Below are 57,671 nucleotides of genomic sequence, written 5' to 3' on the forward strand. Positions count from 1 at the left end.
GACCCGACGAAATCAGAGATTCACTCTTCATACGGATTAGATATGGAGCGATATGTCAGCACGTTACCCAATCTGCTCCGGTATGTAAAGAGGGAGGCGGACTCCGCAGAAGGGTCATCAAAGGAAAAATTGAACGCGCTCCAAGCGCAAATCGAGCAATTGAACACTTCCCTCAACCAAACAGGCGAGATCGCGAGCCGATACCAAATGATCGACCAGCTATTGCTGGATTTTAAACCAGTCCCGACCGAGCTCAAATATGTGAGCCTCTCGAACGAACAAACAGAATCTATCAAAACCAGCTTGGCAAAAGTCAGAGAAGTGCTTTTGCAAATGAGTGAACAAAAGCTGCTTTCGAAGCCAGAGGGTGCTCTTGGCGTGATCCAAGGCATTGAAGCTTCGATTATCGAGCCCAACTTTGTTGGTCTTGCCTACTACAAGAAGTTTTTAACGGACGCCCGGATGTGGGGAGCTCTGTACAATACGGCATTTTTTACCGTTATCTCCGTTGTCATTGAATTAGTGCTCGGTATATTGATTGCATTGTTGATCAATCGACCTTTTCACGGTAGGAGTCTTGTACGAGCTACGGTGTTAATTCCGTGGGCGATTCCGACTGTCATCTCTGCGATGATGTGGAAGTATTTGTACGACGGGCAAAATGGCATCGTTGCCTATCTTTTTGAGCAGGCAGGGTTGATCTCAGATATGGGGATGCTTCTGACGACCAAGGCTGGAGCCATGTTTTCCGTCATTTTGGCAGATGTGTGGAAGACGACCCCATTCATGGCCTTGCTCATTTTCGCTGGCCTGCAAACGATCCCGCAAAGCTTGTATGAAGCAGCTTCTGTCGACGGTGCCACCCGCACCCAGCAATTTTTTCGAATTACACTTCCAATGCTGAAATCAACCATTCTGGTAGCGCTATTGTTCCGTACACTTGATGCGTTCCGTGTTTTTGACCTGATTTACACGCTGACAGGTGGGGCCCCCGGGAATTCGACCGAGACCATTTCCATTTACGCGTACAAAACGATGTTTGCTCAAATGAGCTTTGGGGAAGGCTCGGCGCTTGCCGTCATTGTCTTTTTGTGTGTGGCGCTGATCTCCATTGGCTATGTGAAAATATTGGGAGCTGATCTGCTGAGTGATGGCAGTGGAAAATAAGGAGGTGATTGGATGCGTAAACATACGGGTCCCTTGTTTTACGTGGGTCTACTGCTCTTCGTTTTTCTTGTGATGTTCCCGTTTTTATGGATTCTCCTCGCAGCATTGAAGCCACCAGCGGAGCTGTTTGGAGAGAGTGCCTTTCATTTTATCATCCAAAATCCTTCGTTTGACAACTTTGTCCGCGTCTTCACGGAAAGACCGTTTGCCCGTTACTTGTGGAATTCAACTGTCGTGGCGACGTTAACCACGCTCTACTCCATAACGATCGCTTCCTTTGCTGCCTATGCAATTGCCTGGCTGTCCTTTCGGGGAAAAACGATTATTTTGGGTGTGGTACTGGCTGTGTCCATGTTTCCGCAGATCGCTACCATTTCTCCTATTTTTATGTTCATGCAATCGATGGGCTTAACGAATAGCTACACTGGCCTGATCATTCCTTATACAACCTTCGCGCTGCCGCTCGCAATCTGGAATTTGACTATCTTTTTCCGCAAAATACCGAGTGATTTGGGCGAGGCAGCTAAAGTAGACGGTGCGAGCATTTGGCAAACGATGACGAAAGTATTTTTCCCACTTGCTATGCCTGGGGTTTTTACGACCGCCATCCTCGTTTTTATTGCAGCGTGGAATGAATTTTTGTTCGCCTTGACATTGAATACGCAGGAAGCGATGAAGACTGTGCCTGTTGGAATCGTGATGTTTCAAGGAATGTTTACAATCCCATGGGGAGAAATATCGGCTGCCTCCATCATTGTGACGATCCCGCTAGTATTGATGGTGCTGATTTTCCAGAGGCGGATTATCTCAGGACTGACGTCTGGGGCAGTAAAAGAATAAAAGGGAGTCATTCGATCATTTGTCTCGCAAATGTGATTGTGATACGGTGGAAGCAGCATTCAGAAAGAGAGTTGACGGACGCATGAATAATCTCACAAAATTTCAGATTAACAGATCTGCACAAGAAGTGTTCGAAGCATTCGTGGACCCTGAGAAAATCGGCAACTTCTGGTTCTCTTCCAGCTCGGCAAGGTGGGAAGAAGGGAAGAACATTACGTTATTCTACGATATTTACAACGCAAAAGTAGGGATTACCGTTCACGAAATCGAAGTGAACAAACGAATCGTTTTCCAGTGGGCGGGAGAAGAAAATACCGTATCGATTACGTTAAACGAGTTAGATAAAGCCTCGACGATTATTGAAGTGAACGAAGAGGGTTTTCAAGAAAATGATCCAATGCTCCTGCAAAAAATGATCGACAATAAAGAAGGCTGGGTGTACGTCTTAAGCTGTTTGAAGGGGTATCTGGAGCATGGGATCAACACATTAAGAGAAGGGCTTGTGAGATAGGCCCAGATGTTTTGCGAGACCATACTCTGAAATAACGAGAAAGCCCGAACCAACGTGTATCGGGCTTTTCCTATTGCACTATTTGATTCCGAGGCTGCGTTTTTTTCGCACGAGCGTGGATATGTTTACTTGTAGCTTATCCGCACACTGCTGCATGGTGTCTGTCTCCTTTAAGAGGCGTTGGATATACGCTCGTTCAAATCGTTCGACCGCTTCTTTTAGCGGCAACAGCTCATCCATTTTGGCGAGTTGGAGCGGCAGGGCTGTCTGTTGTGTATTGCGAATCGACGCCGGTAACTGATCAAACGTAATTCGTCCATTTTCACACATGTGGAAAGAACGTTCCACCACATTTTTTAGCTCGCGTATATTCCCTGGCCAATCATAATCCATCAGCGCCTCCAACGCATCTGTTTCGATGCGCATTTCTTGCTGGTACTTCCATTCGAGCTTTTTCAAATAGTAGAAAATAAGAGCCGGAATATCCTCGCGGCGCTCACGCAAGGGTGGTATGGTGAGGGTTAGTACGTTTAGCCGGTAGAACAAATCCTGACGAAAACGCTTTTGTTCGACCATCGCTTCCAAATCACTATTGGTAGCAGCGATGATTCGCATGTTCACCTGACGCGAGGTTTTTCCCCCAAGTCTTCGAATCCGTCCATCCTGCAACACATTTAAGAGCTTTACCTGTAAAGGAAAAGGGAGGTCTCCAATCTCATCGAGAAAAATGGTTCCTCGATCCGCCAGCTCGAACAATCCTTCCTTTGACTGACTTGCCCCCGTAAAGGCGCCTTTCTCATAGCCAAATAATTCTGACTCAAGCAAATGCTCGGGAATGGCCCCACAGTTAATCTTGATAAATTGGCCAGTTCGTCCACTTTGAGCGTGAATGTAGTTCGCCATGACATCTTTACCGACACCAGACTCGCCTAGCAAAAGGATGGGAGAATCGTTCGTCGCAAAGCGCTTGGAGAGTGAAGCAATTCGATGCATGAGCCCACTGCGATAAATAATCTGCTCGTCAAAGTCACCATCGGTTTGGATATGTTCCAGAGCCCTTTGATACGCTGAACTGATTTGACGTGTTTCCTCCAGCTCCTTCTGAAGCTGATTCAGTTCAGTGACGTCGCGCACATTTCCCACTACAAACAATAATTCCTTGTTTGGATCAAGCAGCGGGGTAGCTGTATTGATCGCTTGCCGACCGTTTGCATAATCGATGACAACACTATGGGTTTGTTTCGTCAAAATCGTACGTACAGCAGAAGAGTCAGGAACCAGATGCATTTCTTTTTGCTCCATGAAGCTGAAATTATTCAAAATGTCTGCGGGAACTCCCGTGATGTTCAAGTACGCCTCATTGTAAAGCAGAACGTAGCCGTTACGGTCACAGATCGCCAATCCGTCGTGGGACGTACTGAAGATGGTCGTCAGCAATTTTGCGAGTTCATGATTGTCACTGGCCTGAAAATACTTGGTTTGATACATCGAAGTCCTCCTATGTAGGCTTGTAAACGGAATAATCAGAATTGATCATCGATGCGCAAGTATGCATATGCAAAAATGATCATTTTCGAATGGTTTTGTTGTGAAATCGCTTTCAAATGTTTGGCATGCTACTTGCTCTTCTATAGGGACGAAAGCAGAGGCAAGACGAATCAATATCACATGATCGAAAGACACCGTGGTGTTTTTCATCGAAAAAGCGAGGGATGTTTCCATGTCTTCATTATATCAGGTATTGAGTCCAGCGGGTGAGCTGGTAAGCGATCTTAAGGGGCTTTTAGACGAGGCGACGATGATCAAGATGTATGAAAATATGGTGCTGGTTCGGCAGTTTGACCGCAAGTCGATTAACCTGCAACGACAAGGAAGAATGGGGACGTATGCTCCTTTTGAAGGGCAGGAAGCTTCGCAAGTAGGCAGCGCGATGGCATTAGCACCTGGAGATTGGCTTTTCCCAACCTACCGGGACCATGCGGCAGCGATCGTCCATGGTCAATCAATGGCAAGGGTGTTCCTCTATTGGATGGGACACATGGAAGGGAGTATCAGTCCGAAACATTTGCACATCATGCCGCCATGTGTACCGATTGCGACTCAAATGGTTCATGCGGTAGGGACGGCTTGGGCGAGCAAGCTGCAAAACGAAAAGCATGTTAGCATTGCCTACTTTGGTGACGGAGCAAGCTCAGAGGGAGATTTCCATGAGGCATTGAATTTTGCAGGCGTACTTCAGACGCCGACCATTTTCTTCTGCCAAAACAACGGCTTCGCGATTAGCGTTCCGTTTTCACAGCAGTCTGCATCGAAAACGATTGCACAGCGTTCGGCCGCTTATGATATCCCTGGGGTTCGGATAGACGGCAATGATATCTTCGCTGTTTGGCTGACCATGAAAGAAGCCATGCAACGTGCGTTGGAAGGGAAGGGACCGACTTTGATCGAAGCGGTGACATTCCGCTATGGCGCACACACAACCGCAGATGATCCGAAGAAATACCGGGATCAAGAGAATTTGTCCGAGGAATGGCGTCAAGAGCGCGACCCACTCCAACGTCTGCGTGTGTATCTGGAGAATCAAGGGTTGTGGAATGAGACGAAGGAAGATGAGCTGATGGCACGGGTGAATGAACAAATCGATGCAGCTCTTGTGGAAGCAGAGAGCTATCCGAAGTCCAAACCGGAAGACATGTTCAAGCACGTCTACGCTGAACCATCGTGGATGGCAACGGAACAGGAGAGCGAGCTACTCAAGCCATCGAAGCAGGAGGGAATCCCAGCATGAAACGCAAACTGACGATGATTCAAGCGATCACGGAGGCCATGGATCAAAAATTGGCAGATGATTCACGCATCATGCTGCTCGGCGAGGATATTGGCGTGAATGGTGGTGTGTTCCGGGCGACGGAAGATTTGGTTCACAAATACGGTCCGGATCGTGTAGTGGACACGCCGCTAGCGGAGGCGGGAATCATCGGGGCAGCGATCGGTCTTGCCATGAACGGGAAAATTCCTGTGGTCGAGATTCAATTCCTTGCCTTTATTTACCCAGGCTTTGAGCAAATTGTTTCTCATGCAGCACGCATGCGCTATCGTACTCGCGGACAGTACCATGTCCCGATGGTCATACGCACGCCGTACGGGGCAGGGATTCGCGGTCCGGAACTGCATTCGGAGAGTGTCGAAACGTTTTTTGCTCATGTACCGGGCTTAAAGGTTGTGGCACCAAGCACACCTTATGATGCAAAAGGCTTGCTGATTGCAGCAATGGAAGATCCTGATCCGGTTATTTTTTTGGAGCCAACCAAGCTCTATCGGGCATTTAAACAAGAGGTTCCAGAAGAAATGTACCACGTGCCCATCGGAAAAGCGAAGGTCGTCCAGGAAGGCTCGGATGTATCTATTTTTGCTTGGGGAGCGATGCTTCGTGTCGCAGAGGATGCGGCGAAACAGATCGAGCGCGAAAACGGTTTGAGCTGCGAAGTCATTGATCTGCGCACGCTTTATCCGTTGGATCGGGATACCATCATAGCCTCGGTCAAAAAGACTGGACGCGCAGTTGTCGTACATGAGGCCCATAAAACTGCTGGGTTGGGTGCAGAGATCATTTCCATAATCAATGATGAAGCTTTGATATACATGAAGGCTCCCGTGAAACGGATTACCGGATTTGACGTGCCCGTCCCGCAATTTAGCATTGAGGATGACTATTTGCCAACGGCTGAACGCGTGAAGGACGGAATTATGGAAACGGCTACGTTTTAAGAGAAGGAGCGAGTCATATGGTTGAGTTCAAGCTTCCTGATGTGGGAGAAGGTATGCATGAAGGAGAAATCGTAAAAGTACTGGTTCGCACTGGCGAATCCGTTCAACAGGATCAGCCACTACTGGAGGTGCAAACAGACAAGGTGAATGCCGAGTTGTCTGCGCCAGTGACTGGCATCATTCGTGACATCTTCATAGCAGAAGGGGAAACAGTAGAGGTCGGCACAACCCTTCTCGTGATTGATGCAGGTACGGAAGTGGAAGTAAAGACGGAGACAAAGCATCCAGAAAAGGTCGTAAACTCAGATAAGACAGTCAATTTTACTCCAGCTCGTGCTGATCACCGCCGATCATTGGCCACGCCGTACGTTCGGCAGTTGGCGCGGGAAATGGAGCTGGATATCGAGTTGGTCACAGGTACAGGAGCAGCGGGACGTGTGACGGAAGAGGATTTGCGCCAATTCGCCAATCGATTGCAAAAATCAGCACCAGCTAAGTTTCCGACATCGACTACTGGCAATGAGCGCCTGTTGGAGGCAAGTACAGTACCGGTTGAGACGGAACCGGTTGTTCAGCCGAAAACAGGAACCGCTACTCGTGCAGCCACCTCGTCGCAGGGAGATATCGAACGGCTACCGTTAAAAGGCATCCGGAAAAAGATTGCCGAGCATATGGTGAAATCAGTGACAATCATCCCGCATGTGACTTCTGTCGATGAGCTGGAGATGGATCAGCTGCGTGCTTTGCGCGAAACGTTAAGGCCACATGCGGAAAAACGGAATATTAAGCTGACCTTCCTCCCGTTCTTTATCAAAGCGCTGGTCATTGCACTGAAGGAATTCCCGACGCTAAACGCATCAATTGACGAACGTACGAATGAAATCCTGCTCAAGCGCTTTTACCATATCGGGATTGCAACCGATACGCCTGAGGGCTTGATTGTACCAGTCATCAAGGATGCAGACCACAAATCGATTTTTCAACTCGCTGAAGAAATCGATCAACTGGCACGCTTGGCTCGCGAAGGAAAATTGACCATGGAGCACATTACAGGTGGCACCTTCACGATCAGCAATGTAGGGCCAATCGGGGGACTGCAAGCAACGCCAATCATTAATCACCCGGAAGTAGCGATTATCAGTTTGCACAAAATGGAGAAGCGCTGGGTCGTGCGTGAGGATGAAGGCGTTATTCGCTGGATGATGAACCTGTCACTTTCGTTTGATCATCGCCTGATCGATGGCGTGACGGCAGTACGTTTTACCAACCGGATCAAGGAGCTGCTGGAAGATCCGAATCTATTGTTTGCGGAGATGGTATAGATGGTAGTCGGCGAAGTAGCAGTCGAAACAGATGTAGTTGTCATCGGTGGTGGGCCAGGAGGTTATGCAGCCGCTATTCGTCTCGGACAGCTGGGGAAATCGGTTGTTCTGATTGAAAAGGAAGTACTGGGTGGGGTTTGCTTAAATCGCGGATGCATCCCGTCGAAAGCCTTGATTCATACAGCAGGCGAATACCACAAGCTAAATAGTCTAAATAAGCTTGGGATCCAGCTTCCGACAGGGAGAGCAACCTTCCATATGCCGAGCTGGCAGACGTGGAAGTCTTCTGTCGTTGCTCAATTGAACAAAGGGGTCGATTATCTCTGTCAGGCCAATGGGGTTACAGTCGTGAAGGGAACGGCGACATTTCTCTCGAGTGATCGGATTGGCGTAGAGACGGGTGGCGATTTTGAAACGTACAAATGTAAACAAGCGATTATTGCGACAGGATCACGTCCATTCATTCCATCGTTTTTAAAAACAGATGGAGAATATATTCTGGATTCTACTGATATGCTGGCATTGGATGACGTACCGGAAACACTGGCCATAATCGGCGGCGGCTATATTGGAATGGAGCTCGGGATGGCGTTCGCCAAGCTTGGATCGCAGGTGACCATCATTGAAGCAAGTGAGCGTATTTTGCCGCAAACAGCCGCCCATCTCTCTCAAGAAGTGCTTAAGCAGGCAAAACAGCTCGGGATGACGGTCAAGATCGCGACAAAAGTAGAGAAGGCTGAGGTAGCGAACGGAAGAGTCACACTCGTATGCACTTCGGAAAAGAACGGTTCCGAAAGTATCACTGCACATAAAACCCTCGTCACTATAGGGCGAGTGCCGAACACAGGGGAACTCGGTCTTGCGCAGGCGGGGGTAGAAATGGACGAGCGCGGCTATATTCCTGTGACATCAACTGGCAGTACGAACAAGGCGCATATTTATGCGATCGGCGATGTAACACCTGGCCCTGCGTTAGCCCATCGTGCGGCGAAGCAAGGGATTGTGGCAGCCGAGGTGATCGCAGGGCTGCCTAGCAGCGTAGATTCCCCTTTTGTACCTTATGTGATTTTTACTGAGCCGCAAATAGCTGGTGTGGGGATGACACGCGATGAGGCAGAGCTTCAAGGGTACAAGGTCAAGGCAGCGACGTTCCCTTATCGGGCGAATGGCAGAGCACTCGCCATAGATGAAGGAGAAGGTTTTGCTGAGGTGATAGTGGATCAAGAAAGTCATTTATTGTTGGGAATGCACATTGTAGGTGCCGATGCATCGAACCTGATTGGGGAAGGTGTACTGGCACTTGAGCTTGCTGCGCGTGTAGAAGATGTGGCGTTAACCATACATCCGCATCCCACTTTAAGCGAGGTATGGCTGGAGGCTGCCGAAGCGGTGTTAGGCCATGCTATTCATATCGTAAACAAATCAAAGTAGCTGTGAGCAAATAGAATGATCGTGAAACCTTAAAGATATGTGACGGATCTTCATGACAATGATCTGCCTCGGTGCCTATCAAGATTGGCATTTGCATGAATGTGCTACGCTTGAATTAATCTCGTGCAAAGGATGTGTGGTCATTATGAAATTGAATCACGTCAATCTTACCGTTACGGATGTTCCAGCTGCTGCGGGTTTCTTGGAGAAATATTTTGGCCTGAAAAAGTTAGATACGTCGGAGGATGCTCGTGGCGATAATTTTGGGGTCTTATTTGACGATAACGGTCTGGTGTTTACCTTGATGAAGGGTGCCGAAGTCCAATATCCCAAGACATTTCATATCGGCTTCATCCAAGAGAACGAAGAGAAAGTAAATGAAATCAATCAACGCTTAAAAGAAGATGGTTACAAAGTAGCATCGCCAGTAAGATCGCATGGTTGGACGTTTTATGTGAAAGCTCCTGGGGGATTTACAGTTGAAGTGTTAGCTTAATAGTAGCAGAGTGGAAAAAGCCTGCCTTTTCTATAAGAGAAAGGAGGCTTTCTTCATTTTATATCTCAAACTTATTCACTTTTTGTTTTCCCATAGTGGAAGCCCAGTTCGTAAGCGCGGTTATAAAGGTGATCGATATGGCCGGGATCATTTGATAAGGTATCATACAAGAATTCGACTTTTGAATCGGGGAGTCCGACATAATCGGCAATTCCGACATTAAGGTGGTGACGCATCATTTCGTCATAATTCCTTTTGGCAAATTGCTCTTCCGTTGCTGCTGCGAGACCGATCCACAATGCGTGCTTATGATGCAGTTTACGTGAGCCATAGGCAAACCCGTTGTTCCAGACGCGATCGATATATCCTTTCAACATGGCAGGCATGCTAAACCACCAGATTGGAAAAATAAAGGCTAACGCGTCGTGCTTTTTCATGCGTTCCATTTCAATCTCGACTTCTTCGGAATATTTCTTATCCCCATTGTTCCAATCTGGCTCATCTGCCTCCCATAAAACAGGGTGAAAACCAATACGATGCAAATCTAAAATTTCAACCTCATGTCCCGCATCTTTTAGACCCTGAACGAAACGTTCTGTAACGGCAAAGGTCAAGGAATTGGTTCTTGGATGGCTAACAACTGTCAGTACTTTCATTTTCATACACCCTCGATTTCGGTAGGAATTTGTACACCAAAGCCTCTCGCGATCAGTAGGCGATTCGCCATGTTCCTGCCCTCCAGTTTTACAAGTAAGTGGCTGGTATATCCGAATCATGCACCATATAATGGAAAGTGAAAAGTACGCACTTTTTTGTGCTTTCGATACCAAAAAGTAACATAGGAACAAAAAGGTTCCTGAAAAAATGGTAAGCCATGAGGGAGGATAGCCAACCAATGAGGCCAAAGCTCAAACATACATACCAAATTCCTTCTGAAGCAACGCTAGATGTTTTAGGTGGCAAGTGGAAAACCTTAATTTTATGTCAGTTATACTATGGTCCCAAACGAACGAGTGAATTGAAGAAACAAATGCCGGACATTAGCCAAAAAATCCTGACTCAGCAGCTTCGTGAGCTAGAAGAGGATGGAATCGTCATCAGGACCGTGTACAGCCAAGTACCGCCAAAGGTCGAGTATGAATTGAGTGAATTGGGAGAATCGCTGAAACCAATCATGGATCTCATGTGTGAATGGGGCGAACGTTACCTCCGGGGAGAAATACCGGGGAAAGAGCAATAAATATCGATCGGTCGAAGGAGGAACAATCACGTGCGTTCACCCTTGTTTCCACTTGCAGACCCTGCAAAAACGCATTTAGATACAGAGCTACTCAAGGGATTTGACAGAAAGATCAGAAAAGAAAAGGTCGTCAGCTGCCTCATCATTCAAGACGGTTATCTCGCCTACGAATATCATAAAAACAAGAAGCAAGCGCAAAAACTTCAAAAGATCAATTCTTGCACCAAAAGCTTTATCTCGGCGCTTATCGGGATTGCATTGGATCAAGGGCTGATTGCTGGCTTAGATACACCAATCACTTTCTACTTTCCCTATTTAGAGCAAAAGTCAGTCGATCCCGTTAAACGTTCCATTACCTTGTTTCATTTGCTCACGATGTCACCTGGTTTTGATTGGCCAGAGTTTGGCGAGTGGCAATCATTTCCCCTGATGCTCTACAGTCCGGATTGGGTGCGATTTGTGCTGGATCGGCCGTTGCTTGACCGCCCGGGAGAGAAGATGAATTACAATTCCGGTTGTTCTCATTTACTGTCTGCTATCCTGCAAAAAGCAACAGGCATGAGCACATACGATTTTGCCAAAAAGCATCTCTTTCAGCCTCTGGACATCGAAGATTCGTATTGGTATTCGGACGGACAGGGGGTTCATAACGGGGGAGACGGATTACGCCTTACTTCACGTGATATGGCAAAGCTAGGGTTACTCTATCTGCAAGGAGGTCAATGGCAAGAAAAGCAGATTGTTTCAGCAGCGTGGGTTCAAGAGTCGATTCAGCCAAAATTTTGGACATACGAGAGGATAGGGTCTTACGGCTTGCATTGGTGGAGTGATCGAATCGATCTAAGTAAGGATTGGACAGAGGACAACTTCTATTATTTTGCCCTTGGCTTTGGGGGGCAGTACATACTGGTTGTTCCTTCGCAAAAGATGATTGTTGTGTTCAGTAGTGAGCTCTACGACCATTCTTTGCGGCCACTTGCTTTATTCAGACAGTACATACTTGCAGCGAAATAGAACGAAAACCAGTTCAGGACACGAGCAGGTCCTTCGAACTGGTTTTCCTATTTACAGAAACAATTTACTTGGATGGTGCGTCTGTATGGACAAGAGCTTTACTGCCACGGAATTGCAGGCGATACAGCATCCAAACTCCTATGATGAGAATGGTTAGCAGGAAAAAGATGTTGCTGTATAACGAGCTGGATGCAAGTGGATAAGGAAGGTCTTGTGTACCCATAATACCTTTGACAGACAACAAAGAATTCGGGGTGTTTAGAATGAAAAAATGGAAACTGTTATCGCTCATGCTGATTACCGCGATGGGGTTAAGTGCATGTGGCGGTGCTGCTGCACCGGATGTACTGGAGCAAGTAGAGATTGTACCGAAACCTACATTTACAGTAGGGAGTGAAGTCATCTTGAAAGCAAGTCACCAACCGGGGATGCAAGGGGCGAAAGCGAAAATTGTGGGGGCTTATGCCACAACTGCCTATTCAGTGACCTATACGCCTACAACCGGTGAGCCCCCTGTGAAGGGTTATAAATGGATCATTCAAGAAGAAATCAAGAACCATATCAAGCAACCGTATAACCCGGGAACGGAAGTCGTCTTGAAGGCGGACCATGTGAAAGGGATGCTCGATGCATCAGGCAAGCTTGATACGGCAAATACAACGACAGTCTATATGATCGATTACACTCCCACGACAGGGGGAGGAGAAGTTAAGAACTACAAATGGGTAACGGAAGATGAGCTATCGCCAGCCAAATGATTGATGCCATCCTCTTATGAAAAAAGACAGCTTTGGCTTTTCAACGCCAAAGCTGTCTTTTCTGCTTTTCCATTGATACGATATTGAGACGAGCTAGATGTTACATGCGACGAGACTTCCACTCAGAGAGCATTTGATTGAGAGATTTCCTGTATAGCTCAATTGCTTCCAGCATCTCATGGAATCGCTGCATAACTTGCTCACTTTGCTTCAAATCTTCAATTTGCATTCCTTTTTCTATAATATTCTTTAATGATAGGATTCGCTCTAAACCCTGTATAAATTCTTCCTCAATTGCGTCTGGTGCCACGATGTAATAACTCACACGGTCGCCTGTCACACTCTTTTTTTCCGCGATTCCAATTTTTAAAAGAATGCGCATATTGGTAGATACACTTCCTAGACTGACTTGCAATGTAGTGGCAATCTGTTCGGACGAAAGGGGGTGCTGAGAGACCATCAACAGTCCAATAATCCGGCCAGCAATTCTGGATAATCCTTGATTTTCATGATGGAGAGCCATTTCTTCAATCAATTGCATCGTTTCCGCCGTTAATTTGTCCAACTTCAAGACTCCTTTTTCCTCGTTTTGCCCGATATCCATGCTTTTGTCTATTATACTATCAATAGTCATCGCTTTCTTCAGAAAATAACAAAAGAAAATGCGCCTGGTCTGCTGACAGGCGCTCACATCAATCCTTATTTTAGTGGCGTGGCAGTGCTATCATTGGTTTGACGAAGATGCTCCATTATCATCAAGGCTGAACCTAGCTGGACACCGCACAATTCGCGCAGCGGACGCATCGACCAGTTAAAAAAGGAGAGTAGCTCTTGTAAGCCTTGATCCAGCCATTTTTCTGATTCTGCTCGAATTTCTGAAAGGGTGATGTTGTCGGGCTGGGCATCCAGCATGCGGATCAGCATGCTGCAGCAGCATAGAGAACTCCATAAAGTGCGTAGTTTCAAGTCAAACATTTCAGCTACTGTTGCGAAGCGTGCTAAAGTTTCATCACTTTCAGCTGATTTTAAATGATGGGCTCGAACTTCCTCCATACCGATCAGAAAATCCTCTACAGATCGCTGAAATTTGGTTGGGATTGTTATGAATGCCTGTGCGCTTTGGTACTGTTTGGATAAAAATGCAAAATGCTCACCTTCCAGTTTGGCTATGTCCAGCGTAGCATCCTTGTAGCTATGAGTGGTTTCAGATTTATCTCCCATCCTTGGATCCGTAAACAATGATATTTCCGAAACAAGGCAAAAGGTATGGTAACGTGTCCCAGCATAATCGCGGGATGAGCCCCCCATGAGGATTGCTTTTGCAGGGTCTTCTCCAGTAGGCAGGATGCTTTGGTAGTAATCGTACATAGCAGACAGCTCAGGTAGCTGATAAAAACCGGGTTGGATAGGGGGCATGAATGGTGCCTCCGGTTCGCCGATCATCAGCGGTAATTGATGATCATGGGTCAGTTTTACGATCTGTTGGCACAATGCGTCGGGAAGAGGCGTCGATACATAATAAAACGTTCCCGTTTGATCGGAGCTGTGCAAGCTGTTGAGGAAATGCGGCTTGGCTTCATCAATCGCCCGCATAAATGCTACGGTTTCAGGAATGGGCTCGCTGAAGCTCAACGTTTTATACGCATACGGGAATGTCCATTCAACTTGTTCGAGCATACTGGGACGATAGTAGCTGCGGATGTAACGATCTGGAGAAAATGGGCCACCGTACCACCCCTCATTCAGTCTGCAACCATCCACATCGATTTCTTTGATGATATAGAAGGTATAATCCATTTGCTCTAATAGGGCAGAATCCTCACATAGCTTTTTGCTGAGATACTCTAACGATAGAGCTCCAATCGGTTCATTTGGATGCGGACAACCGACAAACAGCGCTCGATGCTGGCCATTTCCAATTCGTAGCATGTGGATTGGGTGTCCTTCTGTTGAGTGACCGATGGTACTGAGGGTAACAAGATGTGGATAGGCGGCTGCTAATTCACGGGAAGAGGTGTCCAATTCTTCAATAGTTAGAAAATGTGAGAAATCAGGCATTTCTTGCAGCAGTTTTTGAATGAAATTAGTCAAACTACTCACTCCTTTTGAGATGGATAAGAAAGGCTGAAACAAAAGAGATTCCTGCACCTACTAGCAAAAGGGAAAAACCGGCTTGAAAGGAGTACGCCTGAATGAATGCGCCCATCACGATTGGTGTAAAAATACTTGCCAGCTTTCCTCCAGTTAACAGGATTCCAGTAGCAGTGCCCATAGCATCTGAGGGAATGAGACGCATGGTAAGTCCAATAATAGGTTGAGTGGTAAGGGATAGAAAAAACAAAGAAATAGACTCAAACAACATAAACAGGTTGACATCGTCAGTTAGGATCATAAGCGTAAGGAAAATCGCTGAGACCAGAATGGACGGAATGACCATCGTTCGAAACTTTTGATAAAAATAACGGTCAAATAACCAACCGCCTGCCAAATAGCCAAGCATGGAAATGAGAAGAGGAAGCGATGCATATAAGCCCGATTCGGTAATAGCAAGATGTTTTTCCGTTGTTAAGTAGGTAGGTACCCATGTCATGCATCCAATCATCACGATATTAATTCCGCTGAGCATACCTGTTAGTTTCCACAAATCGATGTTACGTAATAGAGATAGTAAAGGGATAGGATTCGATTTTGATGCCGAGCTTGAATCTGAGCTTGAAGGTTGTTCCATTACGAAAGGACGGGGAAGGAATATCAAGAGAATGGGGACCAAGAGCAGGCCGATTGATGCTGTAACAAAAGTAGCTTCCTGCCATCCCAGTATTGCAATCAATGGTGCTACGAGAAAAGGGGCAAGTCCAGACCCAATTGGTTCCGCTGATGAAACGATAGATATTGTGGTCGTACGGATGTTTGCAGGTGTTCGTTCGGCAATCGCTTTATACATAGCAGGCATTAGTGGGGCATCGATAACCCCCAACAAAAAACGGACAACGAGTAAGGCTGCAAAACTTGTGACCGCCCCTGTAAGCGCAGTCAATATTGCCCACAGTACCACGCTGATTATAATAATTTGCTTCGATCCTCGTTTATCAGCAATGATCCCTCCAGGAATGGTAAAAATCGCGAAGCCTAAAAAATATACACTCATGATCGCACCTTGCTCCACTGGATTCAGATGTAATTCCTCTCCAATAAATGGTAGCGCAATTATGATGCTGTAGGTGCCAAGAACCCCTACGAGTATAGTGATAAACAAGAGCACAGCACTAATCAAAGCAGACTTTTTCATGTGCATCACTTCCTAAAAGATGTTATGTGTATTATCTTAAGTAATTTCAGTTATTTTAGTCAATACTGAAATTACTGAAAACAATTTTGTTTGGAAAAATACCATAACCAGGGGATGCTGTTATTTTGTCACGGAGGTTCCTTCTGGCAATTGGATTCAACTGTACAACTAATCGAAAGCCGCTGAGAGCTACATTTCGAATAACGAAAACGACCTGTGGGTTACACAAATGGTTTTCCATCGTGCTACCTACAGGTCGTTTCATTATCTCATTTCCTAACAGATTGTATCTGTTAGGATTAGTACTTTCTTGTGAGAATTCGAGAATGCTCTCCATCTACAGTAATTTCCCAGCCTCTAGGGATTTCATAAGCAAAGGATGGTGAAGGATGCTTCATCGCTTCAATGCTGGATTCAGTAGGGATACTGGTGATATTTACGATATGTTTTTCATAGAGACTAACACTTACTACGACCCAGCCATATGGTACAGGCACCCCGGTACCGACCCATTTATTTTCCAGCTCTTGAGGTTGGTACCGTTTTTTATTCTCATTTCTGATATCGATATAAGCCTGTCTTTTGCTATTATAACCTCGACCGATTTCTACCCAACCAGGAGGAACGTTAAAGCTCAAGCTTCTTTCCACTTGCCCATAATTCGCGCCATTAATATATTTCGCTACTTCATATCCAAGCTGTGCTCCACGATGTGGCTCTTTTTCAATCGAAATCCATCCATTCGGAAAGAACGTATCGTATGCCACTACTAACGTATCACCGTACTTCCAGTTTCCATCAAAGATATATTTTTGTGGACGGGCGTTAGAGTCTTTTCCTTTTCCTACTGCATCTGCTGCTTGAGTCGGGACGAACAAGAATGATGATGCCAAGACGAGAATACCCAAACCTCTTACTACTTTTTTCATAGTTTAACTCCTCCATATAATTGCAATAAGTTAAAGAATTTCAATAATGAGAATTCTGGGTGAATTTGAAACTTCCTGCTCTATATGGAAAAAATTTCTTGTAGAAAAATTGTCGAGCGAGAGGATTGTTCCAAGGAACACGTGTTTTCAATAGAAGCTACAGTAAAAAAACGGAAATATTCCTTGTTGAAAGGTGCAAATGATTATGATATGATGCTGTTAACTTAATGACTGGAGCTGAAGAGTATAATGGATAATTTTCTTGCTTAAAAAATAAAACAAACTGCGATATCTTTCGCGTGTTTTATTCTTTATGTGCAAGAAAGTTACTTATATCTCTTCACTCAAACAATATATCCTTATCTAACTCCATTTTTTTGAGTTGGATTTGCTGTATTTATTTGAGCTACAAGAGAGTAACTTTCTTGTAGCTTTTCTATTTTTTTGCGTACAGGGGGATGATTGTATGTCATTAATCAGTGTAAATAACTTGACGTTTGCCTATGAAGGCAGTTTTGATAACATTTTTGAAAATGTGAGCTTCCAAATCGATACGGATTGGAAATTGGGCTTTACGGGAAGAAACGGTAGGGGGAAGACAACTTTTCTCAACCTGTTGCTTGGTAAGTATGAATACAGCGGAAAGATTAGTGCTCAAGTCAGCTTTGAATACTTTCCTTTCCAAGTCGAGAACAAAGAATATCTTACCCTTGATATCGTTCAAGACATTGTCCCGGACTATCAGTTATGGGAATTAATGCGCGAGTTCTCCCTCTTAAAGGTTTCAGACGATGTTCTATATCGGCCCTTTGAATCTTTGTCTAACGGGGAGCAAACGAAAGTGATGTTAGCCGCCTTATTTCTAAAGGAAAACAGTTTTTTGTTAATTGATGAGCCAACTAATCACCTCGACATGCATGCAAGGGAGCTCGTCAGTGATTATCTCCATTCGAAAAGCGGCTATATTCTGGTGTCCCACGACCGCGCATTTCTAGACAACTGTGTCGACCACATCTTGTCCATCAACAAGACGAACATTGAGGTGCAAAAAGGAACCTTCTCCGATTGGTGGGAAAATAAACAGAGACAGGATAACTATGAGCTCGCTGAGAATGAGAAGCTCAAAAAAGACATTAAACGCTTGTCGGACGCAGCCAAACGCACAAGTAACTGGTCGGACGCTGTGGAAAAGACGAAAAATGGAACATTGAATTCCGGTTCCAAATTAGACAAAGGGTATGTTGGCCACAAGGCTGCGAAAATGATGAAACGCTCCAAATCGATGGAGCAAAGACAGCAATCCGCTATTGATGAAAAATCGAAGCTACTGAAAAACATTGAAAATCAGGAAAGCTTAAAGATTGCACAGCTTGCTTATCACAAAAATCAACTGGCCGAACTGGAGAACGTCTCGATTTCTTACGGAGAGAAGCTTGTTTGCGCAGATGTCAGCTTTACGATTGAGCAAGGAGAGCGTATAGCGCTGTCAGGAAAGAATGGTTCAGGAAAATCCAGCATTCTCAAGCTCATTTGCGGGGAGAACATTCAACATACGGGGACATTCAGAAAGGGAAGTCAACTGAAAATCTCGTATGTTTCTCAAGACACTTCCCATTTAAAGGGCAATCTAACTGACTTTGCCCGGGACAATGAGATTGAGGAAAGCCTGTTTAAATCGATTTTGCGCAAGCTGGACTTTTCCCGTGTGCAATTTGAAAAGGATATCTCTGCTTTTAGTGGCGGACAGAAGAAGAAAGTACTCATTGCGAAAAGTCTTTGCGAGAAAGCCCATCTTCATATTTGGGATGAGCCATTAAACTTTATCGACGTCATTTCTCGCATGCAAATTGAAGAGCTGCTCCTTGAACACTCGCCAACGATTCTTTTTGTGGAGCATGACAGGGAGTTTTGCAATAACATCGCTACAAAAATCGTTGAATTGTAGTTGGATAAAAAGTCTCTAAAAAAAGAAGAAGGTGGGGAAAACCGTTTTGGTTTCCTCACCTTTCTAATTCGTTCGTAAAGCAGGGTACACGAAAGCCTTTAACGTAACGCCTGTAAAGGAACATCCGGAAGCCTTTGGATGACCGCCACCACCGTAATGCTGGGCGATCACAGACAGATTCACATCTTCTCGAATCGTTCGAAAGCTGATTCTGCCTTTCCCGGGATCGAGCATCGCGACGAAATCAATCATTTCCGCATTTTTACATAAGAAATTGCCTGTCGTGGAGTGATATTGTTCGAGGAAAACCACGCCCACTTGATACGTTTTTGGCTCGTCTAAATCAATCTCTACCGGAATTAGCTTCATTTGCTTCAGCTTTTTATGCTCAAATTCATCCATTCGCTTTTCTTCTGTATAGATGAGGATCGATTCTACTTCGTCAAATACGAACTGATCCGTATGAGTACCTTCACCACGCAAGCGTCCCAGCACATTCTGAATAAACCTGTCTCGCTCGACCATATAGAATAAAATGTTCAGTTGATTGGCTTGTACCGTACCGGTTGCATCCCAGTCCCACGTATCAAAGGCACGAACCAGCTCCACATAGTCAGAGAGAACGCCTGTAGGAGTCAGATATCCCTGGTTTACCAGATAATCATAATAAAGGCTCGTTGCCGAAGTCTTTTTCCCTGATTCTTCGGTAATAACCTTTGCCCATTCGTACGTGGAAGCCAACGGTAAGGCAGTTGGGTGATGATCGATCAAGACAAATACATGTCCCTGATCGACCTTTTTCTGAATGAGCGTTCCGACCTCGTTATTGACACTTACATCGGAAATCACGACATACATATCGGGGGTAAGCTCTTCTTCGAGAAACTTTTGAACTTCTTGATTGACCGTGTAAGGAGTCACTCCGCGGTAATCGACTTCTTGATTGGAGAAAGCAATTTGACTCAGGATTGCACAAGATACGCCATCCAGGTCCTTATCACTGAAATGAATGATTTTTTGATGAGTCATGAAGTATCTCCTTATAAAATGAGTCCGTCGTTCAAATGGTACTGCCTTCTCTCATCTTTCCCATTCATGATGGCTTGCTTGCACGAATACAACAATTGGTGATTATTTGCAAGGTTAATTTTATTGTAATATAATGCTTTGGTCAAAAGCACTCCACATCTCGTTCAAACACACGGACGTGTTCGCGTATAACAGTGGAGAGAATATGTAAAAGGTGGTCCTCAACATGAAAAAGTCAGCATTGATCCCAGCTGCACTCCTGCTAGCAGTCCTTACTGCTTGCGGCAACACGCAACCTACAGAGCAACCAACAAATCAAAATCAATCGACAACTGGCACCCAACAGCCAGTGGGTGAAGCAACTACGCAAAAACCTGAAGAAGCGAAAAAAGAAGAGCAACAGGTGATCGCTGCTCCACAAGAAATCGTAGTATACAAGCAAGGGGAAAAAACATCCCTGAAGCCGGAAGATAACAAGTTCAAGGAAATTCTTGCTCTCATGGACAAACGTTTTGAAACACCTGCGGACCAAATGCGTTTTGACGAGAGCACCCAAGCGGTGGAAAAGGACAAGAAAGAGGCTTTGGCAGTTGAATTCAACTACGCTGAAGTAACGACAAACACTTTGCCAGCGACTGTTCATACAGATAACAAAACAGAAGTAAAGGCGAAGACATTGTTCTTCGTATTGAGCGGAGACAACAAAAACCATATGTTTGATTCAGAAGATGGGAAAACTTATGGAACGGCACCGTTGCATTTGACCGAATCCACTGAACTGACCGAGCTGTTGAATAAGTAAGCGAACGAGCCAGACTGTCGAGCAACCGGCAGTCTTTTTTCTATCCATACTGCCTGATCAAAGAAAACCCTCTTGATCTTTGGTCAATCGATCAAGAGGGAAGACATGACAAACTATTTCCTTGTTTGATCCGGTTCCGACTGAACGACAGTTAACGTCGTATCTCCATCGGTCTCCACCAGGTGCTTCAACATAGACAGCTTATTGTTCCAAAACTGCTCGTAAAAGGAAAGCCACTGCTTTACTTCTGTCAAGGGACCGGGGTGCAAACGATAGATTTTCTCGCGACCAACCTTATGTCCCGTAACCAAATCTGCGTCAGCAAGTATATGAAGATGCTTGACTACTGCCGTTCGGCTTATGGGGAAATGAGAGGTAATTGCTGAGATCGGCAATTCTTTTTCAGCTAGCAAGCGAAGCACTTCTCGACGAGTAGGGTCAGCGATCGCTTGAAATACATCAACCTTTTCTGCTGAGGCAGACATTTAGCCTTCCACAACCTTTTTCAGACGCTCATGAACAATACCAACCCAACCTTGATTCATCTTCTCGCGAATCATTGCGCTCTTCGCGTTTGCTTTTTCGATGATCTCATCTGCCGCTTTCCATCCACCATGAATGAGAGTAAACTCCGTTTTATCTCCCATATCTTTTAAAAGAAAAGAGACAACCCAACCGTCTGTATCCCAAGCAAAAGAAAGGCGATGTGGTGCTTCTACTTCCAGCACTTTGCATGGAGAAGGGCCAAAAGGGGATTGGATATGAAACTCATGACCAACTACAGGCTGAAAGTCATTTGGCATAAACCAAGCTGAGATGGCGTCCGCAGTGGATACTTTCTCCCATACCTTTTGAATAGGGGCGTCGAAAACGATGGTTTGCTTAATATCTTCTACGGTTTGTTGATTGTTCTGTTCCACGATAAAATCTCTCCGTTTCGTAGTGAAAAATATAACACCTTTTGGTTTTGCTTTTATGATGATATAACACCGTTTGGTTTTATGTAAATGGTATTTTTCCCCCAACTCATGAAGGATATTCGGCGAGGAGTGCGCTAAAAATGTGCGAATGTGCTCCTATCTTGCAAGAAAAGGGTATAATAAATTGGCAAAATGTATCATGCGTACAATTACCTCCATTCAAATAACGTCAATCGATAAAAGGAGATACAATGACTGACAAAAAACCAACAATCGAACCGGGATGGAACTTCGAGAACAGCTATACTACGCTGCCAAAATCGTTTTTTTCTAGGCTCAATCCACCACCTGTGCGTTCGCCAAAGCTTGCCATTCTCAATGAACGTTTGGCAAAATCACTAGGGCTGAATGTCGAAGCTCTGCAAAGCGAAGAAGTCATAGCCATGCTCGCGGGAAATAAAACCCCGGAAGGTGCAATGCCTCTCGCTCAAGCATATGCGGGGCATCAGTTTGGCCATTTTACCATGCTAGGCGACGGTCGGGCTCTCCTGCTTGGTGAGCAGATTACGCCTACAGGCGAGCGCTTCGATATCCAACTGAAAGGTTCAGGCAGAACACCTTATTCACGCGGCGGCGATGGTAGAGCAGCCCTTGGCCCGATGCTGCGCGAATACATCATTAGCGAGGCCATGTATGGGCTTGGGATTCCTACGACTCGCAGCCTTGCAGTAGTGACAACTGGCGAGTCTGTCTATCGCGATTCCGAGCTGCCTGGTGCCATTTTGACGCGTGTCGCAGCCAGTCATATCAGAGTGGGCACGTTCCAATTCGCAGCAAGATTTTGTTCCATAGAAGATCTCCGCGCGTTAGCTGATTACACATTGCAAAGACATTTTCCAGAGATCGAGGCAGAAGAAAACCGCTATCTCCTCCTACTAAAAGGAGTCATCCAGCGGCAGGCAGCGTTGATTGCCAAGTGGCAGCTTGTGGGCTTTATCCACGGGGTCATGAACACCGACAACATGGCGATCAGTGGCGAAACCATTGATTACGGTCCTTGCGCGTTCATGGACACCTATGATCCTGCAACGGTATTTAGTTCTATTGACGTTCAGGGCCGCTATGCTTACGGAAATCAGCCATACATAGCCGTCTGGAATCTTTCTCGTTTTGCGGAAAGCTTATTGCCGTTGCTGCATGAAAATGAAGCGCAGGCAGTGAAAATAGCCGAAGATGCCCTTGCCGAATTTAGCAAGCTGTATCATAGCAATTGGCTCACAGGAATGCGGGCAAAGCTCGGTTTGTTTAACGAAGAGGAGCAAGACGAAGCGTTGATCGAGGGTTTGCTCAACATGATGAAGGAGCACCGTGCAGATTATACGAATACATTTCGTGCTCTCACGCTTAATCAACCAGAAGAGACTGTGCTGTTTGGCACGAGCGAATTCACGGAATGGCATGAGCAGTGGAAAGCACGACTAACGAGACAGCCAGAAGACACCGACGCGGTACAACAGGGAATGAAAAAGAACAACCCGGCAGTCATTCCGCGGAACCATCGGGTAGAAGAAGCATTGGAAGCAGCATGGAAAGAGGGCGACTACACGGTGATGGAACGGCTCCTGACAGTCCTTTCTGATCCCTTTGCCTACACGCTTGAACAGGTAGAATACACGACTTTACCAGCGGAATCAGCATGTCCTTACCAAACGTTTTGCGGTACCTGATAGCACGCAATCAGAGTCCAACGATCTTTTACACGTTGGACTCTTTTTTCATACGCCCGATCTGCACTAAAATATGGAAAGCTGAAGAAAAAGGAGAATTCCTTTATGGATAAAAAAGCAAAGCAAATCTTGATGAAGACATTTTGGAGCAGTAACGGCTGGAAGAGTCGTCCATACGATTTTTCGGGAGCAGATTTTGAATACGCAAAAAGCAAAGATCTCATGTTTGACCCGCTAACGATTAGTCACGAGGAATGCATAGATAAAATCATTGCTTTGCATGAAAAAGTGACAAAAGAGCAAGTCACCACAGCGTTTTTGCACAGTCTCTCGACGCGAAAGGTGTACCTGCGCAGCGCCTTGTCTAGTTGGGCTTTGACGGAGCATTTGACGGCTCATACGTTTGAAAGTAATGCAGGGAAGTATACAAATCCAGAAAACGGTACCTATTTTTCCATGTACGGGGACTGCCATAAATGCGACCGTTACTATATCGCTGGGCGAGAGCTATATACCGACGAAGATTTGAATGTCCTGAATTTTGAAAGAATCAAGTGGGGCGGCATTCGCCTGAACTATCTACCATACCTCATGCTTGATTTGGAACTGTTAAGAAAGGAAGACAATCTTACGGTACAGGAAGAAGATGTAGCCATCCTCCGTCAGGTGCTAACCATCATCGCCAGCAGTGAACCAACCGATGCCGCTCGTCAACTGGAGAAGCGCCTCCAGGGTGTCTTTCCATCTAGCAAGAACGAACGGGATGTCTTCATGGAAATTCTTGCATCCGCTGGGATCTTGGCTCCAAGCAAGGACAGACCAGGGCGTGGCGGGAAGAATGACTTTTTCGCCGTCGTGAACTGGCGGGGGGAAGATAGCTATTCCGAGCAAGCTGTACAGAACTTCTTTGGTCCGTGGCTGTAAAGAACGGAAAATCTAGGAACAAAGAAGGGTGCCATCCATACGCGAAGTGTGTATAATATTGGAAAAGCATGTCGAATAATTTGTTTTCATTGAAAGGAGGTGAGATATAAGTGAAAAAGAAATTAATCGTCCTGTCAGGCATTGCGGGCAGTGGCAAAAGCAAGTGGGCGCAAGAAATTGCCAAAAAGGAACGAGCTATCATCGTGTCTACGGATGAAATTCGCCAGAACTTATTCGGTGATGAGCGAAAACAAAAAAAGTCGGCGCAAGTATTTTTTGAGGTTTATTCGAAAATCGCAACGGAGCTGGCGAATGGAAGGAATGTCATCTTAGACGCAACCAATATTGACAGAGAGAAGAGAATGAAGGTCCTGTCCAAATTTCCCGATGTCCAGAAGGAATGCTATTACGTCGATGTTCCCTATTCCGTTTGCCTAGAGCGCAATCAAGCCCGAAAGAGAACCGTAGACGAATACATCTTGGCGAAGATGCGGAAGAACTTTCATTTTCCCATCAAGAATGAAGGCTGGGATCACATTCATCTCTTGCACGAGCCAGTTCCATATGCCATTGAAAAAGAAGAGTTCGTTCAGTTGCTTCAAAATGAACCCTCCTATGAAGAGCTGTTCGACAGGTTGAATGCCATTCCGATCTTCAAAGAGATGTATCAATTTAATCAGGAAAATCCTTACCATCAGTACCCTTTGTGCAAGCATACCTATCATGTTTTCGATTATGTAAACGCCTTTTACACGGAAGAAGACAAATTTCTCATGCAAGTGGTCGCCTTGTTTCACGATACAGGAAAACCATTTTGCAAGACCTACAAGCCGTTGAAAGGCCATTACTCCTACTTCGGACATGAGCATGTATCTGCACAAATTGCTTGCCATTTCTTAAAAGAATTAGGATTCGACGATGATTTTATTTTCGAAGTCGTCAACCTGATTCAAATGCACATGAAGATTAACTACGGAACGCAGCAAGATATTTCCGAGATTTATCATTTATTGGGCGAAGAGTACCTGTGGAAGCTGTACTTCTTCAAGGAAGGAGATGCCTATGCCAAATAAGGAGGTGAATAACGATGTTGAAAAAATATCCGAGAACCTTTCATTTACCCTGGTCAAGAAGTAGAACCGACGATGATAAAATCTTGCGAACGGTTTGTCATTTCGAGGGAAAAGAAGTAGTCGTGACAGAAAAGCTGGATGGAGAAAATACCACGCTGTACCGAAACCATATCCATGCACGGTCACTGGATAGCAAAGATCATGCATCTAGACATTGGGTAAAGATGCTGCACGGGATGATTTCGTTTCATATCCCGGAAGGCTGGAGAATTTGTGGGGAAAATGTATATGCGCTGCACTCCATCTATTACGGCCATCTAACGAGCTATTTCTACGTGTTCTCGATCTGGAATGAAAACAATGAATGCTTGTCGTGGGATGAAACGGTAGAATGGGCCGAACTACTTGGCTTGGAAACAGCACCTGTCTTGTACAGAGGGATTTGGAAGGAAGAGACCGTAAAAAGTTGCTACACCAAGCAATCTGTCTTCGGTGGAGAGCAAGAGGGGTACGTGGTACGAGTAGCGGGGAGGTTTCCGTACGAAGATTTTAAACACTCTGCCGCCAAGTTTGTGCGCAAAAATCATGTGCAAACCGACCAGCACTGGTTGTCGAAGCCAGTCGTTCCAAATGGGATAACACAAACCTATTAAAGACTTTTGAATAGAAAGGAATGAGAACGATGTAATTTGCTAAATGGTATTGACCGTCTACTAGAGTATCCAAATTTCATTTTGGCTATTGTTAAGACAGTCATGACATGGGAGGAAGAGAGATGAGCGAAGAAATGAACGATGAAATGATGTCAGCGGGCTGGGATGCCATTGATCAGGAGATGAGAAAGATTTATGGAGAGCAGGAGCCTAAGCATTACGGTACGCTTATCTCGTATGCGCTGGGTGGAAACGATCCATTGGATGGAATAAGCGCCTACCTATCAGACGAGCCTAACCCGCATTGGCATTTTGTCACGTATGGATTCACCGAGTTGTATGAAAAAGAGTCCGAGAATGAAGAAGAAAGTGGTTTTGGCTTTGAATTGACGTTTCGATTGGCACGAAAGGACGACGAGGAAGAACCGCCTGCTTGGGCGCTGAATTTGCTTCAAAATATGGGGCGTTACGTATTCAACACGGGCAATGTGTTTCAAGCAGGGGATCATTTGGATGCAAACGGTCCGATATGCTTGGGCTCCGATACCCAACTGACTGCGCTCGCTTTTGTGACAGACCCACAGCTTGCCGAAATGGATACGCCGAATGGGCGGGTGCAATTTTTGCAAATGGTTGGGATTACAGGTGATGAACTCGATGCGATGATGGCTTGGAATACTCGTGGCGTACTTCAATCTGGCTTGCCGTACATGCCTTTCTACATAACCGATCTCGAGCGGGATTCTCTCCTTAACCATTCTACGGTAACTGATGCTGTTCAAAAAGGAATGGAACAAGAGGGCTCCAGCACGGCTTATTTGTTCGTCAGCCAGCTTGGATGGGAGCCAGGAAAAAATGGCTTCTTGAAAAAAACGCCTTCGACCTTGAGGCTGGGAGCTAAGCAAGCGGAAGTCATCGGAAAAATTCTCCGCGGACGTATGCGCAAAGGGGAAAGCCTAAGCCTTGTGGGACCTGATGTCCGCGTTGTATTTGAGGCAGGAGAGAAGCCAGCGTGTATTCCAGAAGAGGAAATGATTCGATTTGTTCTCGATGATGCGACAACGCTTGCGCTTACCAAGCAGTTGCTTCCAAAGGAAAGCAGCTTTGAGATTCCTTCCCTGAAAGGAATTGCCATTAATATTGTGAAAACCAATATTACCGATAGCGAGGGCAATGTCGTCAAAGTCATCGGCTAAGGTGTTTTGGCAAGGAGGAGAGTCAGTCAATGAATCAGGCAGCAGAAGCATTTCTAAACGAAGTATGGACTTCCATCCAAGAAATTTACCAAAAAGAGAACCAACGGATCAACGAGATCAAAGACTGGAGTCTACTGCAGGCAGGGGTCAAAGACTACCTGAGAGTGGCGTGGAGAAAAGGAAAGCTCAATTGGGCCAATGGTAAAATCCACATCGATGTCCATGAACCATTCAGTTGGAGTGACGACTCGTACAAATACGATGCGGGCTCTTATATCGAGGAGCTTACAGAGGAAATCCTCATGCAAGAGTTTTTTCCCGCACTGTGTGATCGAATGGAATCCTTGTTCCATTCCACCGACTATGATTCTCACTTTTTTAATTACCGCTTCGAGCTCGTCTTCGAATTCGAGTGGAAACAATCGGTGCAATGCCATTCTCGCCATTTCATAAACGAGCCAAAACGCGAGAGTCTAAAACAAGTACTGGAACAATTTATCGAGACAAAAATTAAAGCGGAGCTTCCTGTACGTCCGAAAGAAAGAGACGATTTCTTCTTCGCTCATTGTCTCGTCAATCCCGACTTGATGGAACAAAAGCAGGAAATTATCGAACCGCTCATCCAGCGTCTTAGCGAAAAGCTGCGCTTTAATAAAGAACGCGGTGATTCGTGGACGTACCACTCTTCGTTAGCTTTAAAAGGCTGGGCGGATGAGCGTTTTTTAGTCAAATTTTTTGATCGTACCGGGCATTATGGATTGGACTGGGTTTTGAAACCCGAGCAGGAGCGTCAGGAACCAAAAGCAGAGGAGCTGGATTTTTTCCTATACGTCGCTCTCGCAATAGGTAACAAGGAACCTGACACCCGCAAGAAGTTTTTGGACCTCGCTGTTCAGCTTGGCTCCAAGCGGGCTACGGACTATGTAAAACGTGGCAGCGGTCGCTTTGAAAACGAGTATAAAAGCAGTCTGATTCAAGCAAAAGCCAATGATGTTTTACAAGTGATCGACATCCGTATCGTGACTGAGGAAGAAGCCGCCTACGGTGAAGCCATCGATTTTATCAACGGACTCTTGCGTGAAGGCTTTCCGAAAGGGTACAAGCTCAAGCTGAAGAGTAGCGAAAAGCACTACCTGCCCGTAAAAAAGCTGGCGAAGTCAGGTCTCCACCAGTTTTTTGCCAATGCTTCTCGTTATCCTGCCTTATATCCGAAAATCGCCGAATATGCGGAGCTTGCGATGGAGGAGTTCGCATGGTACGGGGATGTAGAGCCTAGTGAGAAATCCGTCATGCCTGGCACCTATGCGGTATTGGCTCTCGGGTTGTCCAGCAGCGATTATTTTCCACTCTTTCGCCGCTATATGAAGCTGGTCGACACGGAGCATCAGTCTGCGCAGGACGATTTTGCCCTAGCTTTTATGGAGGCGCATGGTGTAACCGTAGAGAATATCCCCGTACTCGTCTCTCTGGTGCTTGGCAGTAGCGACTCGGCGAAGCCTTTGAAAAATATCACTATTGATCGTGCCGAACTGGTGGATGCACTCATAGGGGAGCTTGCAGCGATGGAGGATTACCAGCGGGAAAGCGTTATTTATCGCCTTTTCGGCGGGAACAAAAAGCTCGCACAGGCAGTAAAAAAGGAATCTTCCCCTATCAAAGACAAGCTTGCCCAATTGCTAGCCTTGGTCGAATAGCTTCATTGACAATATTTAGAAGACCATTATTTTTCATATAGTGATTTCTAGTACGAGAGCAAGATGCTTCTGTTTATTGGACAGGAGCATCTTTTTTTGTTGTCAAAAAAGGGGGCGATACAGATGAACAAAGAGTAAATGACGAGAAACGTAAAAATGAAATGGGGAATCCACATGGTTGAACTGCACAATATCACGATTACCACCAAAAAGACGACAGGACTCTCATTCAAAATTTGCATCTGACCCTGCAAACCGGTGACAAGATTGCCATCATCGGGGAAGAGGGAAATGGAAAAAGCACCTTATTAAAATTGATATACGCGGAACAAATGATCGCCGAGTATTGTATATATGAAGGTAACGTGTGGAGAAACGAATGTTCCATGGGATTTCTCTCACAGGAGCTATCGGACGAAGAAAAACAAATGTCCATCGCCGATTTTTTTATGGAAAATCAATGGACCAAAGAATTGGTGAGAGCGATGGATGACCTCGGCATTCATGCATTGGATTCAGATAAAAGGATGGGGGTTCTGTCCGGGGGTGAGCGTTTCAAATACCGCTTTTTAAGTCTGTTAGCACAGAAGCCTGATGTACTATTGCTGGACGAACCCACGAATGATTTGGATATTCAAACGATAGAGTGGCTGGAAGAATTTATTCAACAGACGGCTATTCCTGTTCTATATGTATCGCATGATGAAACATTTATTGCGAATACAGCAAACGGTATCCTTCATATGGAACTGACGAAGCGCAAACAAGTACCCAAATATACGTTTTCAAGAGAACCCTATGAGAATTACATCGCGAATCGCACGAGCCACTTGAACAAACAAGAACAGATCGCCAGAAAGCAAGCTTCTGATCATCGAAAGCAAATGGAGAAATGGCATGACGTTTGGAATAAGGCAGAGCATCAACATCGGAACGTTTCCCGGTCAGATCCGCGTTTGCAAAAGAAAATCAAGTCTCTCAAAAATCAAAGAGAGCGCATGGAGAAAGCATCGGAAACGTTTGTAGAGGCTCCAAGTGTGGAAGAAGCAAGCGAATTCCGATTTGATTCTGCGATACATGTGCCAGGCAGTAAACAAATCCTCGACTTTTCATTGGAAGGATTGCAAATAGCGAACAAACTGCTATCAAAACAGATTCATTTATCGATCAAGGGGCCAGAAAAAGTTGCGATTATTGGAGAAAATGGGGTCGGAAAAACCACGTTGTTGAAAAAAATCATGGATGAGCTCGTTCAGCACTCGTCATTCAAGATCGGTTATATGCCCCAAAACTATGAAAATCGACTGAATTCAACCCAAACACCGATTGAGTTCTTGGAAAGAACGGGGAATAAAGATGCGATTACAAAAGCGCATACGCATTTAGGGAGTATGAAATTTACAAAAGATGAGATGCATCAACCCATTCAAAACTTGTCTGGGGGACAGAAAGCGAAATTGCTCTTGTTAAAAATGATTTTGGATCAGTGCGAAATCTTGATACTGGATGAACCGACCCGAAACATCAGCCCTTTGACGAATCCTGTTCTCTGCCGCGCGTTAACGGCTTTTGACGGGGTGATTATCAGTATTTCGCATGATCGACGGTATTTACATGAAGTCGCCACAACTGTTTATGAACTGACTTCTGACGGTCTCACGAAAATAAAATAAGGGATCGTAGCGGAATCCTTGCTACATGGTTGACATTGCTATTTGAATTCAATATACTGACTTTAATTTCATATGAAACATACGTTGAAAGAGCCCAGTAGCAGCTTATTCCCTGTCCTAGAAAGCCGGGGGTTGATGGAACCCGGTACACAATAAGCGAGCGAAATACACTCTGGAGTATCTCGGGTAATGCCGAGCGGAATCGCGAACGATAACTCGCTACGAGTGGCATGAATGGCCTGCGCAAGCACTTGGGTCCATTGGTGCAAGATGGGTGGTAACACGGTTATTCAATCGTCCCTATGTCTACAATAGACAAGGGGCGATTTTTTGTTTTTTACCATAGGAGATTGAAGGAGTGTATGGCAGTGAATATTATCGACGAACTCGAATGGCGCGAAGCCGTCAATCAGCAAACAGATGCAGAAGGGCTGCGAGAATTAACGAATGAAAAAGCAGTCTCGTTATATTGTGGTGTCGATCCAACAGGTGACAGCATGCATATCGGTCACTTGATTCCGTTCATGGTACTGAAACGCTTCCAGCTTGCTGGTCATCGCCCGGTCATTTTGATCGGTGGTGCAACAGGTACGATTGGCGATCCGAGCGGCCGTCAATCGGAGCGTTCTTTGCAAACACTGGAACAAATTCAGGAGAACGTCGACAAACTCACCGCACAGATGAAAAAGCTGTTCATTACAGAAGGCGACAACCAAATCCGTTTGGTGAACAACTACGACTGGACGCACAAAATCAATGTTATTGAATTTTTGCGGGATTACGGGAAAAACTTCAGCATCAATACGATGCTTGCCAAGGATGTTGTGTCGAGCAGACTGGAAAGCGGTATTTCGTTTACGGAGTTTTCCTATCAAATTCTGCAATCGCTGGATTACCTGCATCTGTACAAACATGAAGATGTTCAGCTACAAATCGGCGGTTCCGACCAATGGGGCAACATCACGAGCGGTCTCGATCTGATCCGCAAAAAAGAAGGATCAGAAGCCAAAGCATTCGGTCTCACAATTCCTTTGATGCTGAAGGCAGATGGTACGAAATTCGGGAAGACAGCAGGAGGAGCCATCTGGCTCGATCCAAACAAAACAACACCATTCGAATTCTACCAATTCTGGGCGAATACCGATGACCGCGATGTTGTGAAATACTTGAAATACTTTACGTTCCTCTCCAAAGAGCAAATTGAAGAGCTGGCGGAAAAAGTACAGTCTGAGCCACATAAACGCGAGGCGCAAAAAGCGCTGGCTGAGGAAATGACGAGATTTGTCCACGGCGAGGAATTGCTGGAGCAGGCGAAGCGCATTACAGCAGCTTTGTTTACTGGCGATATTAAATCGCTGTCGGCAGATGAAATCGAGCAAGGCTTCAAAGAAATGCCGACATTCGAATCTACCCTCGAAACGAAGAACATTGTCGATTGGCTCGTTGAGATCGGCATTGAGCCATCCAAACGTCAAGCACGTGAGGATATTACAAAAGGTGCTATCTCCATGAATGGCGAGCGCGTAACCGATTTGGAACTGGAAGTAACACCAAGTCTTGCTATCGGTGGCCGCTTCATCATTATCCGCAAAGGCAAGAAAAACTACAGCTTGGTAAAATTGTCTCAATAGATAAAGGAATAAGAAGCTTCCCTAGAAAAATGAAGGGAAGCTTCTTTTTGTATTTGTTTTCCTTTTATTTCGGGAATGCAATGCTATCCAATTTGTTTGCAGCAATGATAGCAACTGCATTCGGCTCCAGATCGAACCAAAAGATAAGATCGCCATCCGCTTTCTTTTGTGACGGCTTCATCCCGTTCACATAGACTTCCGAAGCTTTTGTCGCCATGGAAAGACCAGAAATCTTGTGCTCGCCACGATTGTGCAGAATGATAGAGCCGTCTGGTGCATATTCCATTCTGACTTGAGAGAGGGCGAGCCAATAATCCATGATTTCACGTACGGTTGTCAAATGCAATTTGCCTTGATCGCGCAGCGTTTCCATTCGTTTCAGCAAGCGGTCAAAATCGGGATGGATGATCCAGTTTCCTTGGGCATCTCGAATGATAAATTTCCCGCCCTGCTTTTTGGATGGAAATCTCGCCAAGTAGGTATGGTTGATAAAAACCCCACGATTTTGAATGAGCTGCTGGAGATTTTGCTCCCGATACAGGTTTAGTGAATACTCTGGAATGGTGGCTGCCGACCATGAATAAAACGGGCCAGTCACTGTCGGATGCCACCAATAGAGAGGAGTGTGCAGGGAGTCGCCTTTTTGGGATTGGTACAGATCAAGACCATTATTGGGATTGGCGATATCTTCTGAGCTGTAATGCCAAAAATATGATGTGCCGTATTTTTTCCACTGATGCGCCAAGTAATTCGCAGTTTGGATGTCAAGTGCGTTAAAGGCAAAGCTAGACTTCAAATACCCATGGTCAATCCATGTGCGGCTTTGGAAGTGATCTTTCATTACTTGCAACGCATCTTCCGTCGTCTTTTGATAGTGCCTGATTTCGTAAGGATAGAGGGTATGTAGACCAATATCATCGCCGTTCTGATTCAGATCATCCAGAAACTGCAAAAATTCAGGGCTTTGCGCAATGGCGACATTGACAGGCGATTTCGCTTGAAAATAAGGATTCGAGTAAAACACGCTTTTCGTAACCGGAATCCGGTGTTTGACAAAACCGCCTGTCGCTTGTGCCGACGATGAAATCTTCTCGGAACCGAAATAAACAGCCCGATTTGTTTGCAGCGTCTGCTCATCAGCATGCTCTGTCCATACATGTGTCGCCAAAAAACCTGAAGGCTGACTCATAAATCGAGGCATGAGCTTCGGTTGATACCCAACTACTAGCGAAAAGGAATTCGTCCGTACATCGTTTGCACGATATTCGGAAGCGTGGCGGACTTTTCCGACCTGATTCGTGGAGGTTTGCTGTACGTATCTGTGATCGTTCATGTGATCCAGATTCACGATAAGCTGTTTTTGCGTTGTATTCAATTCAAGTGAAGACACGTTGGGGGCATGGTACAAAAAAGCTGCTTGCTTCCCTTGACCAAATTTCGCACCTTGGTGATCCAGCCAGTAAGAAGCTTGGAATTTTTGTGTGTCCACTTTCCGATTCTTGCGATATACCTCTGTTACATTTGGCTTGAATTGCAGGTCGAACGTTTCACGAAAAACCTTTGCCGCTTGCTTGTAGGTGGTTTTTACAGTGATATCGATGGCTGGGCTATTTTTTTGCAATGTATATTGGGTTGAAACCACTGTAATCGGGGTATGACCAGTGACGATGACTGTGTTACCAGTGGCAGTCTCCCGGTGTTCCACCTTTACATCATCCCACTTACGAACCCAGTGGCTGCCCCGTTTGATAAAAATGTTCCGGTCGATCACTTTCGTCGTTGGTGGAGAGAAATACAAATCATTTCCACGGACGGCAGTCACTTTGGCCTGATGGACAAGCGGAGCATTCATTCTGCCGCCAAATGATTCGGATCGAATTTCGATGGCTGAGCCTGGTTGAAATGGTGGACTTTGATCCAACGTTATTTGTTTGGAGCCTTTCGGAAGAGAAGGAGTCATCGCATTATAAATGGTACCATATTCGGCTTGGTATTGAATGGAAGAGAGGATTTCGTTTTTTGCCAAATCGGTAATGCGGACATTGCCTTTCTCATCCCAGCTAAATACGTAATACGGATTTTGAATGGTGGATTCCTTCGCAAGCGTAGGTATTGGAAAAGAAAGTATGAAGAAAAGCAATAATAGAAAGTGAATGACGAACAACCTTTTTTCCAGCATGATTTTCTCCTTTTGTATGATGATATAGGTTAGACGAATGTTCGTGGAAAAAGCCACACGGATACCAATTTTGAATTTTGACCTTCTCAAACGGCAAGGAAAGAGATATAATTATAATTAATTAAATTAATTAACTAATAATAAGGAGCATAACATGTACCCGTTCTTTTCAACAGTCGCATTCACACATCGTGTATACAATAACCAATTGCAAGAGGAGTTACTTCCATTCGGTATATCGGTCACACAATGGGCGTTGATCCGTTATCTCAAAGACAACGGTCCTGCTACCTTTAGCGATGTCGCCGATTATTGGCAAGTAGAGAAGCCGGCTATTACACCCATTGCGCAAAAATTAGCTGCGCGTGAAATGATTTCGATTTTATCAGGTGCAGATAAACGGCAAAAAATTATGTGCCTGTCAGAAAAAGGGGAAGCGCTCCATAAAACGATTATGGAAGCGACTGATCCATTCTTGGAAGAATTAATGGAAGGCATCTCACAAGAAGAAAGAGACGCAGCAGCCACAGTACTGGAAAAACTAATCATGAATCTAAAGAGAAGAGGGTAAGCAGTGAATCAGGATAGGCTTTGGACAAAAGAGTTCGTCATTGTTTCTTTCATCAATTTTCTTTTGACACTGATGTATTTCTTACTAATGGTTACGATTGCTTCGTACGCCAAAACAGAATTTCTCGCTTCAACCAGTTTAGCTGGATTGGTTTCCAGTATCTTTATCATTGGTGCTTTGATTGGCCGATTACTTACGGGAAGAGCCATTAGTTATATTGGTACGAAAAAAACGCTATGGATTGGGTTGGGATTTTTTGCTGTCACCTCGTTGCTTTACTTTTTTGCTGTCCATATCAGCTTTTTACTGGTAAATCGTTTGCTGCAAGGGATTGCCGTTGGTATTGCCAGTACTGCAACAGGTACCATTATTGCTCAAATCTTGCCAGCGTCTCGCAAGGGTGAGGGGATAGGCTATTACAGTTTAAGTGCGATTTTAGCCACTGCGATTGGTCCTTTTCTCGGCATGATCTTGTTGCGGCTTGAAAATGGTTTCACCTGGATATTTACGATGAATGTTGTGTTTTCCCTGATTTGCTTGTTGTTTTATGCCATGGCAAAAATCAATGTTCCGCTTCCTTTCGCAAATGTGAAAGAAGAAGAAACAGGTTCACTGCTTTCGAAATTCATCGAGCCGAAAGCCTTGCCGATTTCATTTATTGCCTTATTAATCGGCTTCAGCTATTCGGGTGTCTTGTCATTTCTATCGTTTTATGCGGAAGAAATTAATCTCTCCTCAACTGCGAGTTATTTCTTTTTGGTGTATGCCATTGTCATTATCCTCTCGCGACCATTTTCAGGAAAGCTCATGGACGCAAGAGGGGCGAACATCGTGACATACCCCAGCCTGGTGATCTTTGCTGTCGGGATGCTTCTATTCAGTCAAGCCTCGACTTCCTTGATGCTGCTGCTATCTGCTGCTTTGATTGGAGTAGGCTTCGGAAACTTTAACTCCATTGCCCAAACCGTAGCTGTGAAGGTGACAGCTCCGCATCGCTTTGGACTAGCAACCTCTACTTACTACATTATGTATGATCTAGGATTAGGAATCGGGCCCTATTTACTCGGATTTATCGTACCGCATACAGGATATCGTACGATTTTCGGAGGCATGGTTGCCTTTATTCTTTTTAGTATCCCGCTTTATTACTGGTTACACGGGAAACGAGATCGGGAATTGATGCGTGCTACCTAACTCTAAAGGCTCACACTTTCGAATGAAACCAGAAAGTGTGAGCTTTTTTTGGAGGAAATGAAGATTGGCTTAGGTAAAAAGTTGCTCATTTTACAAAAAATGCCTATTTTTTAACTGATTTCTAAAACGCTCTCTGTTATAATGAATAACAGTTTCTCAAACAGGTGCATATGAATACGCTATTCTGCTGAATTCTAAGGAGGTGTGAAGGCCAGCACATTTGTTTTTTTATAAAAATTGGAAAGTGACTTTTGTCCTGAAAACTGCTTTGAGGAAACAGGGAATTTTTCCCATTGTGAACCGATGTAAAATGGTGGAAAATTTGTAGATGAAAATTGGTTCATGACGATAGTAATATAAATGTGGGTAATATTTACAAAATAGACACAAAAACCCAGACACTTTATTACATTCGGCCATTATATTAAATGGTGTTGATGATGGAGTTTCCAGTGTGAGCCATTGGTCACTGAGACTTCATCTTCAGATTTCGCAGACCATTTCCTTTCAGTTGCGTTCACTTGTTTAGCCATCGCATTGTATTGGCACACGATAGACTAAAGTTTGCCAATTATCGGAGGGGACATATGTTAGCAAATCAGGCCAATCTCATTGACTTGGAGTGGGAAAAAGAACAGGTAGCCGTGTTTAATGATACAAAGGCCGAGTATCCACAGGATAAGTCGATCCATCAGTTGTTCGAGGAACAGGTAGAAGCTGTGCCACACCGAGTTGCCATCGTTTATGAAAATGAGCGCTTAACTTACCAGGAGCTTAACAAGAAGGCCAACCAATTAGCGAGAGCACTGATCGAAAAAGGGATTACAACAGACAGCATTGTCGGTGTGATGATGGAGAAATCCATTGAAAATGTGACAGCTATTCTGGCCATCCTTAAGGCAGGCGGAGCGTATGTTCCCATCGATATCGAATATCCCCAAGATCGGATTCAATATATCCTGCAAGACAGTCAAACCAAGATCGTCATCACCCAGAAAAACGTCAGGCAACTTGTTTATGACGTCGGATACCGTGGTTCTGTAGTCGTGCTCGAGGAAGAACAACTGAATACTCACTCAGATTCCAATCTTGACTTGCCAAGCAAACCTACTGACATAGCGTATGTCATCTATACGTCAGGCACAACCGGCAATCCGAAAGGAACCATGCTGGAGCATAAAGGGATCGCGAATTTGCAATCATTCTTTCAAAATACGTTTGGTGTAACACCTGCAGACAGGGTAGGACAGTTTGCCAGCATGTCATTTGACGCATCGGTATGGGAAATGTTCATGGCTTTATTAACCGGTGCCAGCCTCTATATCCTTTCTAAACAGACGATTCATGATTTCATCCGTTTTGAAAACTATGTGAATAAAAATGAATTGACCATCATCACGTTGCCACCCACTTATTTGACTCACCTCAACCCAGATCATATTAATCCCCTTCGCATCATGATTACGGCAGGTTCAGCTGCCAACTTCCCTTTAGTGAATAAATGGAAAAACAAAGTCAGGTACGTGAATGCTTACGGACCTACGGAAACAAGCATTTGCGCGACGATTTGGGAGGCACCTTCCAATGTGCTCGTCAACCAAACGATTCCAATCGGCAAACCGATTCAAAATACATCCGCTTATATTGTCAATGAAGACCTACAATTACAGCCAATTGGCAGTGAAGGCGAACTATGCATAGGTGGAGTAGGCTTAGCCAGAGGATACTGGAATCGCCCAGACTTGACCGCCGAAAAATTTGTGGATAATCCGTTCGTACCAGGAGAGAAGATGTACAGGACAGGAGATCTGGCCAAATGGCTGCCGAATGGAGAAATTGAGTTTCTCGGCAGAATCGACCATCAGGTGAAAATCAGAGGTCATCGGATCGAGTTGGGTGAAATCGAGTCCGTTTTGCTGAAACATGAACAAATAAAAGAGGCAGTGGTAATCGCAAGAGAAGACCAACACGCTCAACCTTACTTGTGCGCTTATTTTATTTCGCAACTGGAAGTAACTCCTTCGCAGATGAGAGAATATGCCGCTCAAAAGCTTCCTGCGTACATGCTTCCTTCTTATTTCGTGAAGCTGGATAAAATGCCACTCACGCCGAATGACAAAATTGATCGAAAAGCATTGCCTGAACCTGATGTTGCTGCTGAGACAAATCTTGTGTACGAACCTCCTAGAAATCAGACAGAATCGATTCTCGCAACCGTATGGCAAGAGGTACTGGGAATCGAGAAAATTGGAATTCGCGATAATTTTTACTCACTCGGTGGGGATTCCATTCAAGCAATCCAGGTCGCTGCTCGTTTGCATGCCTATCAACGAAAGCTAGACACGAAAGATTTGCTGAATTACCCGACAATTTCGCAGGTTGCTCTCTATGTCAAAAGTACGACGAGGAGAAGCGAGCAGGGAATTATCGAAGGCCCTGTTACCTTAACACCCATTCAACAGTGGTTCTTTGAAAAGAACTTTACGAATATGTTCCATTGGAACCAATCGTATGTGTTGTATCGTGAGCAGGGATTTGATCCTGAAGCGATCCGAAAGGCCTTGGATAAAATCCTTTCGCATCATGACGCGCTACGCATGGTCTATCGGAACGAGAATGGGAGAATCGTTCAACAGAATCGTGGATTGGGTGGCGAATTATACCAATTTATTCCATATGATCTGACCTCGCATTCGGATGTCCAGAAAGCAATCGAAGAAGAGACGAAACGCTTACATGGCAACATGAATTTACAAGAGGGACAGTTGGTAAAGGCAGCCTTGTTCCATACGCTCCAAGGTGATCATTTGTTTTTGGCTATCCATCATTTAGTCATGGATGGAATTTCCTGGCGCATTCTTTTTGAGGATCTAGCAACTGCATACAGTCAGGTACTAGCAGGAAAAGATATCGTTCTCCCAGAAAAGACGGATTCTTTTAAAAATTGGGCAGTATGGCTAAACGAATATGCAAATAGTGATGCATTGACGAGAGAAATCCCGTATTGGGAGAATGTTGAATCTACAGCTACGAATGCTTCCCTTCCTAAAGACTATGAAACGGTGGGTAGCAAACAGAAGAGTATCCGCAACATACAGGTCGGATTGCTAGCAGAGGAAACCGAACAATTGTTGAAGCAGGCAAATTCTGCTTATCAAACAGAGATCAATGATTTGTTACTGGCAGCGTTGGGGCTGGCCATTGCAGAGTGGAGCAGGCTTGACCAAATCGTAATTAATCTCGAAGGGCACGGTCGCGAGGATGTGATCGAACACGCTAACGTGACAAGAACGATCGGATGGTTTACGTCCCAATATCCAGTTTTACTAGATTTGAGTCAAATCAATCACTTACCTGACCATATCAAATGCACGAAAGAAAACCTAAGGAAGATCCCCAATAAAGGCATTGGCTATGAAATTTTAAAATATATGACAGAACCGGAAAAACGACGTGCCTTGTCCTTTTCCTTGCAACCCGAAGTAACGTTTAACTACTTGGGTCAGTTTGACTCAGGCCTTACCGGTGAAATGTTCACCCGTTCTCCTTATAGTGCTGGCAACTCGCTCGGTGCGGATGGGAAGAACAATCTGAGTCCGGATTCGGAGATTTACACTGCCTTGAATATTACAGGAAGAATGGAAGGCGGGGAGCTTCTCATCACGTTTACTTACAGCGAGGAGCAGTTTAGAGAAGAGTCCATCCATCAATTGAGTAAGAGCTATCAAAAACATCTCCGGTCGATCATTACGCATTGCTCGCGGAAAAAAGAAGTCGAACGGACTCCCAGTGACTTTAGTCTAAAAGGACTTCAAATGGAAGAAATGGACGACATCTTCGAAGTACTTGCCAATACGCTTAACTAGAAGCACTTGCTAAAATTTCATGGGGTAAAATACGCCTTTTATTTACATTTTATTACAAATATGACGAATAATGTCGATATCGAGGTGCCGGAATGAGTGTTTTTAGCAAAGAACAAGTACAAGATATGTATTTATTGACGCCCATGCAAGAGGGAATGTTATTTCACGCCTTACTAAACGAAGAACATAACTCTCATCTTGTGCAAATGTCCGTTTCGATCGAGGGCAATCTTGATGTTGGTTTGTATACCAATAGCTTGCATGTGCTGGTAGAGAGATTTGATGTGTTTCGCACGCTGTTTCTCTATGAAAAATTAAAACAGCCTTTGCAGGTTGTCTTGAAGGAACGGCCCATTCCCATCCTATTTTGCGATCTAACTGCTTACGACGAGCAAGAAAAACAGCAGCGCTACACGCAGTACAAAAGGAATGACCAAGAGAAAACCTTTCATCTGGCGAAAGATTCGTTGATGAGAGTAGCTATTTTCCAAATGACGGAGAGCGAATATGAAATCATCTGGAGTTTTCATCACATACTCATGGACGGTTGGTGCTTTAGCATTATTTTTGATGACTTGCTTTCCGTCTATTTATCCTTAAAGAACGGGACTCCGATTTCTCTTGATCCAGTGCAGCCTTACAGCCAATTTATTCGTTGGCTGGAAAAGCAAGATAAAGAGGCTGCTCTCGCATATTGGAGAGACTATCTGGAACAGTTTGAACAACAAACCTCTTTGCCGAAATTTAGGAAGTCATCTAGCAATGCCTTTCTACCAGCGCAATATCGTTTTGTGCTGGACCGCATGGTGACGCAGCAGCTTTCTGCGATCGCAAGTCAAAATCGAGTGACTTTGCCAACCGTGATTCAAACCTTATGGGGGATTCTGCTCCAATCCTATAACACTACGAATGATGTGCTCTTCGGATCTGTTGTATCCGGGCGACCAACTGAGATCGTTGGAATCGACAAAATGGTTGGGTTGTTTATCAATACCATTCCATTCCGCATTCAAGCGAAGAACGCTCAAACCTTTGTCGACTTGATACAGGATGTGCACCAAAGAACACGGCAATCCCAGCCATATGAGCATGTGCCTTTGTACGATATTCAAAACGATTCCGTATTGAAGCAAGACTTGATCGACCACCTGATGGTCATCGAAAACTATCCATTAGTTGAGGCGTTGCAGAAAAAGGCGGCGACACGACAAGTAGGCTTTGCCATTGTCAATGTCGAGATGTTTGAGCCTACCAATTATGACATGACCGTTATGGTAACGCCCAAAGAAGAGATTGCGATACGGTTTGATTATAATGCTGCTGTTTTCGACGATGCCTTTATCCAAAAAATGGCTGGGCACCTCAAGCAGATTGCGGCTTGCGTGGCAAACAATCCGAAGGTCACCCTTCAACAGGTTACCTTGCTGACAGAAACTGAAAAACGACAGCTAATGGCTAAAAACCTTGATACTTCCGCAGCTTATCCAACGAAAACCATGCACGAGCTCTTTATGGAACAGGTGGAAAGGACACCTGATCACGTAGCTGTTGTATTCGGAGAACAGCATCTGACGTATCGGGAGCTAGATGAAAAGTCCAATCAGCTCGCCAGGTTTTTGAGAGGAAAAGGGATTGCAGCAGACAGTCTGGTTGGTACGATGATGGATCGATCCATCGAGATGATTGTCGGAATTCTTGGGGTTTTGAAAGCCGGTGGTGCATTTGTACCAATTGATCCAGAGCTGCCAGAAGAACGAATTACCTACATGCTCGAGCATAGTGGGATTCAATGGGTAGTGACCCAGCAGCATCTACTAGAGAAGGTCTCGGCCTCTACTGAAACAATAGATATCAGCGCGCAAGCCATCTGGGAAGAGAGCAGTACGTCTGTCGAAATGATCAATCAACCAGAGGACTTATTTTATATCATCTATACTTCAGGAACAACAGGGAAACCAAAAGGCGTCATGCTAGAGCATCAAAACATGGCAAATCTGATGCACTTTACGTTTGCGAAGACCAACATCGATTTTCATGAAAAAGTATTGCAGTATACCACATGCAGCTTTGATGTTTGCTACCAGGAGATTTTCTCCACGCTGCTTTCCGGGGGACAGCTCTATCTCATCACGAATGAGATGAGACGTCATGTAGAAAAACTATTTGCGTTTATCCAGGAAAACCAGATCAGCATCTTGTCCCTCCCAGTATCCTTCTTGAAATTTATCTTTAACGAAAAAGATTATGCACAAAGCTTCCCGCGTTGCGTCAAGCACATTATCACAGCTGGAGAACAGCTCGTCGTCACTCATGAGCTGCAAAAATATCTGCGGAAACATCACGTATTTTTACACAATCATTACGGGCCGTCGGAGACACATGTGGTAACCACCTACACGATGGACCCAAGCATGGATATACCAGAGCTGCCGCCAATCGGAAAACCGATCAGCAACACAGGCATTTACATCCTGGATGAAAAGCTGCAGTTGAAACCAGAGGGCATTGTAGGAGAGTTGTATATCTCTGGTGCGAACGTGGGAAGAGGGTATTTGCATAATCCGGAGCTGACTGCGGAGAAGTTTCTCGAGAATCCGTATCAATCCGGAGAAAGAATGTATCGGACGGGAGACCTCGCTCGTTGGATGCCAGATGGCAATATCGAGTTTTTAGGGCGAATCGATCATCAGGTAAAAATCAGGGGTCATCGCATCGAGCTGGGAGAGATCGAATCGCACCTGCTCAACCACGCCTTGATTAAGGAAGCCGTGGTCATCGATAGAACGGATGAGACAGGCGGAAAGTATTTGTGCGCCTATGTCGTTTTGGCAGAGGAAGTCAACAACGAGGAGCTGCGTGCGTACTTATCACGAACGCTGCCGGAGTATATGATCCCTTCCTTCTTTATGAAGCTGGAGCGGATTCCGGTCACACCTAACGGAAAAACAGACAGAAGAGCCTTGCCCATCCCTGAGGGAAATGCATTTACGGGAGCGGATTACCTCGCTCCGACAACCGAGCTGGAACAGAAAATGGCAGCGATTTGGGAAAGCGTACTCGGCGTGTCCCCGATTGGTATTCAGGATAATTTTTTCACGCTGGGCGGACATTCGCTCAAGGCGATTCATCTCATTTCCCGGATGCAAAAAGACTGCCAGACAGATGTTCCGCTTCGCGTCTTGTTTGATAGACCAACCATTCAAGAAATCGCCAAGTATGTAGAAGGTGAAGAGGCAGGAACGTATCTTGCTATTCCACAGGTCGCCATGCAAGAGCATTATCCCGTATCCTCTGCGCAAAAACGCATGCTGATTTTAAACCAGCTTGATCCGGCTAGTACGGTGTACAATCTGCCCGTTGTGACAGTACTCGATGGGGAATTGAATGTACCGCAGATGGAGAATGCCATTTCCGGTCTGGTGAGTCGTCATGAATCGCTCCGAACCTCCTTCCATACCATCAATGGCGAGCTGGTTCAACGTATCCATCCGGAATGCAAACTGCCAATCGCCTACATGGAAGCGACAGAGGATCGTTTGAATCAAGTCATCACGGATTTCATGCGTCCGTTTGATTTGGAAAAGGCGCCATTAAGTCGGGTTGGCCTGGTCAAACTGGGAGAGCGGCGCCATGTCATGATCATCGATATGCACCATATCATCTCGGACGGCGTGTCATCGCAAATCATCCTGAATGATCTTGCACAGCTCTATCAAGACAAATCCTTGCCAGAGCAGCGCATTCAATATAAAGACTTCGCAGTTTGGGAAAAAGGTCTGGCACAGACAGACGAGTACAGAAAGCAGGAAGCGTATTGGACCCAGCGATTCGCTGATGAAATTCCTGTCTTGAACCTGCCTTTGGACTACTCTCGACCGTCTGTTCAAAGCTCTGAGGGCGAACGTTATCTATTCCGTTCAGAAAAACAACTGTCGGATGGTTTGCAACGAGTGGCGGCGGAAACGGGAACTACGCTCTACATGGTGCTCATGGCAGCGTACCATGTTTTGCTCGCGAAATATTCCGGGCAAGAAGACATGGTAGTGGGAACCGTGATAGCTGGAAGAACGCACCCTGACACGGAAAGCATCACGGGTATGTTCGTCAATACGCTGGCCATGAGAAATCAGCCGGTTGCGACCAAAAGCTTTAAGCAATTTTTGCAAGAAGTGAAGGACAATACACTGGCTGCTTTTGAGCATGGGGAGTACCCATTTGAGGAACTCGTCGAAAAGCTGGCCGTTAATCGAAATCGAAGCCGCAATCCATTGTTTGATACCTTGTTCATTTTGCAAAATATGGATGCCGATCCAATCAACATCGAGGGCATGACAGTGACGCCTTACGTGCCAGAGGGCAAGATGGCGAAATTCGATTTGTCGCTCGAAGCAACGCAAAACCATGCAGGTCTCCTGTTCTGCTTCGAATTTTGCACCAAGCTGTTCAAGCAGGAGACCATCGAACGCATGTCCCGTCATTACATCCAAATCTTGCAAGAGATCACTCAGAACACGGAGTTGGCTCTGTATGAGATAGAGATGCTCACCGAGCAAGAAAAGCAGGAACTACTTGTCCATTTCAATGACACATCTAAGCCTGTTCAGCTGGAAAGCACACTTCCCCAGCTATTTGAAGAACAAGTAGGGAAAACCCCTGATCAAATCGCACTGGTTTGCGGGGACAAAAAGTTGACCTATCAGGAGCTCAATAAGAAAGCCAATCAGCTTGCTCGTACATTACGGAAAAAGGGAGTGAAGGCTGACCAACGAGTAGGGATTATGGCCAATCGTTCCTTGGAAATGGTCATTGGTATCCTTGCCATTCTCAAGTCTGGCGGAGCATACGTGCCGATCGATCCAGAATATCCAAATGATCGCATTGCTTATATGCTGGAAGATTGCGAGGCTCGTCTGGTGCTTACCCAAGAGCATTTCGGTGCAAAGGTTGCTGCTGGAGTGGAATGCCTGTATCTGGAGGATAAGAGTAACTATTCTCGTATCACCACAAACCTTGATCCGATTCATACGGCTACCAATCTGGCTTATATCATTTACACATCGGGTACGACAGGCAAGCCTAAAGGGGTCATGGGGGAGCATCGAGGTATTGTCAATAGTGTGACGTGGAACAAACAAGAGTTGGCCTTATCCGTTCATGACAGAGGTTTGTTGCCCCTATCCTTTGCCTTTGATGCTTTTGCCCTTACCTTCTTTGCGTTAATTATATCCGGTTCAACGGTTGTCTTAACGAAGGATGAAGAAGCAAAAGATCCAATCGCGCTCAAAAACCTGATCTCATCATGGAGTTGCAGCTACACGGTGTGCGTGCCAAGTATGTTCCAAGCGATTTTGGAATGCAGCACCGCCGAAGAGATCAGCCCACTGAAAATGGTCATGCTCGGGGGAGAAAAGCTATCGCCAAAGCTGGTTGAGATGTGCAAAGAGATGAATCCGCAAATGATTACGGTCAATGCATACGGTCCCACAGAAAGTAGCGTTATCGCCACCTATCTGTGCGATGCGCTCCCGGATGCTCCGATCACCATTGGACGGCCAATTGCAAATACAAGCATATACATCGTGGATCATTCGCACCAGCTGCTACCAATCGGTGTAGTGGGAGAAATATGCATTGGCGGACTCGGTTTGGCACGCGGATATTGGAACAAACCAGAGCTTACCGAAGAGAAGTTTGTTTCCAATCCATTTGCGCTAGGTGAACGCATGTACAAGACGGGTGACCTTGGCAGATGGCTCCCGGACGGTACGATTGAATTCGCTGGACGCCTGGATGAACAAGTAAAAGTGAGAGGATACCGGATTGAGATCGGGGAGATAGAATCGGTTCTTTTCAGCTATGAAATGACAAATGAAGCGATTGTCGTTGCTTATCAGGATGGAAGCGGGGACGCGTATCTGGCTGCCTATTTCACTGGTAAAGAAAACATCTCAGAAGTGGCGCTGCGAACACATCTATCTCAAGAACTGCCAGCGTATATGGTTCCAACCTATCTAGTTCAACTGGACACTTTCCCGCTCACGCCAAATGGCAAGATCGATCGAAAAGCGCTGCCGAAGCCAGAAGGAAAGCCAACAACAGGTGTGGAATATGCTGCGCCTGCCAATGAAGTAGAGGCAACACTGGCAAAGATTTGGGAAAACGTCCTTGGCATCTCCGGCATCGGTGTGATGGATAACTTTTTTGAGTTGGGTGGACATTCTTTGAAAGCAATGACGGTAGTGGCGCATGTGCATCGGGAGTTTCAAATTGATCTCACTTTGAAGCATTTCTTTGAGCAGCCTACTGTTCGGGCCTTGTCCAGGCTGATAGCAAACAGTGAGAATACGTCAGATGCATTGATTCAACCAGCAGAACGACAAGAATACTACCCGGTATCCTCTGCCCAGCAGCGGATGTACGTACTTCATCAGTTGGAAGGAGCGGGCATCAGCTACAATACGCCTGGGATGATCATGCTAGAGGGTCAACTGGATCGCGATCAAATGGTGCATGCGCTACAAGCATTGGTAGATCGTCACGAAATCTGGAGAACCTCCTTTGAAATGCTGGGAGATCAGCTGGTCCAAAAAATTCATGACCGCGTGGAAGTGGAAATGGCGTATAGGAGTGCAGAAGAACATCAAATCGATGAGGTTTTCCAAGCGTTTGTCCATCCATTTGATCTGGCTGTTCCGCCACTGTTGCGCATGGGTCTCGTGCAAATCTCGGATGAACGTCATGTTCTCTTGTATGACATGCATCATATTGCTTCGGATGCCTCGTCCGTCCCGCTTATTTTCAATGAACTGGCGGAATTGTACCAAGGCAGACAATTACCGGAGTTGCGTATCCAATACAAAGATTTTTCTGTCTGGCAAAAACGCTTTACCGAGTCAGATGACTTCAAGAAGCAGGAAGAGTATTGGCGCCATGCGTTTGAGGGGCATAACAGCGTCTTGGAGATCCCGACAGATTTTCCGCGACCATCTGTGAAAAGCTTTGAGGGTGATCAAATCGTACTTGCTACCGATAAACCTCTGCTGGAAGCTTTACACGCGTTGGCTGCAGAAACGAAAACGACGTTGTTTATGGTGTTGCTAGCCGCCTACAATGTGCTGCTTTCGAAGTATACAGGGCAGGATGATATTGTTGTCGGAACGCCAATCTCCGGCAAGACGCGTGCTGAGCTCGAACCGATTGTCGGCATGTTCGTCAATACGCTAGCAATCAGAAATAAGCCGACAGCCGAGAAGACCTTCAAGGAGTTTCTGATGGAAGTCAAGCAGAATGCTCTGGATGCCTATGATCATCAGGATTATCCATTGGAAAGTCTGGTTGAAAAGCTTGGGATTCAGCGTGATCCGGGACGCAATCCACTTTTTGATACCATGTTCATTCTGCAAACCGACGAACTGTACCAAAAAACACTGGGTCAACTAACCTATCATCCTTATGAACCGACGAGCGCGCTTGCCATTTCAAAGTTCGACCTGTCTTTTCACCTGACTGAACGGGAAACAGACCTGTTGCTGCGACTGGAGTACAGCACCAAGCTGTTCAGAAGAGACACCGTAGATAGAATGTCGCGTCATTTCATGCAAATTCTACGCAATGTTGCAGCAGAACCTGATAGGCAGCTTCAAGCGATTGAGATGCTGACGGCAGAAGAAAAGCAGTTGTTGCTGGTGGAATTCAATCATACAGACAGAGAGTATACGGAAGACCAGACCATACAACAGCTCTTTGAGGAACTGGTAGCAAATACGCCTGATCAAACGGCTATTGTATTTGAAGAGAAGCAGATGACGTACCTAGAGCTCAATGAAAGAGCGAACCAGTTAGCGATGGTTTTGCGGGAAAAAGGGCTAGGTCCTTCCCAAATCGTTGTCATGATGGTGGAGCGCTCCTTGGAAATGGTCATTGCCACGCTCGCCATTTTAAAAGCTGGCGGAGCCTTTTTGCCGGTCGATCCCGACTATCCCGAAGAAAGAATTCGCTACATGATTGAGGACAGTCAGGCGAAGCTCGTTCTTACGCATTCTCACTTGATCCACAAGGTGTCCAGTCAGGCAGAGATTATCGATTTGGACGATGCGGAAAGCTATTCGGCACAAACAGACAATCTACTTTGCATCAACAAGCCGTCTGATCTTGCCTATATCATTTACACGTCCGGTACCACTGGCAATCCAAAGGGCGTCATGCTGGAACACAAAGGGGCAGCCAATCTGCAAGCCATGTTCAAGAATCACTTCGGCGTAACCCCACAAGATCGGCCAGGACATTTTGCGAGTATTTCTTTTGATGCATCGGTGTGGGATATGTTTATGGCTCTTTTGACAGGAGCGACCTTGTATATCATCTCGCGTGATACGATCAACGATTTCCGCAAATTTGAGGAATACGTCCACAAAAACGGAATTACCATTCTCACGTTGCCGCCGACGTATGCCATTTATCTTGAGCCTGATCGTATGCCGTCATTGCGTATCCTGATTACTGCTGGATCGGCAGCATCTACCGCGTTGGTAGAGCAATGGAAAGAGAAAGTGACCTATATCAATGGCTACGGTCCCACAGAGAGTACGATTTGCGCGACAATCTGGAAAGCTTTACCGCATGAACCAGTTGGTCAGACCATTACGATTGGCAAACCGATTCAGAATACGAAGCTGTTCATTGTGGATGAACAAATGCAATTGAAGACAGTCGGTCAAATAGGTGAATTGTGCATCAGCGGGGTGGCGCTAGCCAGAGGATATTGGAATCGACCAGAACTGACGGCAGAAAAATTCGTCGACAATCCGTTTGTGCCAGGAGAGAAGATGTATCGCACCGGAGATCTGGCTAAATGGCTTCCGGACGGAAATATCGAGTATCTCGGCAGAATCGACCATCAAGTGAAGGTACGCGGTCATCGGGTAGAGCTGGGCGAAGTCGAGAGTGTTCTGTTGCGGTATGAGACGATTGTGGAGGCAGTAGCCATTACACATTTGGATGACCTGGGGCAACCTTACCTGTGCGCATACTATGTAGCTGATGGGGATGCAAGTCCGGCTCAATTGCGAGAATTTATGGGAAAAGAATTGCCAAATTATATGGTTCCCTCTTTCTTTGTTCAGTTGGATAAGATGCCGTTGACACCGAATGACAAAATTGACCGCAAAGCATTGCCGAAGCCAAGCCACGAAGAAAAATCGGGCAGAGAATATGAAGCACCACAAAACGTGCTGGAACACTTACTTGCAACGACTTGGGCTGAGGTATTGGGAATTGGGCAAGTGGGAATGAAAGACAACTTCTTTGAATTGGGCGGAGATTCCATCAAAGCCATTCAGGTATCCACGCGTTTGCACGCAGCAGGCTGGACGCTGGCGATGAAGGAACTGTTCCAATATCCGACTATTGAACAAGTTGCTGCCCATGTCATACCGAACAACAGAGAGAGCGATCAGGGAGTAGTAGAAGGCGAGATTGACTTGACGCCCATCCAGAAGTGGTTCTTCGAGCGCAATTTCACTGACCACCACCACTGGAATCAGGGTGTCATGCTGTTCCGAGAGGATGGCTTTGACCCGGGACTTGTTCAGCAGGCGTTCTTTAAAATCGTCGAGCACCACGATGCGTTGCGCATGATCTACAAACAGGAGAATGAAACAATCACGCAAATCAATCGAGCGCTGACAGGTGAGCGATTCCGCTTCCATTCATATGACTTGAAAGATCATGCAAATAGTGCAGCTCATATTTGGGAGTTGTCTAATCGCATCCAAAGCAGTATCGATTTGGAACAGGGACCACTCGTCCACTTGGCACTCTTCTCCACAACAGAAGGGGACCATTTACTGATTGCCATTCATCATCTGGTCGTGGATGGCGTCTCATGGCGCATCTTGTTTGAAGATTTTTCCTCTGCCTATTCGCAGGCTCTCCACAATCAGGAGATCGTCTTGCCGAAAAAGACAGATTCATTCAAGGATTGGTCGGCTCAACTGCAAAACTATGCGGAGAGTGACGAGCTTTTACGAGAAGCGGCGTACTGGCACAACCTCGAGAGCACAACCACGGCAGAAAAGTTGCCAACCGATTTTGTTACAGCAGATCGTAAACAAAAGCACACCCGTACTGTGAAGGTCGAGCTGACAGCTCAAGAGACAGAAAACCTGTTACGTCACGTCCATCATGCTTATCACACCGAAATGAATGACCTATTGCTGACTGCGTTGGGATTAACCGTGAAAGAGTGGGCGAATACCAACTATGCTGTCATCAACCTGGAAGGTCACGGTCGCGAAGATATTCAGAATGAAATGAACGTGACCAGGACGATTGGGTGGTTTACATCTCAGTTTCCTGTCGTGCTTGATATGGAAAGATCAAAGGACTTGTCCTACCAAATCAAGCAAATCAAAGAGAGCTTGCGTCGCATTCCCAAAAAAGGAATTGGCTACGAGATTTTACGCACGTTGACGGCGGATAAACGGCGTCCATCCCTGCAATTTAGCCTGCAACCGGAAATCAGTTTTAACTACCTCGGGCAATTTGATTCGGATGTGAAATCTGGCGGATTTGCTTTCTCGCCACTCGGGACGGGTCAGCTTTTCAGTCCAGAATCGGAGAGGGTATTCTTGTTGGATATTTCCAGCATGATCGAGGATGGAAAGCTCCAGATCAGTTTTGGTTACAGCAGTCTCCAGTATCAGGAAGAAACCATTGCGAAATTGGCAGACAGCTATCGGAATCACTTGCTCAGCATTATTGAGCATTGCCTATTAAGAGAAAAGGGAGAATTGACCCCGAGTGATCTGGGTGATGATGACCTTTCCATGGAAGAACTGGAGAACATCCTGGAATTAATCTAATCGGGCGACATGAGAAATGCGATTCCTCCAATAAAAGCTGGGACATCTCGCTTTTATTGGAGGAACCCTCTTTAAATCGATAAATTACTGAGCTGAGGTGCAGAATGAATAAACAGGAAAATATTGCGAAAATTTACCCGTTAACCCCATTGCAAGAGGGTATGTTGTTTCATGCTGTCAAAGATACAGGCAGCAGCGCCTACTGCCTCCAGATGTCCGCAAAGCTCCAAGGTGATTTTCAGCTGTCCATTTTTGAAAAGAGCATGAACAAGCTCGTAGAGAACTATGAAGTTTTGCGCACTGTATTTGTTTATCAAAACCTGCAACGGCCTCGACAGGTTGTTTTTAAAGAGAGAAAAGTTACCGTTCATTTCGAAAACATTGCTCATTTGCCAATAGATGATCAGAACGATTACATAAAAGCGTATACCAACCAGCAACATACGTTTGAGCTGACGAAAGACGTCTTGATGAAAGCAGCCATTTTCCAAACCGAGGCGAACCAGTATCAGTTCGTTTGGGCGTTCCACCATATCATCGTCGACGGTTGGTCTTTGGGAGTATTGCTTCATAAGCTGCTCGCGTACTATGCCGCCATTCGTAAGGGTGAGGCTGTTCCGCGGGAAGCGACCAAACCATACAGCGAATATATCAAATGGCTGGATAAGCAAAATAAAGAAGAAGCACTTACTTACTGGCAGAACTACCTAGAAGGCTATGACCATCAGGCTGATTTCCCTAAAAAGAAGAATGTAGCGGAAGATGGCAATTATGTACATGTGGAGAATCTTTTCACCATCGCACCTGAAAAGACTCAGCAGCTAATGCAGATTGCCAATCGGAATCAAGCTACGATGAGCAGCGTGTTTCAATCTCTTTGGGGTATTTTGGCGAGTAAGTACAAAAATTCGGACGATGTGGTATTCGGTTCTGTTGTATCAGGTCGTCCGCCAGGGATTCAGGGCATTGAGAGCATGGTGGGATTGTTCATTAATACGATCCCAACCCGCGTGCAAACAAACAGAAAACAAACCTTCAGTGGGTTGGTAAAAACAGTTCAGAAGCAAGCCTTGGCTTCTGCTGCTTATGATTTCGCTCCATTGTACGAAATTCAGAGCAAGACGGTACTGAAACAAGAGTTAATTGATCATTTGGTGACGTATGAAAACTACCCGGATGATGCTTCGAATGATCGAGAGGATTCCTTAGGCTTTCAATTCAACGTGGAAAATGGGGAAGAACAGACTTCCTATGATTTTAACGTTGTGGTAGCAGTCGCACCTTCGAATGAGATGTATGTGAAGCTGAGCTATAATGCAGCGGTTTATGAAGAGTCATTCATGAACCGAATAGAAGGCCACTTGAAAACGATCATCGAGCAGGTCATTCACAATCCGAATGTACTGCTTGAAGACATCGGAATCATCACGGATGAGGAAAAACAGCAATTGCTGGTAGCTTATAACGACACAACCGCTGATTATCCACGCGACAAAACGATTTTCGAGCTGATCGCGGAGCAGGCAAGACAGACGCCATCGAAAGCTGCGGTTATTTGTGGGGAGGATCGCCTTACTTACCAGGAGCTTCAGGAGCGTTCCAACCAGTTGGCCAGAGCTCTGCGTGGGAAAGGAATTACCCAAGGCAGTATCGTCTCCATTATGGCGGAGCATTCACTCGAGCTGATCGTGGCTATTATGGCCGTTCTAAAATCAGGCGGCGCCTATTTGCCGATTGATCCCGAGTATCCGATAGAGAGAATTCAGTATTTATTAGATGACAGTGAGACGACGATTCTTTTGACACAGTCTCATCTACAAGAAAAAGTCGAGTTTAAGGGCGACATCCTTTACCTAGACAATCCTTCCTTGTTTGAGGGAGACAGTATGGATCTTGACAATACATGCAAACCGGGCGATTTGGCGTACATGATCTATACTTCCGGGTCCACGGGGAATCCAAAAGGCGCGATGATTACCCATCAAGGTCTAGTCAATTACATCTGGTGGGCCAACAAAGTGTATGTCGAGGGTGAACCTGTAGACTTTCCACTATACTCTTCCATTTCATTTGATTTGACTGTCACCTCAATTTTCACGCCGCTTTTGTCGGGCAATACGATCTATGTCTACAGAGGAGCAGACAAGGTACAGGTCATTTTAGACATCATCCAAGATAATCAAGTGGGAATCATCAAGCTGACGCCAACACATTTGAAGCTGATAGAAGAAATAGATGGAACAGACAGCAGCATCCGACGGTTTATTGTCGGGGGTGAGAACTTGCCAACCAAGTTGGCGAAGAGAATCTATGAGAACTTTGGACAGAATGTCAAGATTTTCAACGAGTATGGACCTACCGAAACGGTTGTCGGCTGCATGATTTATTTGTACGACCCGAAGAAACCGATCCAAGAATCAGTACCAATCGGCGTACCGGCAGACAATGTTCAGCTCTATCTGCTTGATTCCTCCATGCAGCCGATACCCGTTGGTTCCGCCGGTGAAATGTACATCGCCGGAGATGGCGTAGCTAAAGGATATTTCAACAGACCGGAGCTGACAGACGAAAAGTTCATCGATAATCCGTTCCGTCCGGGGACCAAAATGTATCGAACTGGCGATCTGGCGAAATGGCTGCCCGACGGCAATATGGAATACGTGGGAAGAATCGACCATCAAGTCAAAATTCGTGGGCATCGGATTGAGATGGGCGAAATTGAGACGCGTTTGGCACAACATGAGTGGATCAAGGAAGCAGTCGTCATCGCTGAAAAGGATGACAGTGGTCAAAATGTGCTCTATGCCTACATGGTTTCCGAGCAGGAGTTGACCGTATCTGAACTGAGAGAGCATCTGGGAAGTACACTTCCTTCCTACATGATCCCGTCCTTCTTTGTCCGTTTGGAGGAAATTCCGCTGACAGCCAATGGAAAAGTAGAGCGAAAGAAATTGCCGAAGCCTGACGGTGCAGTTGTTACGGGAACAGCGTACGTCGCTCCTCAGAATGAAACGGAAACAAAATTGGCTGAGATTTGGCAGCAGGTCCTCGGGGTTAGCCGTGTAGGCGTTCACGATCATTTCTTTGATTTGGGCGGACATTCACTGAAGGCTATGACAGTCATCTTTCAAGTCTCCAAAGCGTTGGAAGTGGATTTGCCAGTAAAGGCACTGTTCGAGAATCCAACCGTATCCGAGCTCGCTGCTTTTCTCTCGAAATCGGGGAAAAGCAAGTACACAGCCATTCAACCGGTTGAGGTCAAAGAATTTTATCCCGTATCTTCCGCTCAAAAAAGAATGTACATCCTTCAGCAATTTGAAGGAAGTGGCATCAGCTATAACATTTCAGGTGCAATGCTTTTGGAAGGAAAGCTGGATTACGATCGTTTTGCGAACACGGTCAAACGACTGGCGGAGCGCCACGAAGCCTTGCGCACTTCCTTCCACCGCATCGATGGTGAACCTGTACAGAAAGTCCATGATGAGGTAGAAGTACCAATCCTGATGCTCACGTCTACGGAAGACAAGGCGGAGCAGATCATGCGCGATTTCGTCCGTCCTTTTGACCTCGAACTCGCTCCGTTGATTCGAACAGGCTTGGTCCAGTTGGGCAAAGACCGTCATTTGTTCATGCTCGACATGCACCATATCATCTCGGACGGTGTTTCATCCCAAATTTTGCTGAGTGAATTTGCTAAGTTGTACCAAGGGGAAACCTTGCAGCCTCTTTCTCTCCAATACAAGGATTTCGCAGCTTGGCAAAATGAGCTGTTTCAGACGGATGTGTACAAGAAGCAGGAGCTCCATTGGTTGAATACGTTTGCTGATGAAATTCCTTTGCTCAATTTGCCAACGGATTATCCGCGCCCAACCATTCAAAGCTTTGCAGGGGATCTAGTCCTTTTTGACACAGGAAAAGAATTGACCGAGCGTTTGCGCAAGGTAGCAGCTGATACGGGAACAACCCTGTATATGGTTTTGCTCGCAGCTTACCATGTTCTCCTGTCCAAGTATTCCGGTCAAGAGGACATCATTGTAGGTACGCCTGTCGCTGGTCGTTCCCATGCCGACGTGGAAAGCATCATGGGGATCTTTGTGAATACGTTGGCGATGAGAAATCAGCCTGTGAGCGACAAAACCTTTACCCAATTCTTGCAAGAAGTGAAACAAAATGCGCTAGCGGCCTATGACAATCAGGATTATCCATTTGAAGAGCTGGTGGAAAAGCTGGCAATTCAACGTGACATTAGCCGAAATCCTTTGTTTGACACCATGTTCTCTCTGGAAAATGCGAATCAGCAGTCGCTGAAAATCGAGCAGCTTACAGCAGCTCCATATGAGTTATTTAACAAAATTTCAAAATTCGATCTTGCTTTAAATGCGAGTGAATCGCAATCCGACATTCACTTCCAATTCGCATTTGGAACGAAGCTGTTCGCGAAAGAAACCATCCAAAAAATGGTCCATCATTACCTGGAAATCTTGCGTACCATTTGTGCACAGCCGAATGCCAAGCTAGCAGAAATCGACATGATGACAGAAGCAGAAAAACGTGCTCTCCTCCTGAATGTTAACGATACTTTTGTCGAGCGTTCCGCTGATCAGGTTTTGCACCAATTGTTTGAAGAGCAAGTAGTGTTAACGCCAGATCAAGTAGCTGTAGCCTATGACGGTTACACCATGACCTATCGCCAGTTGAACGCCCGGGCCAATCAAGTCGCTCGTTTGCTGCGGAGCAAAGGAACGCAACCAGATACGTTGATCGGCATTATGGTAGACCGTTCCATCGAGATGGTTGTGAGCATGTTGGCCGTGTTAAAAGCGGGTGGTGCGTATACGCCAATGGATCCTACTTATCCGCCAGAAAGAATCCAATACATGCTCAGCCACAGCAAAGCTCCCATTCTACTGACACAGCGCCATTTGAAAGAGACCGTGGAGTATACAGGAGAAATCATCGATGTAGACGATGAAGCGATTTATGCAGGGGACGACACCAATCTGGACAATGTGGCTGGCAGGGATGACTTGGCCTATGTCATCTATACATCTGGATCGACCGGAAATCCCAAAGGGGTAATGATCTCGCACCAGGCGATTTGCAATCACATGCTTTGGATGAAGAATGCCTTCCCACTGCTTACAGAGGATGCTGTCTTGCAAAAAACGCCGTTTTCCTTCGATGCTTCCGTATGGGAATTTTATTTGCCACTGATCACGGGGGCGCGCCTGGTACTGGCAAAGCCAGACGGACATCGCGACATCGCATACATGACTCGAATGATCAGAGAAGAGAAGATCACAACTTTACAGATGGTTCCTTCCTTGCTGGATCTGATCATGACCGAACCGGGATGGAGCTCTTGCACGAGTTTGCAACGCGTTTTCTGCGGTGGAGAAGCATTGACAGCTGCCCTTGTTTCGCGCTTTTACCAGACGCAAACGGCACAGTTGATTAATCTCTATGGCCCTACTGAATCTACGATTGATGCGACATACTGGATTTGCCCGCGTTTGCCGGAGTATGGCGTGATTCCCATTGGCAAACCGATTGATAACGTCCGCTTGTATGTCGTAAATGCGAGCAACCAGCTCCAGCCTGTAGGGGTTGCAGGAGAACTGTGCATTGCTGGCGATGGTTTGGCCCGCGGCTACTGGAATCGTGAAGAACTGACAGCAGCTAGCTTCATTGACAATCCGTTTGAACCGGGGAGCAGGATGTACCGTACGGGAGACATGGTAAGGTACCTAGCCTGCGGCAACGTGGAATATCTCGGACGCATCGACCATCAGGTCAAAATCCGAGGCCACCGGATTGAGCTGGGTGAGATCGAAGCAAGGCTTTTGCAGCATGAATGGATCAAAACGGCCATCGTCCTTGCCCGTCTAGATGAAAAAGGGCAAAACAACTTGTACGCCTATATCGTTTCTGATCAGGAAATGAAGACAGCTGATCTGAGAGCTTACTTGGCTTCCCATTTGCCATCTTATATGGTTCCTTCTTATTTTGTTTATTTGGAGAAGCTGCCTCTCACGGCAAATGGCAAGGTAGATCGCAAAGCATTGCCTCAACCTGAGGGAGCATCCACATCTGAAATTGTGTATGTAGCGCCGCGCAATGAAGTGGAAGCCATGCTTGTAGACATTTGGCAAAGTGTCCTTGGTCAAAACCCAATCGGGGTACACGATCATTTCTTTGAGTTGGGCGGACACTCCTTGAAAGCAATGAACGTCATCTCTTTGATCCATCGTACCCTTCAAGTAGATGTGCCGTTGAAAACACTGTTTGAATCACCAACGATCGCTGACCTGTCGGCATACATCGCTATTGCTGGCAAAGGCAAGTATACGACGATTGAACCCGTCCAAAAGCAGGAGTATTACTCCGTGTCTTCTGCACAAAAGAGAATGTTTATTCTCCGGCAAATGGAAGGTGCAGGCATCAGCTACAACATGCCGGGAATCCTGTACATCGATGGCAAGCTGGATACAGAGCGTTTGCAGCAAGCGCTCAAGAGTGTGGTGAGACGCCATGAATCTCTGCGTACCTCATTCCACTCCATGAAAGGAGAGACAGTTCAGCGCGTACATGAAGATGTCGAGCTGGATATCTCGTTGATGGAGTCAACAGAGGGAGAGCTCAAACAAATCGTTGAACAATTTATTCAACCGTTTGATTTGGAAAAAGCTCCACTGATGCGCGCTGGACTGGTCAAACTGGCTCCGGAACGCCATCTTTTCATGCTGGATTTGCATCATATTGTGGTAGATGGTGTATCGATTGGCATTCTTGTTCAAGAGCTTGCGCAGCTTTATCACGGCGAAGAGCTGCCAGAACTGAGCATTCAGTACAAGGACTTTGCCCATTGGCAGAATCAATGGTACGAGACGGATGAGTTTACTGCTCAGGAAGCCTATTGGATCGATACCTTTACGGGAGAAATTCCTGTATTAAATCTTGCAACGGA

At 45.7% G+C, this 57,671-nt stretch carries 36 protein-coding genes and 1 other annotated feature (2 of these 37 cut by a window edge); of the genes, 26 read left to right on the forward strand and 10 right to left on the reverse strand.

Annotated features, from left to right (window positions below; genetic code table 11):
* The 3 genes in view from ODZ53_RS04035 to ODZ53_RS04045 are tightly spaced (at most 19 nt apart) and all read left to right on the forward strand, a layout consistent with a single transcriptional unit that may run on beyond the window.
* A protein-coding gene (locus tag ODZ53_RS04035; RefSeq protein ID WP_372676015.1) for a carbohydrate ABC transporter permease crosses the window boundary here: on the forward strand, positions 1–1,167 show its 3' portion. The gene continues 144 nt to the left of window position 1, outside the view; the window shows 1,167 of its 1,311 coding nt (coding positions 145–1,311); its start codon lies beyond the left edge, outside the window; the stop codon is at positions 1,165–1,167.
* A gap of 12 nt (positions 1,168–1,179) precedes the next feature.
* The gene (locus ODZ53_RS04040; protein ID WP_372676016.1) at positions 1,180–2,007 is read left to right on the forward strand and encodes a carbohydrate ABC transporter permease; all 828 of its coding nucleotides are present in this window, start codon (positions 1,180–1,182) and stop codon (positions 2,005–2,007) included.
* Between the two features lie 19 nt (positions 2,008–2,026).
* The gene (locus ODZ53_RS04045) at positions 2,027–2,518 is read left to right on the forward strand and encodes an SRPBCC family protein (RefSeq protein WP_372676017.1); all 492 of its coding nucleotides are present in this window, start codon (positions 2,027–2,029) and stop codon (positions 2,516–2,518) included.
* A gap of 78 nt (positions 2,519–2,596) precedes the next feature.
* Here ODZ53_RS04045 and ODZ53_RS04050 read toward each other — a convergent pair whose 3' ends face one another.
* Positions 2,597–4,006 carry a sigma-54 interaction domain-containing protein gene (locus tag ODZ53_RS04050; RefSeq protein ID WP_372676018.1) on the reverse strand — a complete coding sequence of 470 codons (1,410 nt, stop codon included), beginning with the start codon at positions 4,004–4,006 and terminating at the stop codon, positions 2,597–2,599.
* 232 nt (positions 4,007–4,238) lie between these two features.
* Here ODZ53_RS04050 and pdhA point away from each other — a divergent pair, with 232 nt between their 5' ends.
* From pdhA to ODZ53_RS04075, 5 genes are all read left to right on the forward strand, one after another.
* Complete coding sequence (pdhA, locus tag ODZ53_RS04055; RefSeq protein WP_372676019.1) at positions 4,239–5,306, forward strand: pyruvate dehydrogenase (acetyl-transferring) E1 component subunit alpha; 1,068 nt, start codon at positions 4,239–4,241, stop codon at positions 5,304–5,306.
* Entirely contained in the window at positions 5,303–6,286 is a 984-nt protein-coding gene (locus ODZ53_RS04060; RefSeq protein WP_372676020.1) for an alpha-ketoacid dehydrogenase subunit beta, read from the forward strand. The genes pdhA and ODZ53_RS04060 overlap by 4 nt, the downstream gene beginning before the upstream one ends.
* Before the next feature lie 17 nt (positions 6,287–6,303).
* Complete coding sequence (locus ODZ53_RS04065) at positions 6,304–7,608, forward strand: dihydrolipoamide acetyltransferase family protein (protein ID WP_372676021.1); 1,305 nt, start codon at positions 6,304–6,306, stop codon at positions 7,606–7,608.
* Entirely contained in the window at positions 7,609–9,039 is a 1,431-nt protein-coding gene (lpdA, locus tag ODZ53_RS04070; RefSeq protein WP_372676022.1) for a dihydrolipoyl dehydrogenase, read from the forward strand.
* Between the two features lie 145 nt (positions 9,040–9,184).
* Positions 9,185–9,535 (forward strand): VOC family protein, encoded by a 351-nt coding sequence (locus tag ODZ53_RS04075; protein ID WP_372676023.1) that lies wholly within the window; start codon positions 9,185–9,187, stop codon positions 9,533–9,535.
* Positions 9,536–9,606: 71 nt separating this feature from the next.
* On the opposite strand, the gene ODZ53_RS04080 is transcribed toward ODZ53_RS04075, so the two are convergent.
* Complete coding sequence (locus ODZ53_RS04080; RefSeq protein ID WP_372676024.1) at positions 9,607–10,191, reverse strand: NAD(P)H oxidoreductase; 585 nt, start codon at positions 10,189–10,191, stop codon at positions 9,607–9,609.
* Positions 10,192–10,430: 239 nt separating this feature from the next.
* Between ODZ53_RS04080 and ODZ53_RS04085 the strand changes: the two genes are divergently transcribed.
* From ODZ53_RS04085 to ODZ53_RS04095, 3 genes are all read left to right on the forward strand, one after another.
* Entirely contained in the window at positions 10,431–10,775 is a 345-nt protein-coding gene (locus tag ODZ53_RS04085; protein ID WP_372676025.1) for a winged helix-turn-helix transcriptional regulator, read from the forward strand.
* Positions 10,776–10,805: 30 nt separating this feature from the next.
* Positions 10,806–11,789, forward strand: coding sequence for a serine hydrolase domain-containing protein (locus tag ODZ53_RS04090; protein ID WP_372676026.1), 984 nt, complete (start codon positions 10,806–10,808; stop codon positions 11,787–11,789).
* 263 nt (positions 11,790–12,052) lie between these two features.
* Positions 12,053–12,547, forward strand: coding sequence for a YdhK family protein (locus tag ODZ53_RS04095; protein WP_372676027.1), 495 nt, complete (start codon positions 12,053–12,055; stop codon positions 12,545–12,547).
* A 100-nt stretch (positions 12,548–12,647) separates the two neighbouring features.
* Here the strand turns inward: ODZ53_RS04095 and ODZ53_RS04100 are convergent, their stop codons facing one another.
* The 4 genes from ODZ53_RS04100 to ODZ53_RS04115 form a co-directional block, all read right to left on the reverse strand.
* Entirely contained in the window at positions 12,648–13,112 is a 465-nt protein-coding gene (locus ODZ53_RS04100) for a GbsR/MarR family transcriptional regulator (protein ID WP_372676028.1), read from the reverse strand.
* A gap of 134 nt (positions 13,113–13,246) precedes the next feature.
* Entirely contained in the window at positions 13,247–14,638 is a 1,392-nt protein-coding gene (locus tag ODZ53_RS04105) for a M14 family zinc carboxypeptidase (RefSeq protein WP_372676029.1), read from the reverse strand.
* Between the two features lies 1 nt (position 14,639).
* Positions 14,640–15,836 (reverse strand): MFS transporter, encoded by a 1,197-nt coding sequence (locus ODZ53_RS04110; protein WP_372676030.1) that lies wholly within the window; start codon positions 15,834–15,836, stop codon positions 14,640–14,642.
* Between the two features lie 299 nt (positions 15,837–16,135).
* Positions 16,136–16,765 carry a hypothetical protein gene (locus tag ODZ53_RS04115; RefSeq protein WP_372676031.1) on the reverse strand — a complete coding sequence of 210 codons (630 nt, stop codon included), beginning with the start codon at positions 16,763–16,765 and terminating at the stop codon, positions 16,136–16,138.
* A 466-nt stretch (positions 16,766–17,231) separates the two neighbouring features.
* Here ODZ53_RS04115 and ODZ53_RS04120 point away from each other — a divergent pair, with 466 nt between their 5' ends.
* Positions 17,232–18,710 (forward strand): Lsa family ABC-F type ribosomal protection protein, encoded by a 1,479-nt coding sequence (locus tag ODZ53_RS04120; RefSeq protein ID WP_372676032.1) that lies wholly within the window; start codon positions 17,232–17,234, stop codon positions 18,708–18,710.
* Between the two features lie 63 nt (positions 18,711–18,773).
* Here ODZ53_RS04120 and ODZ53_RS04125 read toward each other — a convergent pair whose 3' ends face one another.
* Complete coding sequence (locus tag ODZ53_RS04125) at positions 18,774–19,739, reverse strand: DHH family phosphoesterase (protein ID WP_372676033.1); 966 nt, start codon at positions 19,737–19,739, stop codon at positions 18,774–18,776.
* A 226-nt stretch (positions 19,740–19,965) separates the two neighbouring features.
* Between ODZ53_RS04125 and ODZ53_RS04130 the strand changes: the two genes are divergently transcribed.
* Entirely contained in the window at positions 19,966–20,541 is a 576-nt protein-coding gene (locus tag ODZ53_RS04130) for a hypothetical protein (protein ID WP_372676034.1), read from the forward strand.
* Between the two features lie 113 nt (positions 20,542–20,654).
* Here ODZ53_RS04130 and ODZ53_RS04135 read toward each other — a convergent pair whose 3' ends face one another.
* Positions 20,655–21,026 (reverse strand): ArsR/SmtB family transcription factor, encoded by a 372-nt coding sequence (locus tag ODZ53_RS04135; protein WP_372676035.1) that lies wholly within the window; start codon positions 21,024–21,026, stop codon positions 20,655–20,657.
* Positions 21,027–21,461 carry an SRPBCC family protein gene (locus ODZ53_RS04140; protein ID WP_372676036.1) on the reverse strand — a complete coding sequence of 145 codons (435 nt, stop codon included), beginning with the start codon at positions 21,459–21,461 and terminating at the stop codon, positions 21,027–21,029. It lies immediately after the preceding gene.
* Positions 21,462–21,712: 251 nt separating this feature from the next.
* Here ODZ53_RS04140 and ODZ53_RS04145 point away from each other — a divergent pair, with 251 nt between their 5' ends.
* The 8 genes from ODZ53_RS04145 (at position 21,713) to tyrS (ending at position 32,032) form a co-directional block, all read left to right on the forward strand.
* On the forward strand, positions 21,713–23,188 hold the full coding sequence (locus ODZ53_RS04145) for a protein adenylyltransferase SelO (protein ID WP_372676037.1): 1,476 nt from the start codon (positions 21,713–21,715) through the stop codon (positions 23,186–23,188).
* Between the two features lie 105 nt (positions 23,189–23,293).
* Entirely contained in the window at positions 23,294–24,112 is an 819-nt protein-coding gene (locus ODZ53_RS04150) for a hypothetical protein (protein ID WP_372676038.1), read from the forward strand.
* Between the two features lie 110 nt (positions 24,113–24,222).
* The gene (locus ODZ53_RS04155; RefSeq protein ID WP_372676039.1) at positions 24,223–25,185 is read left to right on the forward strand and encodes an AAA family ATPase; all 963 of its coding nucleotides are present in this window, start codon (positions 24,223–24,225) and stop codon (positions 25,183–25,185) included.
* Positions 25,186–25,199: 14 nt separating this feature from the next.
* The gene (locus ODZ53_RS04160) at positions 25,200–25,838 is read left to right on the forward strand and encodes an RNA ligase family protein (RefSeq protein WP_372676040.1); all 639 of its coding nucleotides are present in this window, start codon (positions 25,200–25,202) and stop codon (positions 25,836–25,838) included.
* A gap of 134 nt (positions 25,839–25,972) precedes the next feature.
* Positions 25,973–27,034, forward strand: a complete 1,062-nt coding sequence (locus ODZ53_RS04165; protein ID WP_372676393.1) for a suppressor of fused domain protein — start codon at positions 25,973–25,975, stop codon at positions 27,032–27,034.
* A 29-nt stretch (positions 27,035–27,063) separates the two neighbouring features.
* Positions 27,064–28,728, forward strand: coding sequence for a DUF6138 family protein (locus ODZ53_RS04170; protein WP_372676041.1), 1,665 nt, complete (start codon positions 27,064–27,066; stop codon positions 28,726–28,728).
* Between the two features lie 236 nt (positions 28,729–28,964).
* Complete coding sequence (locus ODZ53_RS04175) at positions 28,965–30,401, forward strand: ATP-binding cassette domain-containing protein (protein ID WP_372676042.1); 1,437 nt, start codon at positions 28,965–28,967, stop codon at positions 30,399–30,401.
* Positions 30,402–30,476: 75 nt separating this feature from the next.
* Positions 30,477–30,706 (forward strand) — a binding site (T-box leader).
* Between the two features lie 57 nt (positions 30,707–30,763).
* The gene (gene tyrS / locus ODZ53_RS04180) at positions 30,764–32,032 is read left to right on the forward strand and encodes a tyrosine--tRNA ligase (RefSeq protein ID WP_015891079.1); all 1,269 of its coding nucleotides are present in this window, start codon (positions 30,764–30,766) and stop codon (positions 32,030–32,032) included.
* A gap of 64 nt (positions 32,033–32,096) precedes the next feature.
* Here tyrS and ODZ53_RS04185 read toward each other — a convergent pair whose 3' ends face one another.
* Positions 32,097–34,211, reverse strand: a complete 2,115-nt coding sequence (locus ODZ53_RS04185; RefSeq protein WP_372676043.1) for a hypothetical protein — start codon at positions 34,209–34,211, stop codon at positions 32,097–32,099.
* A 154-nt stretch (positions 34,212–34,365) separates the two neighbouring features.
* On the opposite strand from ODZ53_RS04185, the gene ODZ53_RS04190 reads away from it, so the two are divergent.
* From ODZ53_RS04190 to tycC, 5 genes are all read left to right on the forward strand, one after another.
* Positions 34,366–34,782: a MarR family winged helix-turn-helix transcriptional regulator gene (locus tag ODZ53_RS04190; RefSeq protein ID WP_234128046.1), complete on the forward strand. Its 417-nt coding sequence runs from the start codon at positions 34,366–34,368 to the stop codon at positions 34,780–34,782.
* Between the two features lie 3 nt (positions 34,783–34,785).
* Entirely contained in the window at positions 34,786–35,976 is a 1,191-nt protein-coding gene (locus ODZ53_RS04195; protein ID WP_372676044.1) for an MFS transporter, read from the forward strand.
* 587 nt (positions 35,977–36,563) lie between these two features.
* A complete protein-coding gene (gene tycA / locus ODZ53_RS04200) occupies positions 36,564–39,842 on the forward strand; it encodes a tyrocidine non-ribosomal peptide synthetase TycA (RefSeq protein ID WP_372676045.1) in 3,279 nt (1,092 codons plus the stop codon).
* A 92-nt stretch (positions 39,843–39,934) separates the two neighbouring features.
* Complete coding sequence (gene tycB, locus ODZ53_RS04205; protein ID WP_372676046.1) at positions 39,935–50,704, forward strand: tyrocidine non-ribosomal peptide synthetase TycB; 10,770 nt, start codon at positions 39,935–39,937, stop codon at positions 50,702–50,704.
* A 104-nt stretch (positions 50,705–50,808) separates the two neighbouring features.
* Positions 50,809–57,671, forward strand: the start of a protein-coding gene (gene tycC, locus ODZ53_RS04210; RefSeq protein WP_372676047.1) for a tyrocidine non-ribosomal peptide synthetase TycC. 12,601 nt of this gene lie beyond the right edge of the window; only the first 6,863 of its 19,464 coding nucleotides appear in the window; the start codon lies at positions 50,809–50,811; its stop codon lies off the right edge, out of view.

It is taken from the genome of Brevibacillus sp. BD137, assembly GCF_041644655.1.
GTDB classification, from domain to species: domain Bacteria; phylum Bacillota; class Bacilli; order Brevibacillales; family Brevibacillaceae; genus Brevibacillus; species Brevibacillus brevis_D.

Bases quoted from the DNA above. Each gene is read 5' to 3' on its own strand.
- ODZ53_RS04130 (WP_372676034.1), top strand. From the start codon at position 19,966: ATGAAAAAGTCAGCATTGATCCCAGCTGCACTCCTGCTAGCAGTCCTT.
- ODZ53_RS04060 (WP_372676020.1), top strand. From the start codon at position 5,303: ATGAAACGCAAACTGACGATGATTCAAGCGATCACGGAGGCCATGGAT.
- ODZ53_RS04160 (WP_372676040.1), top strand. From the start codon at position 25,200: ATGTTGAAAAAATATCCGAGAACCTTTCATTTACCCTGGTCAAGAAGT.
- ODZ53_RS04120 (WP_372676032.1), top strand. From the start codon at position 17,232: ATGTCATTAATCAGTGTAAATAACTTGACGTTTGCCTATGAAGGCAGT.
- tyrS (WP_015891079.1), top strand. From the start codon at position 30,764: ATGGCAGTGAATATTATCGACGAACTCGAATGGCGCGAAGCCGTCAAT.
- ODZ53_RS04165 (WP_372676393.1), top strand. From the start codon at position 25,973: ATGAACGATGAAATGATGTCAGCGGGCTGGGATGCCATTGATCAGGAG.
- ODZ53_RS04150 (WP_372676038.1), top strand. From the start codon at position 23,294: ATGGATAAAAAAGCAAAGCAAATCTTGATGAAGACATTTTGGAGCAGT.
- ODZ53_RS04125 (WP_372676033.1), bottom strand. From the start codon at position 19,739: ATGACTCATCAAAAAATCATTCATTTCAGTGATAAGGACCTGGATGGC.
- ODZ53_RS04170 (WP_372676041.1), top strand. From the start codon at position 27,064: ATGAATCAGGCAGCAGAAGCATTTCTAAACGAAGTATGGACTTCCATC.
- tycB (WP_372676046.1), top strand. From the start codon at position 39,935: ATGAGTGTTTTTAGCAAAGAACAAGTACAAGATATGTATTTATTGACG.
- ODZ53_RS04075 (WP_372676023.1), top strand. From the start codon at position 9,185: ATGAAATTGAATCACGTCAATCTTACCGTTACGGATGTTCCAGCTGCT.
- ODZ53_RS04145 (WP_372676037.1), top strand. From the start codon at position 21,713: ATGACTGACAAAAAACCAACAATCGAACCGGGATGGAACTTCGAGAAC.
- ODZ53_RS04110 (WP_372676030.1), bottom strand. From the start codon at position 15,836: ATGAAAAAGTCTGCTTTGATTAGTGCTGTGCTCTTGTTTATCACTATA.
- ODZ53_RS04080 (WP_372676024.1), bottom strand. From the start codon at position 10,191: ATGAAAGTACTGACAGTTGTTAGCCATCCAAGAACCAATTCCTTGACC.
- tycA (WP_372676045.1), top strand. From the start codon at position 36,564: ATGTTAGCAAATCAGGCCAATCTCATTGACTTGGAGTGGGAAAAAGAA.
- ODZ53_RS04095 (WP_372676027.1), top strand. From the start codon at position 12,053: ATGAAAAAATGGAAACTGTTATCGCTCATGCTGATTACCGCGATGGGG.
- ODZ53_RS04050 (WP_372676018.1), bottom strand. From the start codon at position 4,006: ATGTATCAAACCAAGTATTTTCAGGCCAGTGACAATCATGAACTCGCA.
- ODZ53_RS04115 (WP_372676031.1), bottom strand. From the start codon at position 16,765: ATGAAAAAAGTAGTAAGAGGTTTGGGTATTCTCGTCTTGGCATCATCA.
- lpdA (WP_372676022.1), top strand. From the start codon at position 7,609: ATGGTAGTCGGCGAAGTAGCAGTCGAAACAGATGTAGTTGTCATCGGT.
- ODZ53_RS04065 (WP_372676021.1), top strand. From the start codon at position 6,304: ATGGTTGAGTTCAAGCTTCCTGATGTGGGAGAAGGTATGCATGAAGGA.
- ODZ53_RS04040 (WP_372676016.1), top strand. From the start codon at position 1,180: ATGCGTAAACATACGGGTCCCTTGTTTTACGTGGGTCTACTGCTCTTC.
- pdhA (WP_372676019.1), top strand. From the start codon at position 4,239: ATGTCTTCATTATATCAGGTATTGAGTCCAGCGGGTGAGCTGGTAAGC.
- ODZ53_RS04085 (WP_372676025.1), top strand. From the start codon at position 10,431: ATGAGGCCAAAGCTCAAACATACATACCAAATTCCTTCTGAAGCAACG.
- ODZ53_RS04190 (WP_234128046.1), top strand. From the start codon at position 34,366: ATGTACCCGTTCTTTTCAACAGTCGCATTCACACATCGTGTATACAAT.
- ODZ53_RS04185 (WP_372676043.1), bottom strand. From the start codon at position 34,211: ATGCTGGAAAAAAGGTTGTTCGTCATTCACTTTCTATTATTGCTTTTC.
- ODZ53_RS04135 (WP_372676035.1), bottom strand. From the start codon at position 21,026: ATGTCTGCCTCAGCAGAAAAGGTTGATGTATTTCAAGCGATCGCTGAC.